The organism is Pseudooceanicola antarcticus (assembly GCF_900215355.1).
GTDB lineage: Bacteria > Pseudomonadota > Alphaproteobacteria > Rhodobacterales > Rhodobacteraceae > Pseudooceanicola > Pseudooceanicola antarcticus.
On sequence record NZ_OBEA01000006.1, the window covers coordinates 277250 to 332283 of the forward strand.

54 protein-coding genes and 1 riboswitch (2 of these 55 running past the window's edge) are annotated in these 55034 nt (G+C 67.8%); of the genes, 29 read left to right on the forward strand and 25 right to left on the reverse strand.

What is annotated here, in order from left to right:
* The 3 genes from acnA to CRO50_RS16040 all read left to right on the forward strand — a co-directional run.
* A protein-coding gene (gene acnA / locus CRO50_RS16030; RefSeq protein WP_097146931.1) for an aconitate hydratase AcnA crosses the window boundary here: on the forward strand, positions 1 to 706 show its 3' portion. Its footprint begins 2039 nt before the window's first position; 706 of the gene's 2745 nt are visible here — the last part of the coding sequence; the start codon falls outside the window, past its left edge; its stop codon occupies positions 704 to 706.
* Positions 707 to 874: 168 nt separating this feature from the next.
* Positions 875 to 1588, forward strand: coding sequence for an SDR family NAD(P)-dependent oxidoreductase (locus CRO50_RS16035; RefSeq protein ID WP_097146932.1), 714 nt, complete (start codon positions 875 to 877; stop codon positions 1586 to 1588).
* 95 nt (positions 1589 to 1683) lie between these two features.
* Complete coding sequence (locus CRO50_RS16040; RefSeq protein WP_143516945.1) at positions 1684 to 2613, forward strand: hypothetical protein; 930 nt, start codon at positions 1684 to 1686, stop codon at positions 2611 to 2613.
* A gap of 104 nt (positions 2614 to 2717) precedes the next feature.
* Here the strand turns inward: CRO50_RS16040 and CRO50_RS16045 are convergent, their stop codons facing one another.
* The 10 genes from CRO50_RS16045 to yajC form a co-directional block, all read right to left on the reverse strand.
* Positions 2718 to 3257 carry a DsbE family thiol:disulfide interchange protein gene (locus CRO50_RS16045; RefSeq protein WP_232617806.1) on the reverse strand — a complete coding sequence of 180 codons (540 nt, stop codon included), beginning with the start codon at positions 3255 to 3257 and terminating at the stop codon, positions 2718 to 2720.
* The gene (gene ccmD / locus CRO50_RS16050) at positions 3254 to 3403 is read right to left on the reverse strand and encodes a heme exporter protein CcmD (protein WP_097146934.1); all 150 of its coding nucleotides are present in this window, start codon (positions 3401 to 3403) and stop codon (positions 3254 to 3256) included. Before ccmD ends, CRO50_RS16045 begins: the two co-directional genes overlap by 4 nt.
* 1 nt (position 3404) lies before the next feature.
* Positions 3405 to 4154 (reverse strand): heme ABC transporter permease, encoded by a 750-nt coding sequence (locus CRO50_RS16055; RefSeq protein WP_097146935.1) that lies wholly within the window; start codon positions 4152 to 4154, stop codon positions 3405 to 3407.
* Between the two features lie 40 nt (positions 4155 to 4194).
* The gene (gene ccmB, locus CRO50_RS16060) at positions 4195 to 4851 is read right to left on the reverse strand and encodes a heme exporter protein CcmB (RefSeq protein ID WP_097146936.1); all 657 of its coding nucleotides are present in this window, start codon (positions 4849 to 4851) and stop codon (positions 4195 to 4197) included.
* On the reverse strand, positions 4848 to 5474 hold the full coding sequence (gene ccmA / locus CRO50_RS16065) for a heme ABC exporter ATP-binding protein CcmA (RefSeq protein ID WP_097146937.1): 627 nt from the start codon (positions 5472 to 5474) through the stop codon (positions 4848 to 4850). Before ccmA ends, ccmB begins: the two co-directional genes overlap by 4 nt.
* A gap of 222 nt (positions 5475 to 5696) precedes the next feature.
* Entirely contained in the window at positions 5697 to 6050 is a 354-nt protein-coding gene (locus CRO50_RS16070; protein WP_097146938.1) for an Mth938-like domain-containing protein, read from the reverse strand.
* A gap of 14 nt (positions 6051 to 6064) precedes the next feature.
* On the reverse strand, positions 6065 to 6832 hold the full coding sequence (locus CRO50_RS16075; protein ID WP_232617807.1) for a TSUP family transporter: 768 nt from the start codon (positions 6830 to 6832) through the stop codon (positions 6065 to 6067).
* A gap of 1 nt (position 6833) precedes the next feature.
* Positions 6834 to 7802, reverse strand: a complete 969-nt coding sequence (secF, locus tag CRO50_RS16080; RefSeq protein ID WP_097146939.1) for a protein translocase subunit SecF — start codon at positions 7800 to 7802, stop codon at positions 6834 to 6836.
* 1 nt (position 7803) lies between these two features.
* Positions 7804 to 9447, reverse strand: a complete 1644-nt coding sequence (secD, locus tag CRO50_RS16085) for a protein translocase subunit SecD (protein ID WP_097146940.1) — start codon at positions 9445 to 9447, stop codon at positions 7804 to 7806.
* 33 nt (positions 9448 to 9480) lie between these two features.
* Complete coding sequence (gene yajC / locus CRO50_RS16090) at positions 9481 to 9771, reverse strand: preprotein translocase subunit YajC (RefSeq protein ID WP_097146941.1); 291 nt, start codon at positions 9769 to 9771, stop codon at positions 9481 to 9483.
* A gap of 373 nt (positions 9772 to 10144) precedes the next feature.
* Here yajC and CRO50_RS16095 point away from each other — a divergent pair, with 373 nt between their 5' ends.
* From CRO50_RS16095 to CRO50_RS16105, 3 genes are all read left to right on the forward strand, one after another.
* On the forward strand, positions 10145 to 11671 hold the full coding sequence (locus CRO50_RS16095) for a pentapeptide repeat-containing protein (protein WP_097146942.1): 1527 nt from the start codon (positions 10145 to 10147) through the stop codon (positions 11669 to 11671).
* A gap of 221 nt (positions 11672 to 11892) precedes the next feature.
* Entirely contained in the window at positions 11893 to 13185 is a 1293-nt protein-coding gene (gene serS, locus CRO50_RS16100; RefSeq protein WP_097146943.1) for a serine--tRNA ligase, read from the forward strand.
* An 88-nt stretch (positions 13186 to 13273) separates the two neighbouring features.
* Entirely contained in the window at positions 13274 to 13996 is a 723-nt protein-coding gene (locus CRO50_RS16105) for a hypothetical protein (RefSeq protein WP_097146944.1), read from the forward strand.
* A gap of 118 nt (positions 13997 to 14114) precedes the next feature.
* Here the strand turns inward: CRO50_RS16105 and der are convergent, their stop codons facing one another.
* From der to CRO50_RS16120, 3 genes are all read right to left on the reverse strand, one after another.
* Positions 14115 to 15656 (reverse strand): ribosome biogenesis GTPase Der, encoded by a 1542-nt coding sequence (gene der, locus CRO50_RS16110; protein WP_097146945.1) that lies wholly within the window; start codon positions 15654 to 15656, stop codon positions 14115 to 14117.
* Positions 15657 to 15983: 327 nt separating this feature from the next.
* On the reverse strand, positions 15984 to 17375 hold the full coding sequence (locus CRO50_RS16115; RefSeq protein ID WP_332835704.1) for an outer membrane protein assembly factor BamB family protein: 1392 nt from the start codon (positions 17373 to 17375) through the stop codon (positions 15984 to 15986).
* Positions 17376 to 17514: 139 nt separating this feature from the next.
* Positions 17515 to 18165, reverse strand: coding sequence for a tetratricopeptide repeat protein (locus CRO50_RS16120; RefSeq protein WP_097146946.1), 651 nt, complete (start codon positions 18163 to 18165; stop codon positions 17515 to 17517).
* A gap of 338 nt (positions 18166 to 18503) precedes the next feature.
* Here CRO50_RS16120 and CRO50_RS16125 point away from each other — a divergent pair, with 338 nt between their 5' ends.
* Both CRO50_RS16125 and CRO50_RS16130 read left to right on the forward strand, forming a co-directional pair.
* Positions 18504 to 19859 carry an efflux RND transporter periplasmic adaptor subunit gene (locus CRO50_RS16125; protein WP_097146998.1) on the forward strand — a complete coding sequence of 452 codons (1356 nt, stop codon included), beginning with the start codon at positions 18504 to 18506 and terminating at the stop codon, positions 19857 to 19859.
* Complete coding sequence (locus CRO50_RS16130; protein WP_097146947.1) at positions 19856 to 23473, forward strand: efflux RND transporter permease subunit; 3618 nt, start codon at positions 19856 to 19858, stop codon at positions 23471 to 23473. Before CRO50_RS16125 ends, CRO50_RS16130 begins: the two co-directional genes overlap by 4 nt.
* Positions 23474 to 23609: 136 nt before the next feature.
* Here the strand turns inward: CRO50_RS16130 and CRO50_RS16135 are convergent, their stop codons facing one another.
* The gene (locus CRO50_RS16135; RefSeq protein ID WP_097146948.1) at positions 23610 to 25445 is read right to left on the reverse strand and encodes an ABCB family ABC transporter ATP-binding protein/permease; all 1836 of its coding nucleotides are present in this window, start codon (positions 25443 to 25445) and stop codon (positions 23610 to 23612) included.
* Positions 25446 to 25544: 99 nt separating this feature from the next.
* Here CRO50_RS16135 and CRO50_RS16140 point away from each other — a divergent pair, with 99 nt between their 5' ends.
* A complete protein-coding gene (locus CRO50_RS16140) occupies positions 25545 to 25922 on the forward strand; it encodes an ArsR/SmtB family transcription factor (protein WP_097146949.1) in 378 nt (125 codons plus the stop codon).
* Between the two features lie 6 nt (positions 25923 to 25928).
* Here the strand turns inward: CRO50_RS16140 and CRO50_RS16145 are convergent, their stop codons facing one another.
* On the reverse strand, positions 25929 to 27380 hold the full coding sequence (locus CRO50_RS16145) for a LysM peptidoglycan-binding domain-containing protein (RefSeq protein WP_143516946.1): 1452 nt from the start codon (positions 27378 to 27380) through the stop codon (positions 25929 to 25931).
* A gap of 111 nt (positions 27381 to 27491) precedes the next feature.
* On the opposite strand from CRO50_RS16145, the gene CRO50_RS16150 reads away from it, so the two are divergent.
* Complete coding sequence (locus tag CRO50_RS16150) at positions 27492 to 28055, forward strand: LOG family protein (protein ID WP_097146951.1); 564 nt, start codon at positions 27492 to 27494, stop codon at positions 28053 to 28055.
* 91 nt (positions 28056 to 28146) lie between these two features.
* Here the strand turns inward: CRO50_RS16150 and CRO50_RS16155 are convergent, their stop codons facing one another.
* The 7 genes from CRO50_RS16155 to CRO50_RS20235 form a co-directional block, all read right to left on the reverse strand.
* On the reverse strand, positions 28147 to 28608 hold the full coding sequence (locus CRO50_RS16155) for a host attachment family protein (RefSeq protein ID WP_097146952.1): 462 nt from the start codon (positions 28606 to 28608) through the stop codon (positions 28147 to 28149).
* Positions 28608 to 28826 (reverse strand): hypothetical protein, encoded by a 219-nt coding sequence (locus CRO50_RS16160; protein ID WP_097146953.1) that lies wholly within the window; start codon positions 28824 to 28826, stop codon positions 28608 to 28610. Before CRO50_RS16160 ends, CRO50_RS16155 begins: the two co-directional genes overlap by 1 nt.
* 153 nt (positions 28827 to 28979) lie before the next feature.
* Complete coding sequence (locus CRO50_RS16165) at positions 28980 to 29579, reverse strand: superoxide dismutase (RefSeq protein WP_097146954.1); 600 nt, start codon at positions 29577 to 29579, stop codon at positions 28980 to 28982.
* A gap of 184 nt (positions 29580 to 29763) precedes the next feature.
* A complete protein-coding gene (locus tag CRO50_RS16170; protein WP_097146955.1) occupies positions 29764 to 30354 on the reverse strand; it encodes a sarcosine oxidase subunit gamma in 591 nt (196 codons plus the stop codon).
* Complete coding sequence (locus CRO50_RS16175) at positions 30347 to 33358, reverse strand: sarcosine oxidase subunit alpha family protein (protein ID WP_097146956.1); 3012 nt, start codon at positions 33356 to 33358, stop codon at positions 30347 to 30349. The genes CRO50_RS16170 and CRO50_RS16175 overlap by 8 nt, the downstream gene beginning before the upstream one ends.
* Positions 33359 to 33395: 37 nt before the next feature.
* The gene (locus CRO50_RS16180) at positions 33396 to 33725 is read right to left on the reverse strand and encodes a sarcosine oxidase subunit delta (protein ID WP_097146999.1); all 330 of its coding nucleotides are present in this window, start codon (positions 33723 to 33725) and stop codon (positions 33396 to 33398) included.
* A 146-nt stretch (positions 33726 to 33871) separates the two neighbouring features.
* Positions 33872 to 34024, reverse strand: coding sequence for a hypothetical protein (locus CRO50_RS20235; protein WP_179747303.1), 153 nt, complete (start codon positions 34022 to 34024; stop codon positions 33872 to 33874).
* A gap of 272 nt (positions 34025 to 34296) precedes the next feature.
* On the opposite strand from CRO50_RS20235, the gene CRO50_RS16185 reads away from it, so the two are divergent.
* Positions 34297 to 34698 (forward strand): hypothetical protein, encoded by a 402-nt coding sequence (locus CRO50_RS16185; RefSeq protein ID WP_097146957.1) that lies wholly within the window; start codon positions 34297 to 34299, stop codon positions 34696 to 34698.
* A 47-nt stretch (positions 34699 to 34745) separates the two neighbouring features.
* Here CRO50_RS16185 and CRO50_RS16190 read toward each other — a convergent pair whose 3' ends face one another.
* A complete protein-coding gene (locus tag CRO50_RS16190) occupies positions 34746 to 35993 on the reverse strand; it encodes a sarcosine oxidase subunit beta family protein (protein ID WP_097146958.1) in 1248 nt (415 codons plus the stop codon).
* A gap of 211 nt (positions 35994 to 36204) precedes the next feature.
* Here CRO50_RS16190 and ccmI point away from each other — a divergent pair, with 211 nt between their 5' ends.
* Genes ccmI through CRO50_RS16205 form a run of 3 tightly spaced genes read left to right on the forward strand, consistent with a single transcriptional unit; the run spans position 36205 to position 38152 of the window.
* Entirely contained in the window at positions 36205 to 37449 is a 1245-nt protein-coding gene (gene ccmI / locus CRO50_RS16195) for a c-type cytochrome biogenesis protein CcmI (protein WP_097146959.1), read from the forward strand.
* Positions 37446 to 37916, forward strand: coding sequence for a Holliday junction resolvase RuvX (gene ruvX, locus CRO50_RS16200; protein ID WP_097146960.1), 471 nt, complete (start codon positions 37446 to 37448; stop codon positions 37914 to 37916). Before ccmI ends, ruvX begins: the two co-directional genes overlap by 4 nt.
* A complete protein-coding gene (locus CRO50_RS16205) occupies positions 37913 to 38152 on the forward strand; it encodes a DUF1289 domain-containing protein (RefSeq protein WP_097146961.1) in 240 nt (79 codons plus the stop codon). The genes ruvX and CRO50_RS16205 overlap by 4 nt, the downstream gene beginning before the upstream one ends.
* 27 nt (positions 38153 to 38179) lie before the next feature.
* Here CRO50_RS16205 and CRO50_RS16210 read toward each other — a convergent pair whose 3' ends face one another.
* Positions 38180 to 38989, reverse strand: coding sequence for a hypothetical protein (locus CRO50_RS16210; protein WP_097146962.1), 810 nt, complete (start codon positions 38987 to 38989; stop codon positions 38180 to 38182).
* A gap of 364 nt (positions 38990 to 39353) precedes the next feature.
* Here CRO50_RS16210 and CRO50_RS16215 point away from each other — a divergent pair, with 364 nt between their 5' ends.
* Positions 39354 to 40154 (forward strand): alpha/beta hydrolase, encoded by an 801-nt coding sequence (locus CRO50_RS16215; RefSeq protein WP_097146963.1) that lies wholly within the window; start codon positions 39354 to 39356, stop codon positions 40152 to 40154.
* Here the strand turns inward: CRO50_RS16215 and dusA are convergent.
* Positions 40151 to 41158, reverse strand: a complete 1008-nt coding sequence (gene dusA, locus CRO50_RS16220; RefSeq protein WP_097146964.1) for a tRNA dihydrouridine(20/20a) synthase DusA — start codon at positions 41156 to 41158, stop codon at positions 40151 to 40153. The genes CRO50_RS16215 and dusA overlap by 4 nt on opposite strands.
* Positions 41159 to 41269: 111 nt before the next feature.
* Between dusA and CRO50_RS16225 the strand changes: the two genes are divergently transcribed.
* The 14 genes from CRO50_RS16225 to CRO50_RS16290 all read left to right on the forward strand — a co-directional run.
* Entirely contained in the window at positions 41270 to 42358 is a 1089-nt protein-coding gene (locus CRO50_RS16225; protein ID WP_097146965.1) for a tyrosine-type recombinase/integrase, read from the forward strand.
* 151 nt (positions 42359 to 42509) lie between these two features.
* A complete protein-coding gene (locus tag CRO50_RS16230; protein WP_232617809.1) occupies positions 42510 to 44033 on the forward strand; it encodes an ABC transporter substrate-binding protein in 1524 nt (507 codons plus the stop codon).
* A 1-nt stretch (position 44034) separates the two neighbouring features.
* Entirely contained in the window at positions 44035 to 44721 is a 687-nt protein-coding gene (locus tag CRO50_RS16235; protein ID WP_232617810.1) for an ATP-binding cassette domain-containing protein, read from the forward strand.
* Entirely contained in the window at positions 44715 to 45446 is a 732-nt protein-coding gene (locus CRO50_RS16240) for an ABC transporter ATP-binding protein (RefSeq protein ID WP_097146967.1), read from the forward strand. Before CRO50_RS16235 ends, CRO50_RS16240 begins: the two co-directional genes overlap by 7 nt.
* The gene (locus CRO50_RS16245) at positions 45443 to 46378 is read left to right on the forward strand and encodes an ABC transporter permease (protein WP_097146968.1); all 936 of its coding nucleotides are present in this window, start codon (positions 45443 to 45445) and stop codon (positions 46376 to 46378) included. Before CRO50_RS16240 ends, CRO50_RS16245 begins: the two co-directional genes overlap by 4 nt.
* Positions 46371 to 47174, forward strand: a complete 804-nt coding sequence (locus CRO50_RS16250; RefSeq protein WP_097146969.1) for an ABC transporter permease — start codon at positions 46371 to 46373, stop codon at positions 47172 to 47174. Before CRO50_RS16245 ends, CRO50_RS16250 begins: the two co-directional genes overlap by 8 nt.
* Positions 47171 to 48073 carry a DMT family transporter gene (locus CRO50_RS16255; protein ID WP_097146970.1) on the forward strand — a complete coding sequence of 301 codons (903 nt, stop codon included), beginning with the start codon at positions 47171 to 47173 and terminating at the stop codon, positions 48071 to 48073. Before CRO50_RS16250 ends, CRO50_RS16255 begins: the two co-directional genes overlap by 4 nt.
* A gap of 123 nt (positions 48074 to 48196) precedes the next feature.
* Positions 48197 to 48410: riboswitch (cobalamin riboswitch) on the forward strand.
* A 104-nt stretch (positions 48411 to 48514) separates the two neighbouring features.
* Complete coding sequence (locus tag CRO50_RS16260; protein ID WP_232617811.1) at positions 48515 to 49342, forward strand: (2Fe-2S) ferredoxin domain-containing protein; 828 nt, start codon at positions 48515 to 48517, stop codon at positions 49340 to 49342.
* Complete coding sequence (locus tag CRO50_RS16265) at positions 49339 to 50877, forward strand: ABC transporter substrate-binding protein (RefSeq protein ID WP_232617812.1); 1539 nt, start codon at positions 49339 to 49341, stop codon at positions 50875 to 50877. The genes CRO50_RS16260 and CRO50_RS16265 overlap by 4 nt, the downstream gene beginning before the upstream one ends.
* 1 nt (position 50878) lies before the next feature.
* A complete protein-coding gene (locus CRO50_RS16270; protein WP_097146972.1) occupies positions 50879 to 51817 on the forward strand; it encodes an ABC transporter permease in 939 nt (312 codons plus the stop codon).
* Positions 51814 to 52713: an ABC transporter permease gene (locus CRO50_RS16275; RefSeq protein ID WP_097146973.1), complete on the forward strand. Its 900-nt coding sequence runs from the start codon at positions 51814 to 51816 to the stop codon at positions 52711 to 52713. The genes CRO50_RS16270 and CRO50_RS16275 overlap by 4 nt, the downstream gene beginning before the upstream one ends.
* The gene (locus CRO50_RS16280; RefSeq protein ID WP_097146974.1) at positions 52710 to 54146 is read left to right on the forward strand and encodes an ABC transporter ATP-binding protein; all 1437 of its coding nucleotides are present in this window, start codon (positions 52710 to 52712) and stop codon (positions 54144 to 54146) included. The genes CRO50_RS16275 and CRO50_RS16280 overlap by 4 nt, the downstream gene beginning before the upstream one ends.
* Positions 54147 to 54225: 79 nt before the next feature.
* Positions 54226 to 54615 carry a hypothetical protein gene (locus CRO50_RS16285; protein WP_143516947.1) on the forward strand — a complete coding sequence of 130 codons (390 nt, stop codon included), beginning with the start codon at positions 54226 to 54228 and terminating at the stop codon, positions 54613 to 54615.
* A gap of 41 nt (positions 54616 to 54656) precedes the next feature.
* The coding region annotated (locus CRO50_RS16290) for a PepSY-associated TM helix domain-containing protein (RefSeq protein ID WP_097146976.1) crosses the window boundary (this coding region is incomplete at its 3' end): on the forward strand, positions 54657 to 55034 show 378 of its 1155 nt. 777 nt of the annotated region lie beyond the right edge of the window.

A 55034-nucleotide genomic window follows, 5' to 3' on the forward strand; every position in this document is an offset into this window, starting at 1 on the left:
GGACATCCAGGGCGCGAAGGTCCTGGCCATCCTCGGTGACATGATCACCACCGACCACATCTCTCCGGCCGGTTCCTTCAAGGACACCACCCCGGCAGGCAAGTACCTGCTGGAGCGCCAGGTTCCGGTGCGCGAGTTCAACTCCTACGGCTCGCGTCGCGGCAACCACGAGGTGATGATGCGCGGCACCTTCGCCAACATCCGCATCAAGAACGAGATGCTGGACGGTGTCGAAGGCGGCTACACCCTGGCGCCCTCGGGCGAGCAGGCTTCGATCTACGATGCCTCCATGGCCTACCAGGAAGCCGGCACGCCGCTGGTGGTCTTCGGTGGCGAACAATACGGCGCGGGTTCCTCCCGTGACTGGGCGGCCAAGGGGACCAACCTGCTGGGCGTCAAGGCCGTGATCGCCGAGAGCTTCGAGCGCATCCACCGCTCGAACCTGGTCGGCATGGGCGTCATTCCCTTCGAGTTCACCGGCGGTGACAGCCGCAAGTCCCTGGGCCTGAAGGGCGACGAGACCGTCGACATCCTGGGCCTCGAGACGGTGACCCCGCTGCAGGAAGTTCCGGCGACCATCACCATGGGCGACGGCTCCAAGAAGGAGATCACCCTGAAGTGCCGGATCGATACCGCGATCGAGAAGGAATACATCGAACACGGCGGCGTGCTGCACTACGTGCTGCGTGACCTCGCCAAGAGCTGATCTTCAGCTTGAGCGATGCAGAAAGGGCGCCCTCGGGCGCCCTTTCCCGTTTGGGGCGCGCGCGCAGGGGGCTCTGCCCCCGTCTCCGTGCCGGAGACTCCCCCGGAGTACTTTCAGCCTGGTGATGCGCGGGTTGCGCTTTCGCCCGGCAGCATGTCTTCTTCCCGGATGACAGACGAAAGACCCACAGCCCTGATCACCGGCGGCGCGCGCGGCATCGGCGCGGCGATTGCCCGCGAGCTGGCCCGCGACCACCGCGTGCTCTTCACCTATCTCGGCGCCGAAGCCGCCGCCCTGGCGCTTGCCGCCGAGCTGCCCGAGGCCCAGGCCCTGCCCTGCGACCTGGCCGAGGCCGGGGCGCCCGAGGCGCTGATGCGGCAGGTGCAGGCGCTGAGCCCGCGCCTTGATCTGCTGGTCAATGCCGCGGGCTCGGTGGAGGAGGAAGATCCGCTGGGTTTCGACATGGCATCGGCCGAGCGGCAGATGCGGATCAATGCCCTGGCCCCCGCCGCCCTGACCGCCGCGGCGGGCCGGTTCATGCCAAGGGGCGGCTCGGTGATCAACATCACCTCGGTCAATGCCACCTTCCCGCCCACGGGCGCGCTGACCTATGGCGCCTCGAAGGCGGCGCTCGAGAATTATACCCGCGGCTATGCCAAGGTGCTGGGGCCGCAGGGCATCCGGGTCAATGCCATCGCCCCCGGCGCGGTCGAGCGTGACCACGCCCCGCGCCCGCCCGAGCTGATCGCGCTCTTCGAGGCCGACGCCGCCCTGGGCAGCCTGGCCACGCCCGAGGACATCGCCCTGGCCGTGCGTTTCCTGGCCGAGGCCAAGGGCGTCACCGGGGTCATCCTGCCGGTCTCGCGCGGCTTCCGCCTGTAGCGCCAGGCACAACCTTGAGCAGATTAGCGCTCTGTCCGGGCGCGCCTTCGTGATATCCTCGGCCTTATTTCAAAGAGCATTTGAAGGAGGAGATCATGCCCGCGACATTGCCGCGCAAGGTGCAGGAGGTCACCGACGAGGTCGACCGTATCAAGGAAAAGATCAGGAAAATCGAAGAGCTGGGAGGCGATCCTGAACCGCTGAAGGACTACCTGGGCGAATACCTGCCCGGCGTGATCAAGGAGCTGGACGCCGAGGCCCGGACAGAGATTCGCCAGCTGCTGGACGCGGCGGTGGCGCTCAACCATGGCATTCGCGGAGACAATCCCGCCAATGCCCGCGACCCCAAGATCGAGGCCAACGAGGATATCAGGCGCATCGACGAGGCCGAGGCCGAACGCAAGCGCATCCGCGAGAAGCTGAAGATCGCCCGTCAGCACATTCCCCCAGGCGACGCGGGCGAGGCCGAGCAACGGCTTGCAGACAAGCTGGAGGGGCTCGACAAGCAGATCCGCAAGGCCGCGCAGCAGGCCGCCGAACGCGAGATCGAAGAGCTGGAGGACGAACTGGAGGCCATCGCCAGGGGCAGGCCCCGCAAGGGCGCAGGGGTGGGCCCCGGCGCCAGGCCAAAGGCCAAGCCCGCCGATCCGCCAGACAAGGCCAAGGACGACAAGGACAACCGCTCGGGCGGCGGCGGCGGTAGCGGCGCGCCGCAGGATATCGAGGCCGGGGACACCGGCGTCCGGCTGACACCGGGGCAGAAGAGCGATATCAACGTCACCCTCTCGACCATCTATGTCGCCTCCGAGACCGATGTCTGGGTCTGGGACCCGCGCTCTTCCTCCTGGGAGGGCATGGGCTTTGGCGGCGAGCTGGTGAAGGTCGAGATCATCGACGGCGGGCTGCTGGCCTTCTCGGCCGGCAGGGCCGCGCTCTGGGACAGCTACCGTGGCGAGTGGCTTCCGGTACTGGAGGCTTCGGGGCTGGAGGAAGGCGAGGCGAAGGTCTTCGAGGCCAAGGCCTAGGTCCCGCCTGCCCTGCCATGAGGCCAAACGACAGGTGGATGGGGCCTCCCTGCCCCGTCCCGTCCTGTCTCAGGATTGACTGGCGGCCCGTATCATTGCCCGTGTCATTGCCCCGCGGCGCGGGCCAGGGCCGGGCGGATGGTGCTTTCCAGCACGCGTTCGGTGATCGGCCCGGCGAAACGGGTGACGACACGGCCCTCGCCGTCGATGACGAAAGTCTCGGGCACGCCATAGAGCCCCCAGTTGAGCCCCATGCGGCCGCTCTCGTCGGCGCCGATGGCGCGGTAGGGATCGCCCAGCTCGGCCAGGAAGCCAAGCGCCGCGTCGGGCTTGTCCTTGTAGTTGACGCCGTAGATCGACAGGCCCTCGGCCTCGGCCAGCTGCATCAGGTTCGGGTGCTCGATGCGGCAGGGCGCGCACCAGGAGGCCCAAAAATTCACCAGCTTGACCTCGCCATCGGACAGGGTCTCGTCCGAGAAGGCCGGCAGATCGCCGAGCGGGGTCACCACCACGGCGGGCGCGGGCTTGCCCGCAAGCGCGGTCGGCAGCTGGTCGGGGTCCTCGCGCTGCATGCCGAGGAAGAACATCAGCGCCAGCCCGGCAAAGGCCACGGGCGGCAGCAGCATCAGCGGTTTGATCTTCATTTCTTCGTCCTTGCCTCGACCTCGGCCAGCTCTGCCCTGACGCGCCGCGCCCGCCAGAGGCTGACACCCGTCAGCGCCAGCAGCAGCAGGAGCGACACCCCGTAGGCCGACAGCACCGTGGCCGCGTATTTTCCAAGTTCAGGCATCTCAGCCCCTCCTTTCGCGCGCCACCAGGGCCCGCATCCGCCGGGCGCGGATCTCGGTCTGGGTGCGCAGCAGCACAAGCGCCACGAAGAGCAGCACAAAGCCCGCAATGCAGACGAAGAGCGGCAGGGCGAAGACATTGCTCACCCGCTCTTCGGTATCGCCCGCCAGCGCGCCCGCGCGCATCACCGAGGCGCCCTGGTGCAGCCCCTGGTTCCAGAAGTTCACCGCGTAGCGCGACAGAACGGCAAAGACCGATCCGACGATACAGAGGATCGAGGTCAGGTCGGCGGCGGTGTCGTCATCCTCGACCGCGGCCCAGAGGGCGATGTAGCCGAGGTAGAACAGGAAGAGGATCAGGAAGGAGGTCAGCCGAGGGTCCCAGACCCACCAGGTGCCCCACATCGGCTGGCCCCAGATGGCGCCCGTGGCGAGGGCGATCATGGTCATCACGGCGCCGATCGGGGCCGCGGCGCGGGCCGCCAGGGCGCTGACGTGGTGGCGCCGGATCAGCCAGATCAGCGAGGCCAGCAGCATCATGAACCAGGCATTGATCGCCATCAGCGCCGAGGGCACATGCAGGTAGATGATCTTCACGGTCGAGCCCTGGCGGTAGTCCTCGGGGGTAAAGAAGAACCCCCAGATCAGCCCGACGACGAGGCAGGCCACCGAGGCCCAGGTCACGGCAGGCAGGACCCGCTGCGAGGTCTCGATGAATTTCTTCGGATTGGCATATTCCCAGAGAGAGCGCATAGCTTCCCATATCCTCCTGGCGTCCCGAGGGACATTCACATCATCGCAAGTTCACGCGCAAGACCGCGGCGCTGGCAAAGGGCAGCAGCGCCAGAGTGCCGCAGGTGATCCCCGCCAGCAGCAGCAGGGGCGTCTGAACCGCAAGCCCCTCGGCGCCGCGCCTTGCCACCTCGGCGCCGAATATCAGGGTCGGCACGTAGAGCGGCAGGACGATCAGGCTCAGCAGCAAGCCGCCGCGCTTCAGCCCCACGGTCAGCGCCGCGCCGAAGGTGCCCAGCACGGACAGCGCCGGGGTGCCGATCAGCAGCGAGACGAAGAGCCAGGCAAAGCCCGGTCCCGGCAGGTTCAGCATCAGCCCCAGCAGGGGGGCGGCCACCACCAGCGGCAGCCCCGTGGTGATCCAATGGGCCAGAGCCTTCATGGTGACGATGCCTTCCAGTGGCAGCGGCGCGGTGGCCAGCAGCTCCAGCGAGCCGTCCTCGCGGTCCAGCGCGAAGATCCGGTCGAGCGACAACAGGCAGGCCAGCAGCGCGCCGACCCAGAGGATGCCCGGCGCGATGCGCGCCAGCAGCGCCCCTTCGGGTCCGACGCCGAAGGCCACCAGCGCCACGAGGATCAGGTAGAAGGCCAGGCCCAGGCCGAAGCCTCCGCCCGCCCGCAGGGCCAGGGTCAGGTCCCGTCTCAGCAGCGCGATCACAGGAAGGCCCCGCCGAATGCATCGTCGAAATCGTCCATCTCGGCTCTGGCCTTCAGCGGGCCCAGGTCCAGCACCGCCGCCTCGGGCAGGCCAAGGTCGATATGGGTGGCGATCACCGCCATGCCGCCGCCCGCCAGATGCGCCCGCACGGCCTCGGCGAAGAGCGCGACCGAGGCCGCGTCGAGCGAGACCGTCGGCTCATCCAGCAGCCAGAGCGCCCGGCCCGTCACCATCATCCGCGCCAGCCCCAGCCGGCGCTTCTGCCCGGCCGAGAGCATCCCCGCCTGGCGGTCGCGCAGCGCTTCCAGGTCGAAGGCCGCCAGCGCCGGGGCGATATCGGACAGCCCGTGTACCGCGGCCCAGAACGTCAGGTTCTCGGTCACGCTCATCTGCGCCTTCAGGCCATCCGCATGGGCCCCATAGGCAGCGAGCTCGCGGTCGAAGCCGATCTCTCCGCCGCGCGGGTCCTGCAGCCCGGCAAGGCAGCGCAGCAGCGTCGTCTTGCCCGAGCCATTGGGCCCGCGCAGGATCAGCGCCTGCCCCGGCGCCAGCGTGAAGCTGACGCCCTCCAGCAGGGCCACGCCGCCACGGGCGACGCAGAGATCTTTGACGCGCATATCCATGTGAAACCCTTAACCCGTTCCGCTGCCGCGCAAAAGACGCCACGAGGGCACCCCCTGTCCTTGATCTGGCGCAGATGGCACGGGGGGATCGCCTCCGGCGGGAGTATTTTCAGCCTGGTGATGACATGGGGCGCCGTGCCCTTGCATCACCGGGCCGGACATACGCCCGCCTGAGGCAGGTCCGGGCCGCCCGAGGCCCGCGGCCGGTGGTTGGTCAGAAGGTCAGACAGGCAGCAGCGCGGCGGCGATGCGGCGGCCTTCGGAAAGCAGCACGTTGAAGCTGCGGCAGGCCGTGGGGGTGGCCATGGGCTCGATCCCGATACCGGCCTCCTCGAGCGCTTCGCGCAGGGCCGTGGGAACCGGGCGCATCTCGGCGCCGGTGCCCAGCAGGATCACATCGACATCCCCCGCCAGCGTTAGCAGCGGGTCGGTGTCGGTCTCGCCGCCCCAGGGGCGGGTGGAATTGGCCAGCACGAGGACCGGCGCGGGCACGGCCTCGGCGCCGATGCGGATGAAGCCCGGTCCGTAGCCGTCGATGGGGCGCGCGTGGTCATAGGAGATTTCGACGAGTTCCATGGAGGTCTCCGACGTCAGGATTGAAAGAGCGGCAGGCCCGAGAGGATCGCCAGGGCGATCACCCCGTAGGCCACCCGCCGATAGGCGGTTTCGCGGTCCGGGGCGAAGGCGCGCTGGCCAGCCAGCGTGCCCGCAGCATAGGGCAGAGCCAGCACCAGCGCCAGCCAGAGGGCATCGGCGCTGACCCGTCCCTGCCAGAACATGCCGGCGATCAGGCCCAGGTCGAGCAGGGCGAGAAAGACGATGGTATTGGCCCGCACCACCGCGGCACCTGCGGCGCCGGCCAGGTAGAAGAGGATCACCGGCGGTCCGGTCAGCCCGGTGGTGCCGCCCAGCACGCCCGCGACCGCGCCAACCGCCAGCAGGCCCGGCCAGTTGACCCGGCCCTCGTAGCGCCAGCCCGTGGCAAGTGCCAGCAGGGTCAGCCCCGCCACCCCGGTCACGCACCAGCGCAGCACCTCCTGCTCGAGCCAGCCCAGAAGCCAGAGCCCGAGCGGCGCCGCGGCCACCGCCGCCAGGGCCAGCGTGCCCACCTCGCGCAGGTCGGCCTGGCGCAGGGCACGCGGCACGATGACGGGCCAGGACAGCACGCCCATGCCCATCATGGCCACGATTGCATAGGGAAGAGGCAGGAAGATGCCGGCGACCGGCATGATGATCAGCGCCGAGCCGAAGCCCGCGAAGCCCCGGACGCCACCGGCCACCAGGCAGGTCAGCAGAAGCCATGGCAGTCCGGGTGTGGCGAGGGCCTGGATGAGGCCCTCGCCGATCATGTCGGCCATCTCAGGCGTCGATATTGGCGAATTGCGTACCGGCACCGCCCGAGGGCTTGGACCAGTCGCGTTTCACGCCCAGCCAGAGCACCACGTTCTTGGCCACGTAGACCGAGGAATAGGTGCCGACCACGACGCCCCAGGTGATGGCGAAGACGAAGCTGCGGATCACGTCGCCGCCCAGCACCAGCAGCGCGATCAGGGCGATCAGCGTGGTGCCCGAGGTCATGATGGTCCGGCTCAGGGTCTCGTTGACCGAGAGGTTCATCACGTCGATCAGCGCCTTCTGCTTGTACTTCCTCAGGTTCTCTCGCAGGCGGTCGAAGATCACCACGGTATCGTTGATCGAATAGCCGATGATGGTCAGCAGCGCCGCGATGGTCGCCAGATCGAAGCGGATCTGCAGCGCCGAGAAGATGCCGATGGTCAGGATCACGTCGTGGAACAGCGCGAAGACCGCCCCCAGCGAGAACTGCCATTCGAAGCGCAGCCAGATGTAGAAGAGGATCGCCGCCAGCGCCGCGCCGACCGCCAGAACGGCCGTGCGGATCAGTTCGCCCGAGACCTTGGGCCCGACGCTTTCCACGCTGGTGAAACGGATCGAGGGGTCGACCTCCTGCAGCGCCGCCTCGACGGTGGCGATGGTGTCGGAGGCCACGGCCTGCTGGTCGTCCTGGGACTGGATGCGGATCATCGCCACGTGTTCATTGGCGGCGAAGGAGGGGTCGAAGACCTCGGAGATCACCACGTCGCCCAGGCCAAGCGGGTCGATGGCGGCGCGGTAGTCGGCCACTTCGACGGAGCTTTCGGACTGGGTGCGGATGGTGGTGCCGCCACGGAAGTCGATGCCGAAGTTCAGACCCACCACCAGCCAGAGCACCAGCGAGACGGCCATGAGCACGCCCGAGATGCCGAAGGTGACAAAGCGGTACTTGAAGAAGTCGTAGTTGGTGTCCTGGGGAACCAGTCTCAGCCTCATGTCAGACCTCCAGAGTCTTGGGCCGCGCCCGTTCGAACCACATCACCACCAGCAGGCGGGTGATGTAGATGGCCGTGAAGACCGATGTGATGATGCCAAGGCCCAGGGTCACCGCGAAGCCGCGCACCGGACCGGAGCCCAGCACAAAGAGGATCACCGCCACGATGAAGGTGGTGATATTGGCGTCGATGATGGCGGAAAGCGCCCGGTCATAGCCCAGCTCGATGGCGCGGGCCGGCCCCTTGGCGGTCTTCAGTTCCTCGCGGATGCGCTCGAAGACCAGCACGTTGGCGTCCACCGCCATGCCGATGGTCAGCACGATGCCCGCGATACCCGGCAGGGTCAGCGTGGCGCCGATGAGGCTGAGCAGGCCGAAGATCAGGCCCACGTTGAGGATCAGCGCGATATTGGCGAAGAGACCGAATAGGCCGTAGCTGGCCCCCATGAAGACCAGCACCGCGATACCGGCGACGATACAGGCGATCTTGCCGGCCTGGATGCTGTCAGCGCCCAGTTCCGGCCCGATGGTCCGCTCTTCCAGGAAGTCCAGACCGGCGGGCAGCGCGCCCGCGCGCAGCAGCACGGCCAGGTTGGTGCTTTCCTCGACGGTGAAATTGCCGGTGATGATGCCCGACCCGCCCGAGATATGGGCCTGGATGACCGGGGCGGAGATCACCTCGTTATCGAGCACGATGGCGAAGGGGTTTCCGATGTTCTGGGCGGTGTAATCGCCGAACTTGCGCGCGCCCGAGGGGTTGAAGCGGAAAGAGACCGCCGCATTGCCGTTCTGGTCGAAGGAGGGCTGCGCATCGACCAGCTCCTCGCCCGAGACCACGGCGGCCTGTTCCAGCACGTAGTAGAGACCCTCCTGGTCGGCGGAGGGCAGAACCTCCTGCCCGGCAGGGACACGGCTGTCGGGGTCCGAGGTCGAGGTGACCACCGGCTGGAAGTTGAGCTGTGCGGTGGTGCCGATGATCGCCTTCAGCTCATCCGCGCTGCCGATGCCGGGCACCTGGATCAGGATGCGGTCGGCACCCTGGCGCTGGATGGTGGGCTCTCGCGTGCCGACCTCGTCGATACGGCGGCGGATGATCTCGAGCGACTGGCGCACGGTGCGGTCGTCGGTGGCGACGCGCTCGGCCTCGGAGAGCTGAACGGTCAGCAGATCGCCCTCGCCGCTGACCACGATGTCGCTTGCGCCGGCGCCGGTGAGCGAGGTGACCGGACGCGCCAGCCCCCGCACCAGCTTGACCGCGCGGTCAAGGCCGGCAGGATCGCCGATACGCACCGCGAGGGTGCCGTCGTCAGAGGGTTGCAGGCGGATCGTGCCGACCTCGCCCCGGTGGTCGCGCAGCAGGTTGCGGACCTCGGGCCAGAGCCCTTCCATCCGCGTCTGGTAGACCTCTTCGACCTTCACCTCGGCGAGCAGATGCGCACCGCCGCGCAGGTCGAGGCCCAGGTTCACCAGGCCGGAGGGCAGGAAGCCAGGCCATCCCTCGACGCCCGTGCTGTCGCCCGCCTGGGCCGCGACCTTGTCGTTATAGGCTTCCACGCGTCCGTAGAAGCCGTTCGGAAGGGCCAAGAGCAGACCGAGGGCGACAAGCCCCCAGATCAGGACCCGTTTCCACGTCTCGATTTGCAGCATCTTGGCCCCTTCCTCGGGTTAGCCTTCGGGGCCTTACTTCGCCTCGGCGGGTTCGGTCTTGGAGACGACCTGCGCCAGGGTGGAGCGGATGACACGGACCTTCACGCCCTCGGCGATCTCGACCTCGATCTCGCCGTCTTCCTTGACCTTGGACACCTTGCCGATGATCCCGCCCTGGGTGATCACCTGGTCGCCGCGACGCACGCCTTCGACCATGGCCTTGTGTTCCTTCATCTTCTTCTGCTGCGGCCGGATGAGCAGGAAGTACATGATCGCAAAGATCAGGATCAGCGGCAGGAATTGCGCCATCGCGTTGGTTTCCATGAAGGGTCCTCTTTCATCTGTCTGCGGGGAACCCCGCTGAATTTTGCCGGAACCTATGTGTGGCCGGGGGGGATTGCAAGGAGGGATGCTCGCTGCCGCAGGGCCGCTTGCCCCCGCCGCCACCCCGCCAGGTCGCCCGCGCGACGGCCCCGAAGCCCGCAGGTCAGGCAAAGGTGGGTTCGCACCCACCCTACGGCCCGCGACAAGCCTGCCCCGGCCAAAGCCTGTTCCGCGCAGCACTGGCGTGGCGGCGGCATTGTGGCCTCCCTGCCCGTCCGGCCCGCCTTGCATCCGGCGCGGGTGCAAGGTTGTTGCGCCGATCCCCCTGTCGCGCCTAGCCTTTTGCCATGAAGATGACACCCCGCCCCGCCCGATGAGCCGCAAGGCCCGGCCCCAGACCCGCAGCGACCGGCCCGAGGCCCGGCTGGCCCGCCGTCGCGCCAGGGGCCCTGCCCCCATGCGCACCCCCTCGGTGATCCAGCGGATCGACACCCTGGTGCGCAAGGGCACCTCGGCTTTCTTCCTGCTGCTGACCTTCCTCGCCTTCGCGGTGATCACCCTGGCCACGGTCTCGGATGCGGATTTCTTCCTGCCCTCGCGCCAGACCACCCTGCCGATCCTCGATGCCGAGATCCCCACGGTCTATCTCTTCTACGTCGCCCCGCCGCTGATCCTGGCGCTCTACGGCAACCTGCACCTGCAGCTGATGAAGCTCTGGGACACGCTGGGAGAGGCCCTGACCGATCTTGACGCCGCCACCCTGTCGCGGGCGGCCCATCCCTGGCTGGTGGTCGACATGGCCTTTGCCTATGGCCATGGCACGCGCCGCGCCGGCACGCCGCTTGACCGGCTCGTGGGGGTGGTCTCGGGGCTGGTGATCTTCGCCGCGACGCCGCTGACGCTGCTGCTCTTCTGGACCCGCTCCATGCCGCGCCACGATCCGCTGCTGACCCTGGGCGTGATCGGCAGTTGCCTCTGGATCAGCCTGGTGATCAGCGCGCTGAGCCTGGTCTACCTGCGCCATCACATCCGCCAGGGCGCCCGCGCCGGGGAAGAGCCCAGCCCCAGCCCCGGACTGCGCGCCGCGTCGGTGGTCCTGGCCCTGGGCATCGCGCTCTTTTCCTGGACCTCCACCGGAGATGGTCTGATCGACAGCGCGGTCGAGATCCAGACCGGCCTGATGGAGAGCCTGGGCGATCACCCCGAGGACGCGCTGGAGGACTTCCGCCCCGCCTGGGCCGATGCGCTGGCCGCCAGCCCGCTGAACCGGCGTCCCTTCACCCTGGCGCGCGCCGACCTGGCCGGGGTCATCTTCACGCCGAAGCCCGAGGGCTGGCTGCTCTGGGACGACGCCCTGCGCGCCGACTGGCCCGGCTGGTGTGACAGCCACGGGGTGCCGGGCCCGGTCTGCGCTCAGATCGACCCCGACCCCTGGTCCGGCCCCATCGAGCCCCCCGCCGCTCTCGGCATCGACCTGATCACCCCCTGGTGCGAGACCGGCGCGGGTCATGACGCGGGCGGAGACTTCCCCCGCTGCGCCGCTTACCTCGGCCAGCTCCGCCGCAGTTACGAGGCAGAGTGGTTTCACCGACGGATGTACCGCATCGCGGCCCTGGGCGCGCCGGATCTCTCGGGCGCCGACCTCAGGAACGCCGATCTGAGCGGTGCCCAGATGCAGGGGGTGCGGCTCGTGGGGGCAGAGTTGCAGGGGGCGGAGCTCTCTTCGGCGCTGCTGCAGGGGGCAGACCTTCGCCAGGCGGAACTGCAGGGGGTGCGGCTGCGCGCCACCGAGCTCGCCGGGGCTGATCTGAGAGGCGCGGAACTGCGCGGCGCCACTCTGTCCGGCGCGCATCTGACCCGCGCTCTGACCGGAGGCCCCGAGGCCGGCCAGGAGCCTTAGGGCGGGGGCCACCCGCCCTCTTCCGCCGGCCGGCCACCGCGACATCCAGCTGCACGCTTGCTACCTACAGGAGGCTGCCGAAGGTGGGTTTACCCCCACCCTGCGCCCTTTCCCTAGCGCCCGCCTGCCACAGCCGCCCTTTGCCCGTCACTCCCCTGTACCCTTTCGCAATCTTTTGCGGCATAAGGCCCGCACGACTCAGACCCAAAGGAGTGCAAGACATGCATGACATCCGCACCATCCGCGACAATCCGGCCGGTTTCGACGCCGCCCTGTCCCGCCGTGGCGTGGAGGGTCTCTCGTCTTCCCTGCTGGCGCTGGACGAAGAGCGCCGCGCCAAGATCCAGGCCGCCGAGACCGCCCAGGCCGAGCAGAACGCCGCCTCGAAGCAGGTCGGCGCCGCCAAGGCAAAGGGCGACGAGGCCGAGTTCGAGCGCCTGCGCGCGCTGGTGGCCGAGAAGAAGCAGGCGGTTGCCGCCATGCAGACCGAGGCCAAGGAGCTGGACGCGAAGCTTACGGAGATGCTCATGGGCATCCCGAACCTGCCGGCCGAGGACACGCCCGATGGCGCCGACGAGGACGAGAACGTCGAGATGAAACGCTGGGGCTCGGTCCCGGAGTTCGCCTTCACCCCGAAGGAGCACTACGAGCTCGCCGGTGTGCAGGACGGCATGGACTTCGAGACCGCGGCCAAGCTGTCCGGCTCGCGCTTCGTGGTGCTCTCGGGCGCCGTGGCGCGGATTCACCGGGCGCTGGCGCAGTTCATGGTCAACACCCATGTCGACGAGAACGGGCTGACCGAGACCTGGATCCCGGTCCTCGTCCGCGAAGAAATGATGCGCGGCACCGGCCAACTGCCGAAGTTCGGCGAGGACAGCTACCAGACCACCAATGGCTGGTGGCTGGTGCCGACCGCAGAGGTGCCGCTGACCAACATCGTCAATGACGTGGTGATCGAGGAAAGCTATCTGCCCCGCCGCTACGTGGCCCACACCCAGTGCTTCCGCTCCGAGGCGGGCTCGGCCGGCCGCGACACCGCCGGCATGCTGCGCCAGCACCAGTTCGAGAAGGTCGAGATGGTCTCGATCACCCATCCTGATCACTCCCGCGCCGAGCTCGACCGCATGACGGCCTGCGCCGAGGGCATCCTCGAGAAGCTGGGCCTGGCCTATCGCACCATGGCGCTCTGCACCGGCGACATCGGTTTCGGCGCCCGGCGCACCCACGACATCGAGGTCTGGCTGCCTGGTCAGAACACCTACCGCGAGATCTCCTCGGTCTCGGTCTGCGGCGACTTCCAGGCGCGGCGGATGAACGCTCGCTTCAAGCCCGCCGAGGGTGGCAAGCCGCAGTTCGTCCATACGCTGAACGGCTCGGGCCTGGCGGTCGGGCGCTGCCTGATCGCCGTGCTGGAGAACGGCCAGCAGGAAGACGGCTCTGTCCGCCTGCCCGAGGTTCTGGCCCCCTACCTCGGCGGCAAGCTGACGCTGACCACCGAGGGCACCCTGGCCTAAGGCGTTGCGTCATTTCGGAAAATATGAGGGCCCCGGTGAACCACACCGGGGCCTTTTGCGTATGTCCCATGACACCTAGGAGGTTTCCATGCGTATTCTGCTGCCCCTGCTGATCCTGCTCGCGACCCTTGCCTTTGCCCTCTCGCCGGTGCTCTCGACCGGGTTCTCGGGTTTCACCGCGGACCAGTTCCCGGTGCCGCAGCCGGATCCGCCGATCCAGCCCATGGGGCTGACCTTCGCGGTGATCTGGACGGTGATCTACGGCTGGCTGATCGTGATGTCGGGCTTCGGGCTGCTGCGCCGGGCCGATGCGCCGGACTGGGCACCGCACCGGCCCTGGCTGCTGGCCTCGCTGGTGATCGGCGCGGCCTGGATTCCAGTGGCCAATGTCTCGCCCATCTGGGCGCTGGTCCTGATCTGGGCCATGCTGGCCACCACCCTGCGCGCGCTCTGGCTGGTGCCGGGCCGTGACCGCTTCTGGCTCCAGGGGCCGGTCGGGCTCTACGCAGGCTGGCTGACCGCTGCTGCGCCGGTCGGCACGGCGGTCGTGGCCACGGGCTATGGCGCCACGCCGGAGCTCTGGGTCCATGCCGCCTTCCTGCTGCTGGCGAGCTGGATCGCCTATGCTGTGGCCCGTTTCTCCAGCCAGCCGCGCCCCTTCTACCTGGTCGCGGTGCTCTGGGCCGTTCTGGGGATCATCATCGACAATGTCGCGGTCGGGCGCTGGCTCTTTGCCGGGCTCGCAGGCGCGGTGCTGCTGGTGCTGCTGCCGGTCTTCGCGCGCCACGTCCGGGATTTCATGCGCCGCTAGCCAGAGGGGGGCCCCGCTCTTCCCCCGGTGCAATGCCCCTGCGGCCGACCAGAGCCGCAGGGTGGAGGCGCTCCATTCCCTGCCGGACAGAAAAAGGGCGCCCGAAGGCGCCCCCTGATCACTTCACCGGCTTCCGCCCCAGGGGCTTGCCGCCCGAAGGACGGCTGCTGCGCTTGGGCTTCTCGTCGGCGCGGCCCTTGCCCAGGTGCTTGCGCAGCCGCGAGGGCGTGGACTTGGTCTTGTTCTGATAGGGGTTCTTGTCCCCCTGCCCGCGCATGGTCAGGCGGATCGGCGTGCCCGGCATGTCGAAGCTGGTGCGCAGCCCGTTGACCAGGTAGCGCGAGTAGCTGTCGGGCAGCTTGTCGGGATGCGAGCACATGACCACGAAACCCGGCGGGCGGGTCTTGGCCTGGGTGATGTAGCGCAGGCGGATGCGGCGGCCGCCGGGTGCGGGCGGCGGGTGCTGCTCCAGCATGCCGGAGAGCCAGCGGTTCAGCTGGCCGGTCGAGACCCGGCGGTTCCACACCGCATGGGCCTTCAGGATCGCTTCGCGCAGCCGCTCGAGCCCACGACCGGTCTTGGCGGAGACGGTGATCAGCGGCGCGCCGCGCAGCTGCGGCAACAGGCGCTCGAAGCTCTCCTTCAGCGCCTTCAGCTTGTCCTGCTTCTCGTCCTCGATGTCCCACTTGTTGACGGCGACCACCACGGCACGGCCCTCGCGCTCGGCCAGGTCGGCGATGCGCAGGTCCTGCTGTTCAAAGGGGATCGCGGCGTCGAGCAGGACCACCACGACCTCGGCGAACTTCACCGCGCGCAGGCCATCGGCGACCGAGAGCTTCTCGACCTTGTCCTGCACTTTGGCCTTCTTGCGCATGCCGGCGGTATCGAAGATCCGCGTCGGCGTCCCTTCCCAGTCGATCCGCAGCGAGATCGAATCCCGCGTGATCCCCGCCTCGGGCCCGGTCAGCAGCCGGTCCTCACCGAGGATCTTGTTGATCAGCGTGGATTTGCCCGCGTTCGGGCGGCCGACAACGGCGATTTGCAGCGGACGCTCCTCGGAGGGCACCCAGGCGGCTTCGGCCTCGGCTTCGCCGCCGTCTTCCTCGGGCAGCGAGACATCCATCACCGGGGCGGCGGCCTCGGCACGGGCGGTGCGGTCGGCGAAGGCCTCGGAGAGCGGCAGCAGGGCGCCAAAGAGATCGGCCATGCCCTCGCCGTGCTCGGCAGAGATGCGCAGCGGCTCGCCCAGGCCCAGGTTCCAGGCCTCGATGACACCGGCATCGGCGGCGCGGCCCTCGCCCTTGTTGGCCGCCAGGATCACGTGATCGGCCTTCTTGCGCAGGATCTCGGCAAAGACTTCGTCGGTGGGGGTCACCCCGGTGCGGGCGTCGATCATGAAGAGGCAGATGTCGGCCATCTCGACCGCGCGCTCGGTCAGGCGGCGCATGCGGCCCTCGAGGCTGTCGTCGGTGGCCTCTTCGAGACCGGCGGTGTCGATCACCGTGAAGTCGAGATCGCCCAGCCGGGCGGCCCCTTCGCGCAGATCGCGCGTGACGCCGGGCTGGTCATCCACCAGGGCAAGCTTCTTGCCCACCAGGCGGTTGAACAGGGTCGACTTGCCGACATTGGGACGGCCAACGATGGCCAGGGTGAAGGACATGACGTGCCTCTGGGGTTGCGAAAGCGCCGCATAACGCAGAACGGCGCCGGTGGCAAAGGATAATCACCTGCGGGGTGTGGCGCCAGCACGGGGCCCCCTCGGGACGTCGCGTCCGTGACAGGCAGGGAGGGGGCTCTGCCCCCCGCCGCGATGCGGCTCCCCCCGGAGGTATTTTCAGCCTGGTGATGACAGGGGGCCAGTGAGACAGGCGCACCTTCAGCCCCTTTTCGGGCCGGACACGCTCCCTGAGACAAAAGGAGGCCGCCCCATCGGGCAGCCCCCTGCATCATCACCAGGCTGGAAATACTCCCGCCGGAGGCGTCGACCTCAGCGGTAAGCCAGCAGCTGGCCCTTCTTGTTGAGCACGTAGAGTACGCCCCCTGCGACCACCGGGGCGGAGGCCGCGCCCGCGGGCAGCTCGGCGCTATGGGTCAGGGCACCCGAGACCGGGTCGAAGAAGCGCAGCAGCCCGTCGGAGGAGGCCACCACCAGGCGGCCACCGGCCAGCACCGGGCCGTAGTGCGCGTAGACGGCCTCTTGCTTGCGGGGCTTCGACTTCTGGAAGTACGGCAGATCGACACCCCAGATCCGCGCGCCGGTATCGGCGTCGAGGCGGACCAGCTGGTTGCGGTCGGTGACGATGAAGGCCGAGCCGCCAGCCACCCAGGCCGGGCCCATCGGGCCTTCGTCGGCGGTCCAGAGGCGTTCGCCGGTCGACAGCGCCAGGGCCACCATGCGGCCGGACTGGTTGCCGGTGTAGACGCGGTTGCCCACGACCACCGGATCGCCGGTGATGTCGTTCACATTGGCGCGGGCAAAGCCCTGGCGGCGTCCCGTGACAAGGGTCGACCAGACGCCCATGCCGCCCTGGCGGAAGGCGGCCTGGACCTCTCCGGAGCCGAAGCCGAAGAGCGCATATTGATCGGTCAGCGCCGGGCTCGGGGCTCCGGCGAAATTGTTCACGTCGGGGGTCGCCGACAGCTGCCAGCGGACACGGCCGGTCTCGGCATCCAGCGCCCAGGCCTGGGCCTCGCCCGCGGTGACATAGACCAGGCCCGCGTAGATGGTCGGCGCGCCGGTGGCCGGGGCCAGCAGCTTCTGCTGCCAGAGCTCGGCGCCGGTCTCGGCGTCCAGCGCGGTCAGCTCGCCAAAGCCGGTGGTGACGAAGACGCGCCCCGCCCCATAGGCGATACCACCGCCCGAGGCCTCGCCCTCGCGGTCCTGCGCCGGCACCAAGTTGGCCTGCCAGAGCGTCGCGCCGGAGGCTGCGGTGGCGGTTACATGGCCGGTGGCGTCTACGGTGAAGATACGGCCCTCGGCGACCACGGGGTCGGAGGTGATGCGCACCTTGCGACCATCGCCCTGGCCGATATCGGCCTGCCAGAGAAGCTGCGGCGCGGCGCCCAGTGCCGGATGTGCCGTGCGGGTCGAGGGCGTGCCCGATCCCTGGGTCCAGGCAGCATTGCTGCTTTGGGCGGGCAGCGCGATCGGCAGCGCCTGGTTCACCGGAACCTGGGGGATATCGCCCGGCACCTGCTCGGAGAAGACCGAGCGCAGGTCCTCGCGTTCGCCTACCAGTTGCACTTCGCGCTCGGCGCAGCCAGCCAGCATCAGCCCGGCCGCGAGGCCGAGCGGCGCCAGGCGCCAGACGGTTGTCCGCTGCCCGAGCGTGCCCGAGGGGTCTGCGTTGATCCTGAGAGAGCTGCCCCGCTTCGTCATGCCGCGCTTCACCTTCCGCCTGTCCCGACCCGGAGGGCTTTGCCCCCCTGTCTTGCCTTGCCGTATCTTTCCTTGCCGGGACAGGGGTTTGCCCTCCCCCGGATCGTTCAGTCTGTCGCGGCCGCGCGGGCCTGCAGGGTCACGCGCCGGAGCCCGGCTCGCCACCCAGGGCCACAATCAACTGACTTGCCCGCTGACGCAAGCCCTGCGTCACCTCGGCATCGTCGAGGATGGATTGCAGCACCGTGATGGCCTGATCCGTCTCGCCCTCTTCGACATGGGTCAGCGCGATCTGCTCTTCCGCCAGCAGCCGCAGCGGGTTGCCCGGTGCGGCCAGCGCACGGAAGCCCTCGCGCCGCTCGGCGGCAGAGGTCTCGGTGGTTTCGAGGATCAGCTTCTTGAAGGTGGCGATATCGCCGTAGATGCCTTCCAGCTGCAGCCCGTCAAGCGCCGCAGCCGCACGGGCCGGATCTTCGGCGCCGGCAGCGGCTTCCGAGGACGCCAGGAAAGAAGCCAGGGCTTGCTGGCCCGGCGTTTCGGCCTCGACCGCCTCGAGCGCCGCGATGCGGTCTTCGGATTCAGGCTGGTCCAGGGCGTCGAGAATCGCGTCGCCGAAGGCTTCGGCGCTGGCGCGCTCGCTGGACTTCTTCCATTCGTTCCAGGCTGCACCGCCGACAATGGCCAGCACCACCACCACGGCAATCCAGCCATAGCGGCGCAACATGCCATAAAAACGGTCGCGGCGGACCTCGTCGTTGACCTCGTCGATGAAACTGTCGGTGTCGCTCACATCTGCCCCCTTCGGCCTTTGGCCCCTCTTACCCCGTCGCCCCCGGCCTGCCAAGGGCAGCAATTTCCCCGACCCGGCAGGGCATTGCCTGTCGTGCAGGTCGAAAGACTCAATTCCCGTGATGCGGGAAACTCCAGGCGCGAATTGCCGCGAAAAGGAGTTGTTAATATCAATTAAATTGCCCACCAAGTTTCGCTGCAAATGCAAAAGTTGTTGCACTGCAGCAAGACTGGCAGCAATCTTTCAGCATAATTTGTGTCAAGGCGCCCTGGGGGCTTGCATCCGTAGCGGCGGAGCATAACTCCATTCCCAATTCAACGGAACCAATGGTGGGGACCATGCGTTTAATTCCTTTTGTCTCGGCATTGCTCGTCATTGGCCTTCTGTATCTTGTGCTGCTGCAGCGGCCCGCGCTGATCACCTTCGCCGAAGGAGAGGGCTTCGAGCAGGCCCTGGCCGTGGCCCGCGACGAGGCCGAGCCCTCTGACGCGGTGAAGGCACGGCTGGGCGACGAGGAAAGCGTAGCCGAGACCGCAGACGAGGCTGCCCCCGAGACCGACGCCGAAAGCGGCGAAGCAATGTCCGCCGACGCGGCCGAGACCGACAGTCGCGCCGTGCGTGTCGTCGCCCTGCATTCCGAGGCGCGCACCGTGGACACGGCGGTACAGCTGCGTGGCCAGACCGAGGCCGCGCGCCGCGTGACGCTGCTTTCCGAGACGACCTCGACCGTGGTCTCAGCGCCCCTGCCCCGTGGCACGCTGATCGAAGCCGGTCAGCTGCTCTGCGAGCTGGATCCGGGCACCCGCATGACCTCGGTTCTGGAAGCCGAGGCCCGCCTGGCAGAGGCCAAGGCCTCGCGTCCCACCGCCGCGGCCTCCCTGGCCGAGGCCGAGGCGCGGCTGGAAGAGGCGCAGATCAACCTGACCGCCGCCGAGAAGCTTTCGGAAGGGGGCTATGCCTCGACCACCACCTTGGCCTCGCGCCGGGCCGGTGTGCGCGCCGCCGAGGCCGCCGTGGCGGGGGCCGAGGCCGGCCTGACCTCGACCGAGGCCGCGATCCAATCCGCCGAGGCCGGCATCGCCGCCGCCGAGAAGGAAATCGAACGGCTGCAGATCCACGCCCCCTTCTCGGGCATTCTCGAGGATGACACCGCCGAGCTGGGCTCCCTGCTGACCGTCGGCGGCACCTGCGCCACGGTGATCGCCCTCGATCCCATCCGCCTGACCGGCTACCTGCCCGAAACCGAGGTCGAGCGCGTCAAGCCGGGGGCCCGTGCCGGCGCCCGCCTGGCCGCCGCCGGCACCGAGGTCGCGGGCGAGGTCAGCTTCCTGTCGCGCTCTGCCGATCCGACCACGCGCACCTTCAAGGTCGAGATCTCGGTGCCGAACCCCGAGCTGAAGATCCGCGAGGGCCAGACCGTGTCCATCGCCATCGAGGCCGAGGGGGTCGAGGCGCATTTCCTGCCGCAATCGGCGCTGACCCTGAATGACGAGGGCGTCCTGGGCGTGCGCGTCGTCGACGAGGACAAGCTGGCACAATTCGCCCCGGTCGAGGTGCTGCGCGACGAGGTGAAGGGCATCTGGGTCACCGGCCTGCCCGCGACCGCCGACGTGATCATCATCGGCCAGGACTACGTGGTCGAGGGCGTCGCCGTTGAGCCCTCCTTCGAGAACCCGCTGGAGGCCACGCAATGACCGGCGTCATCGACTGGGCCGCCTCGCGCGCCCGCATGATCCTGGCCTTCATCGCCCTCTCGCTGCTGGCGGGGGGCTATACCTACGTGTCGCTGCCGAAAGAGGGCGAGCCGGATATCGAGATCCCGGCGCTTTTCGTCTCGGTCCCCTTCCAGGGCATCTCTGCCGAGGATTCCGAAACGCTCCTGGTGAAGCCCATGGAGGCCGAGCTGCAGGATCTCGACGGGCTGGAGAAAATGTCCGCCACCGCCGCCGAGGGCTATGCGGGCGTGGCGCTGGAATTCGAATTCGGCTGGGATAAGACCAAGACCATGGCCGATGTCCGCGACGCCATGGGGCGGGCGGAATCGAAATTTCCCGAGGGCGCCGACAGCTACTCGGTCAACGAGATCAATTTCTCGGAATTCCCGATCATCATCGTCAACCTCACCGGCGAGGTGCCCGAGCGCACCATGACCCGCGTGGCCGAGGATCTGCAGGAGCAGGTCGAGGGCATCGACGCGGTGCTGGAGGCCGGTATCGCCGGCAAGCGCGACGAGATGGTCGAGGTGCTGATCGACCCGCTGAGGCTGGAAAGCTACAACGTCACCGCCGATGAGCTGATCTCGGTCGTGCAGAGCAACAACCAGCTGATCGCGGCGGGCGAGATCGAGGGCGAATCCGGCACTTTCGCGGTGAAGATCCCCGGCTCCTTCGACGATGTGCGCGACATCTACGAGCTGCCGGTCAAGTTGAACGGCGACCGGGTGGTGACCCTGGGCGAGCTGGCGACGATCCGGATGACCTTCGAGGACCGCACTGGCACCGCCCGTTTCAACGGCGAGACCACGGTGGCGCTGCAGGTGGTCAAGCGCAAGGGCTACAACCTGATCGACACCGCCGCCGAGGTGAAGACCGTGGTCGAGCGGGCCTCGCAAGGCTGGCCCGACGAGCTGCGCGCGGCGGTGCACGTGGGCACCTCCAACGACCAGAGCCGGGTTGTCGGCTCGATGGTGCAGCAGCTTGAGGGCTCGGTACTGACGGCCATCGCGCTGGTGATGATCGTGGTGCTGGCGGCCCTCGGGCCGCGCCCGGCGATCCTGGTGGGCTTCGCCATCCCGACCTCCTTCCTGCTGTGTTTCGTCCTGCTGGGGCTGATGGATATCACCATCTCGAACATCGTCATGTTCGGCCTGATCCTGGCCGTCGGCATGCTGGTCGACGGGGCGATCGTGGTGGTGGAATACGCCGACAAGCGGATTTCCGAGGGCGTCGGCCCGATGAGCGCCTATGTCGAGGCCGCCAAGCGCATGTTCTGGCCGGTGGTCAGCTCGACCGCGACGACGCTCTGCGCCTTCCTGCCGATGCTCTTCTGGCCCGGTGTGCCGGGGCAGTTCATGGGCATGCTGCCGGTGACGCTGATCTTCGTGCTGGCCGCCTCGCTGGTGGTGGCGCTGATCTACCTGCCCGTCATGGGCGGGGTGATCGGGCGCATCAGCCGCGTCTTCGCCCGTGGCTCTGACCTGCTGCGCGCCCGCCTGCCCTGGGTGGCCCGCGCCGCCCTGGTGCCGGTGGTACTGGCGGGGATGTATTTCGGCGCGATGATGACCATCAATCCCGATTACTTCGCCAAGTCGCCGCTGGAGGGCCCCGTGGCCGCCCTGCCCGGCATCCTGCTCTTCCTGCTGTCGAGCTTCGCTGCCTCGGTGGTGATCGGCGCGGCCAAGGTCTCTTTCCGCCGCAAGCAGGTGCGGGCGGGCCACCGCCGCACGATCTTCGGACGTTTCATCTGGCTGCTGGTCGCCAATCCGCTGATGCCGCTGGTGACCATCGCCGCGGTGCTGGCCTTCGTCGTCTCGGTCTTCACCTACTTCGGTGCCAACAACAAGGGCGTCGAGTTCTTCACCGAGAGCGAGCCCGAACAGGCCATCGTCTACGTCCGCGCCCGCGGCAACCTTTCGCTGACCCAGAAGGATGCGCTGGTGCGCGAGGTCGAGGACGTCGTGCTGGAGCATCCCGGCGTGATGAACGCCTTCGCCTTCGCCGGGGATGGCGGCCTGTCCACCAACACCGGCGGTGCCGAGCCGCCGCTGGACACCATCGGCCAGATCCAGCTGGAAATCGTGCCCTGGGAAGACCGCCGCGACCAGCCTGAACTGGATGGTGACATCGTCATCGCCGAGCTGACCGAGGCCACCAGCCGCATCCCCGGCATCAAGATCGAGATCCTCTCGGCCAACATGGGCCCGGCCTCGGCCAAGCCCGTGCACCTGCGCCTCAAGGGCGACAACTGGGAAGAGCTGAAGGCCGCCACCCAGCTGGTGCGCGAGCAGTTCGACGCGACCCCTGGCCTGACCCTGGTCGAAGACACCCTGCCCCTGCCCGGCATCGACTGGCAGATCGACGTAGATGTCGAGAAGGCCGGCCGCTACGGCGCCAACGTGGCCACCGTGGGTGCCATGGTGCAGTTGATCACCCAGGGCCTGCAGCTCGACACCATGCCGGTCGAAACCTCTGACGAAGAGATCCCGATCCGCGTCCGCCTGCCGGAAGAGGACCGGGTGCTTTCGACCCTGGACACGCTGAAGGTACGCACGGCCCAGGGCCTGGTGCCGCTGTCGAACTTCATCACCCGCAGCCCGGTCGAGAAGCTGGCCCAGATCAAGCGGGTCGAGCAGAAGCGCTACTTCGACGTCAAGGCCGGGGTCGCCACCGGGCTGATGGCCGAGGTCACCGACCCGAGCAGCGGCGAGACCACAAAGGTCCCGATGACCCCGGCAGAGCGGATCGCCCATCTCACCGAATGGCTGGACACCGCCCCCCTGCCCGCCTCCGTCAGCTTTGAATGGACCGGCGACCAGGAAGACCAGGACGAAAGCGCCACCTTCCTGATGTCGGCCTTCTCGGCGGCGCTGGCGCTGATGTTCATCATCCTGCTGGCGCAGTTCAACAGCTTCTACAACTCGGTGCTGGTGCTGCTGGCGGTGGTGCTCTCCACGGCGGGCGTGCTGATCGGCATGCTGGTCATGGACCAGGCCTTCTCGATCATCATGACCGGCACCGGCATCGTGGCGCTGGCGGGCATCGTGGTGAACAACAACATCGTGCTGATCGACACCTACCAGGAATACTCGGGCTACATGCCCCGGATCGAGGCGATCATCCGCACCGCCGAGGATCGTATCCGTCCGGTCTTCCTGACCACCATCACCACCATGGCGGGCCTCGCGCCGATGATGTTCGGCCTCAGCCTGGACTTCTGGGGCGGCGGCTATTCCATCGACAGCCCGACCGCGCTCTGGTGGAAGCAGCTGGCCACGGCGGTGGTCTTCGGCCTGGGCATCGCCACCATGCTGACCCTGGTCTTCACGCCGACGATGCTGGCGCTTCGGGTCTGGCTGGGCACCTATGCGCTGTGGATCTCGCGGCTGCTGGCCAAGCTCTCGCTCGGCAGCTCCTCCACCGCGGCCCGCGACTGGTCGCTGCGCCGCGCCGCGCGCCGGGTCAAAACCTCCGAGATCCTCTGGCCGCTGGAAGATGAGACCGCCGCCGGGAAAAAGCCCGAGGCAGAGGACGAGGATGGCAAGAAGCGCTACCCCGATCCCTTCGCCAAGCCGCTGAACGCGGCGGAGTGATCCTCCCGCTCCGCCCGCCCCATGCCACGCGGCAGGGGCCAGGCGACACGGGCAAGAGCCAAAAGCAAAGGGCCGGCGCATGCGCCGGCCCTTTCTCGTTCTCGCGGTTCCGCTCCGCTGCGAGCGAGCAGCGGCCTCAGGCGGCGGCCTCGGCCTCTGCCGATTGCAGCGTCCAGAGCGCCGCATAGCGCCCGTTGCGCGCCAGCAGGGCCTCGTGGGTGCCCGTTTCGACCACTTCGCCCTTCTCCAGCACCACGATGCGATCGGCATCGGCGATGGTGGAGAGGCGATGCGCGATGGTCAGCACGGTGCGCCCCTCGCCGGCGCGGTTCAGCGCCGCCTGGATCTCGCGCTCGGTATCGGTGTCCAGGGCGCTGGTGGCCTCGTCCAGCAGCAGCACCGGCGGGTTCTTCAACAGGGTACGGGCGATGCCCACGCGCTGCTTCTCGCCGCCCGACAGCTTCAGACCACGTTCGCCCACGCGGGTCTCGTAGCCTTCGGGCAGGGACGAGATGAAATCATGGATCTGCGCCGCGCGTGCGGCGGCCTCGATCTCGGCCTGCGAGGCGTTCTCGCGGCCATAGGCAATGTTGTAACCCACGGTATCGTTGAAGAGCACGGTGTCCTGGGGCACGACACCGATGTTCTCGTGCAGGCTGTCCTGGGTGACGGAGCGCAGGTCCTGGCCGTCGATGCGCACCGCGCCGCCGGTCACGTCGTAGAAGCGGAAGAGCAGACGCCCAATGGTCGACTTGCCCGAGCCCGAAGAGCCCACGAGCGCCACCTTCTGCCCCGGCTCCACCCTGATCGTCACGCCCTTGAGGATCTCGCGGTCGGGATCATAGCCGAAGCGCACGTCGTCGAAGACAACCTCGCCGCCGCGCACCTCCAGCTGGCGGGCGTCAGGGGCGTCCTGCACCTCTGCGGGCTGGTCCAGCAGGTGGAACATCTCTCCCATGTCGACCAGTGCCTGGCGGATCTCTCGGTAGACGGTGCCCAGCATGTTGAGCGGGATCGAGATCTGCACCAGGTAGCTGTTCACCAGGACGAAATCACCCACGGTCAGGCGGCCCTGTTCGACCCCGATGGCCGCCATCACCATGACGCCCACCAGGCCCAGGGTGATCAGCAGCGACTGGCCGAAGTTCAGGAAGGCCAGCGAGTACTGGGTCTTCACCGCCGCCACTTCGTAGCGCGCCATGGCGCTGTCGTAGCGGCGTGCCTCGCGGGCCTCGGCACCGAAATACTTGACCGTCTCGAAGTTCAGCAGGCTGTCGATGGCCTTCTGGTTGGCATCGGTGTCCTGGTTGTTCATCTCGCGGCGCAGCTTCACGCGCCATTCGGTCACCGCGAAGGTGAAGATCGTGTAGAGACCGATCACTGCCAGCACGACAGCCACGTAGGACAGGTCGAAGACCACCGCCAGCACGATCGAGACCATCACCAGCTCGATGATCAGCGGCCCGATCGAGAAGATCAGGAAACGCAGCAGGAATTCGACGCCCTTGACGCCACGCTCGACGATACGGCTGAGACCGCCGGTCTTGCGCGTCAGGTGATAGCGCATCGAGAGGCGGTGGATATGGGTGAAGGTCTCGAGCGCCAGCTGGCGCAGGGCGCGCTGGCCGACGCGGGCGAAGATCACGTCGCGCAGCTGCTGGAAGCCCACGGACATGGCCCGCGCCATGCCATAGGCCAGGGTCAGCCCGACCGCGCCATAGGCCAGCAACCAGCCGACGCCATCCCCCTCGTCCGCCAGCGCATCCACCGCGGCCTTGTAGAGGAAGGGCGTGCCCACGGTCACCGCCTTGGCCAGCACCAGCACGAAGAGCGCCGCGACCACCCGGCGCTTCACCCAGCCCTGCCCCTCGGGCCAGAGATAGGGGGCGACCCGCATCAGGATGCGGCCGGAGTTCTCGGGAATTTTGGTGGGGCTGTCGCCCGGCGGCGGCGCGGATCTGGTCGAACGCATGAGGATCTTTCTGGCGATGGCTGGCACGGGCACACTTGCCCGAAGCGGAGATATAGACTATCCAGCAAATAGTTCAACACTTCATGAGTAATTGAAACGATGGACCAGCCACAAGCCCTCGACGCGCTCGCAGCGCTCGCCAATGAGACAAGGTTGCAGATCGTGCGCCTGCTGGTCGGGCGGGGCCACGACGGCGGCTGCCTGCGCCATTCAGAGGCGGAAGACGCGGGCCTTGCCGCCGGCGCCATCGCGCAGGAGGTCTCGATCTCGGCCTCGCGGCTGTCTTTCCACCTGAACGCTCTCGAACAGGCCGGGCTGGTCGCGGCAGAGCGGCGCGGACGGCAGGTCTTCTACCGGCTCGAGCATCGCGCCATGGGCGGTCTGATCCACTACTTGCTGAACGATTGCTGTCAGGGCAATGCAGAGGTCAGCGCCTGCTGCCAGCAGGGCGGCGCCCCCCAGATGCGGCGCGCCTGAGCGGGGCTACTCGGCCTCGGGTCCTGCGTCGGGCACCGTGAAGACCTGGCCCGGATAGATCAGGTCGGGATCGCGGATCAGCGCCTTGTTGGCCTCGAAGACCCGTACGTAAAGCACCCCGTCCCCGTAATTCTCCCGCGCGATGGCCCAGAGCGTATTGCCCGGCTGCACGGTGACCTGGGTCACCGGCTTCTCGGCCAGCACCTCGGCCACCTTGGCGCTGTCCTCGCGCTTGAACGGCGTCTCGACGCGCGACAGCACGGCGCCACCCTCGTCGACCTGGTCGACACGCAGGCGGTAGATGCCGGTATCGACATTGGGCAGCGCGGAGCGCCAGCTGCCATCCTCGGAGATCCGCGAAGTGGTGATGGGGGTATCGTCGAGATAGACGCGCACGAAGGTGCCGGGGCGGCCCCGGCCCGTCAGCACCACGTCTCCGGCCTCGTCATAAGAGATCGCATCCAGCACCACGTCATCCGAGACCTCGGGCGCGCCGGATTTCTGCAGCACGCGGACGCCCTGTGCATCCGACAGCAGCACCGTGGGCGCAGCGGCGGGCGCTTCGGAGGCAGGTGCGGTGGCGGCGGCGCTTTCAACCGCCGCCTCGGGGGCGGCATCCGCCATGGTGTCGGGCGCTTCGGGGGCAGCGGCCCCGGCCCCGGCCTCAAGCTGGCCCTCGGCGGCAGGAGCCGCGGCCAGGGTCTGGGCCTCGGGCATCACCGGATCGGCATCAGTACCCGGCGCGGCCTCGCCCACGGGGGCTTCGGACGCGGGGGCTTCGGGAGCGGTCGGGATCGGCTCTGCCTGGGGCTCGGCACCCGCCTCAGGGGCAAGCGCGGCAAGCTGTTCGGCCTCGGGCGCGGGCCCAGGAGCAGGCGCGGTCTCGGGCGCCGCCGGGGCTGCGGCGACCTGCGGGCTGGGGGCCAGGATCACCTGCTCGTCCGAGACGATCTCGGCTCCGCCTTCAGGATCGGTCATCACCAGGCTCAGCACCCGCGGCTCGGTCGAGGCGCCAAGGTCGAGGAAGGTCACGAAGCGGCCATCGCCGCCCACCGTAACGGCCTCGAGCCGGGTGCCGTCGATCAGCACCACCAAGCTCCAGGCCGGGGCGGCCTGTCCGGCCACCAAGGTAGAGCCATCCGGCTCGACACGGACCACGTCGAAGCTGGGCGGCGCGGGCATCGGCGCCTCTTCGGCGGCCTCGGCCGGGGTCTCTTGCGTGGTTTCGGGGGTGGCCCCGGCCTGGGTCCCGGATGGGGCTTCCGGCTGAGTTTCGGTTTGGGCTTCCGGCTGGGTCTCGGCCTGGGGGGCCGCGGCGGCCTGCTGCACCTCGGCGGTCTCTTCCGAGACCCCCTGCGGGCCGATCCAGCCCTGCCAGAAGGCAAGCGCGCCCAGTGCAACGATCGCGACGCCCGCGGCACCGATGCCTGCCGGGCCGCCGATTTTCCCCATTTTCACGTCAAATCCCCCAGATTTCGACTGATAATTGACCCTTTGGAAGCGGTTGAGACCGTATATCAATAGGCATCAGACCGGTCAAAACTACAAACCCATACGGAGGTCCCCGGAATGTCGAAAGCATCCATATGTGTCTATTGTGGCTCACGTCCGGGGCTTGAGCCCGCGTATCTGCATCATGCAGGGCAATTTGGACGGCTGCTGGCCGAAAACGACTGGCAGCTGGTCTACGGCGCGGGCGACGTGGGTCTGATGGGGGAAGTGGCGCGCACCGCGCGCGAGGCGGGTGCCGATCTCTTCGGGGTGATCCCGCAGCACCTGCTGGGGGTCGAACGCGGCCGCAGCGACCTCTCGCGGCTGGTGGTCACCCAGACCATGCACGAACGCAAGAAGGTCATGTTCATGAACTGCGACGCGGCGGTGGTCCTGCCCGGCGGCGCGGGGACGCTGGATGAATTCTTCGAGGTGCTGACCTGGCGCCAGCTTGGCCTGCACCAGAAGCCCATCGTGCTGATGAATGTCGCCGGCTACTGGGACCCGCTGCTGCAGATGCTTGAGAAGATGGCCACCCAGGGCTTTGCCGAGACCTCGATGCTGCACACCATCCGCGTCGTCGAAAGCGCCGAGAGCGCGGTAGAGAGCCTGGCCCGGCACTTCGAGCAGACGAGCAAATAGCCCCGGCAAGCTGTCCTGCCGGGGCCATGCTGATGTCTTCGCCCGCAGGCCCGCACAGGAGCCTTCCGGGGGAGTGTCACGCGCGGGTCGCTCAGCCGGCCAGGTCGGCCTTCACCTGGGCTTCGATCTCGTCCAGCGGGTGGTTGGTCAGGGTCTTCGGGACCTCCCCGATGACCCGGTTCGTCACCTCCTGGTGCAACTGCTTGCGCAGCTCGCCCAGCACCTTGGGCGGGGCCACCAGGACGATGTGCTCGAAGGCGCCACGATGGGCGCGGGCATAGAGCATTTCGGCCAATTCATCGGCGAAACGCTCTTTCGCCAGCTCGTGCCAGTCGGTGTCATCCATGGCCGAGCGCTGCCCCACCCCGGTGTCCTGCATCCGGCCGGGCCGGTTGGCGGATTGGTCGATATCCTTGGGGTTGTCCTGCTCTTCCTTGCGGATCACCTGCAGGTAGGGATCTTCACCATCGGTGACATTGCGCAGGAAAAGCGCCTTCTCACCGTCGGCGACCAGCACCCAGGCCTTGTGGGGAAGATGGCTCTTCTCGGTCATCACACGTTCTCCTTGTCGCCGCTGCCGTCCTGATCCTGCGCCTTGGGGGTGGTGACGCCGCCGTCGAGCTTCTGCTCGTCGCGGGTGCCGACCTTGCGCTGGATCTCGCCGCCCTTGCGGCCGCCATGGCTGGGAGTGTCTTCCATCTCTTCGGGGCTTTCGCCCAGAACCGCCTCGGTCTCGCGGCTCAGATCCTTCGATCGTGCGCGCTCTGCCATCGGGTCTCTCCTTCTTCTGTGCAGGCCCCCTCGGGGGCCGTCATGAAGAAAACGCCTCGTAGCGCTGGCAGTTCCGCAAAGAAAAACCCCCGCGCGGAGAACCGCACGGGGGCCTGATGCATGCAGGCGCTTGCTTGCCCGCAGGTCCGGGACTTACAGGCGCGAGGCCACGTTTTCCCAATTCACCAGCTTGTCGAGGAAGTTCGACAGGTAGGCGGGACGCTTGTTGCGGAAGTCGATGTAGTAGGAGTGCTCCCACACGTCGCAGCCCAGCAGGGCGGTCTGGCCGAAGCACAGCGGGTTGACGCCGTTCTCGGTCTTGGTGACCTTCAGCGAGCCGTCGGTGTCCTTGACCAGCCAGGCCCAGCCCGAGCCGAACTGGCCGGCGCCGGCAGCAGAGAACTGCGACTTGAACTCATCGACCGAGCCGAAGGCTTCGACCAGGGCTTTTTCCAGCTCGCCGGGCATGCCGGTCTGCTCGGGGCCCATCATTTCCCAGAACTGGTTGTGGTTCCAGAACTGCGAAGCGTTGTTGAAGATACCGTTCTGAGCGACAGCAGAGGCATCGTAGGTGCCCTTGATGATCTCTTCGACGGACTTGCCTTCCCACTCGGTGCCGGCAATGGCCTTGTTGCCGTTGTCGACATAGGCCTTGTGGTGAATGTCGTGGTGGAATTCCAGCGTTTCCTTCGACATGCCGAAAGCTTCGAGCGCGTCGTGGGCGTAGGGAAGATCGGGAAGTTCAAAAGCCATGGGAGGGCCCCCTTTTCCTGGATTTGGATTATCGTGTCTGCGCTTAGATGGTAGACCTAGGGGTGGAAGGTCAAGGGATTATCCCCGTGCAAGTCTGCACAGCCGGATGTTTCACAAATTGGGAGCCAAAAAACGGAAGGGCCGGCGGGAATGCGCCGGCCCCTGTAAAAGCGGCTTCTGCGGCTCAGGCGTAAAGCCCGACCTCGCTGCCCGGACGGGCCGCATCGCTGAGCAGGCGGAAGGCGTAATCGGCCACCGAGCGGAAGCAGATCACCTCGATCCGGCCCGGCGCGGGGCACCAGAAGGCGGCGGCCACCTGGTTCATCCGGCTGCGGCGGAAGCTGCCCTGCGGGAAGGCGGCGGGCGAGAAATCCACCGGCGCCAGCTTGGCCGCGACCTCGCGCACCGCGCCATCGGGGCCCGACAGCGAGAAATGCGCCCGCGCCTGACTGACATCGCCCCAGTTGAGCATCGGATCGCCCAGCGTGGCGTCCAGCTGCGCACAGGCCTTGTCGTGCTCTGCCCAGGGCAGCGTCAGCAGCAGCTCGTCCGGCGACATCCAGGCCACCATGCGCTCGGCATTGAGCGCCGCCTGCCCCTGCCCCGGCATGTCGACGCCCGCCAGCCCGGTGGCGGCGTTCTTCATCGCCGTGGCAGAGAGATCGCCACGCAGGGTGAACATCGCCCGCTGGGGCTCTTCCGCGACGCGGACGTAGCCCTCGAAGGCCGCCCCGCCGAGCGCCGTCACCGGCGCGGGTCCCGTCAGATCAGACATCCTGCTTTTCTCCGTCCTTGTCGTAGAAGACCGGGTCGACGACCTTCGCCGCGACCGGCTCTGCGCCCAGTTTCGTCACCTGCACCGTCTCGCCCATGCGATCCGGCCCATGTTTCAGCAGCGCCATGGCGATGCCCCGGCCCAGGGTCGGCGAGTAGTAGCTGGAGGTGATCCGGCCCTGCATGTTGCGCTGGCCACGATCGTTCTGGCCCGCGTCGAGGATATAGGCGCCGTCCTCCAGCACCATGCCATCCAGGGTCTCCAGCCCGACCAGCTTCCAGCGGTCGGGGCTGGACAGGTGGCTGCGCAGCTGGCCGCGCTTGCCCAGGAAGTCCTCTTTCTTCTTCGACACCGCCCAATGCAGATTCAGGTCCTGCGGGGTGACGGTGCCGTCGGTCTCGTCCCCGATCATGATGAAGCCCTTCTCGGCGCGCAGCACGTGCAGCGCCTCGGTGCCGTAGGGGGCCACGCCCAGGGCCTTGCCGGCCTCCATCAGCGCTTCCCACAGGGCCAGGGTCTGACCGGCGGGCACGCGCAGCTCGTAGCTGAGCTCGCCCGAGAACGAGATCCGGTAGAGGCGACAGGGTATGCCACCGACCAGGCGGTCGGCCCAGCCGAGGAAGGGCAGCTCGTCCTTGCTGATCTCGGCCGTGCCCAGGAGCTCCAGCAGCTGGCGGGCCAGCGGACCCACGACGCCGATCTGGCCGTACTGCTCGGTCACGTTGAAGACATGCACCTGCATGTCCCACCATTCGGTCTGCAGCCATTCCTCCATATGGGCATGGATCGTGTCCGCGCCGCCGGTGGTGGTGTGGCAGAGGAAGGTGTTCTCGTCGATCCGGGCGACCACGCCGTCGTCGATCAGGAACCCGTTCTCGTTGCACATCAGGCCGTAGCGGCAGCGCCCCGGCTTCAGAGTGGACATCATGTTCGTGTAGAGCATGTCGAGGAACCTGCCCGCGTCCGGCCCCTTCACCACGATCTTGCCAAGGGTCGAGGCATCCAGCAGGCCGACCTTCTCGCGCACCGTGGTGATCTCGCGGTTGACCGCCTCATGGGTGCTCTCGCCCGCCTGCGGGAAGGCATAGGGGCGGCGCCAGTGGCCGACCGGCTCCCACTGCACGCCATGGGCTTCGTGCCAGGCATGAAGGGGCGTGCGGCGCAGCGGCTGGAAGGTCTCTCCCCGGCCCTGGCCCGCGATGGCGCCCATCGAAATGGGCGTGTAGGGCGGGCGGAAGGTAGTGGTGCCGACCTGGGGGATCGCCTCGTTCAGGCTGTCCGACAGGATCGCCAGACCGTTGATATTGGACAGTTTCCCCTGGTCCGTCGCCATGCCGAGCGTGGTGTAGCGCTTGGCGTGTTCGACCGACTCGTAGCCCTCTTGCGCAGCCAGCTGGATGTCGCTGACCTTGACGTCGTTCTGGAAGTCCAGCCAGGCCTTGGAGCGCTTGTCGTAGCTCGCGCCCGCCGGCATGATCCAGACCGGCGCCAGGGGGATCTCGGCGACCTCGCTCACCTCGGGCAGCCCCGAGGGCGTGCCCTCGAAGCCCGCGGCCAGCGCGGCCGCATGGCCCTGGGCGGCGGCGTCCTTCAGCACCTGCGACAACAGCATCTCGCCATTGGCGGTGCCGGCGCAGCGCACGAAGGCGCGGCCGTCATGGCTGGTCGGGGCCTTCTCGGGGTCGGGACGGAACATGGCGTGTTCGGTGTCCCAGTAAAGCTTGCCGCCGCAATGGGACCAAAGGTGGACCACCGGGGACCAGCCGCCCGACATCGCCACCACGTCGCAGGGGATCGTCTCGATGGTCGAGCCGCTGCCCGCCTGGGCGCAGATCTCGACGCCGGTGACGCGCTTGCCGCCCAGCACCTTGGCCACGGCGCGGCCCGGCTCGACCCGGATACCCGCCTCGCGCGCGGCAATGGCCAGCGCACCGCCGCCCGCTTCGCGGGCGTCGAGGATCACGGCCACGTCGAGACCGGCTTCCTTCATGGCGAAGGCGGTGCGATAGGCGTCGTCGTTGTTGGTCACCACGGCGACCCGGTCCCCCGGTGCCACGCCGAAGTTCACCACGTAGTCGCGCACCGCAGAGGCCAGCATGACCCCCGGCAGGTCGTTGCCCGCAAAGGACAGCGGCCGCTCGATGGCGCCGGTGGCGGTGATCACCTGGGCGGCACGGATGCGCCACAGGCGATGACGCGGGCCGGACTTGTCGGCGATGTGGTCGGTCAGGCGCTCGTAGCCCAGGATATAGCCGTGGTCATAGACCCCCGCCCCCATGCAGCGCAGGCGCAGGGTGACATTGGGCAGGCCCTCGAGCTCGGTGACCAGCGCCGCGATATGCTCTTCGGCGCTGACGCCGCCGATCTCGCCGCCGTCGACCGGGGCGCGGCCGCCCCAATGGGCGGTCTGCTCAAGCACCAGCACCTTCGCGCCGGCGCGACCGGCTTCCAGCGCGGCGGTCAGACCCGCCACGCCGCCGCCGATGACCAGCACGTCGGCGAAGGTGTAGAGGTGTTCATAGGTATCCGCATCGCGGTCCTTCGGCGCGCGGCCCAGGCCTGCGGCCTGGCGCACGATGGGCTCGTAGACCTTTTCCCAGAAGCTGCGCGGCCAGAGGAAGGTCTTGTAGTAGAAGCCCGCGGGGAAGAAACGCGACAGCTTGGCGTTCACCGCGCCCACGTCGAATTCAAGGCTGGGCCAGTGGTTCTGGCTTTCAGCAGTCAGCCCCTCGAAGAGCTCCTGCGTCGTGGCGCGCTGGTTCGGCTCGAAATGGCCGTCGGTGCCGATGCCCATCAGGGCATTGGGCTCTTCCGCGCCCGAGGCCACGACGCCGCGCGGCCGGTGATACTTGAAACTGCGCCCCATCATCACCTGGTCATTGGCCAGCAGGGCAGAGGCGAGCGTATCGCCCTCCATGCCCTTCATACGCTTGCCGTTGAAGGTGAAATCGCGCATCGCGCCGCGGTCGATCAGACGTCCGCCTTTCGCAAGCCTGCTGCTCATTGCGCCCCTGCTCCTTTCGTCATCATGCCCAAGCGGCTCACGCGATATCGCGCCATTTGAATCCCGGACGCGCGGCCCGGATCTTTTCCAGAAGCTCTTCCGGCGGACGCGAGGTCTGCGCCGGATAGGTGCCCCAGACTTCCAGCGTCACCGTGTCCCGCGCTGCATGGAACCACTTGCCGCAGCCCGCCACATGGCGCCAGCGCTCGAAGTGGACACCGCGCGGGTTGACCCGTTCAAACATGTAGTGCTCGAAGGCGGCATCGTCCGAGGACGGCCCCTCGCGGGTGATATGGGCCTCGCCCCCGCAGTGGAACTCGGTCTCTTCGCCCCGCTGGCCACAGCACGGACAATCAAGCAGCAGCATCGCGCCCTCCAAAAGTCTGATCCGGGGAGGAGGCCCCGGCGGTCACGCATGAAAAGAGGCCGCGCGGCGGATGCCGACGGCCTTTCGGGAAGGCCGCACCGAGCGCACGCGGCGCTCGGGCGGAAAACTGGGGTGCGGCGGAGGTGTCAGCCGCCGTCGGGAAGATCGACCTGGATTTCGGGCTCATCGGCACCGGGGATCTCACCGCCGCTCGAGACGTACCAGATGACACCGGCGAGCACGACGACGACGGCGCCAAGGATGAAGGCCAGACCATTGTTTCCGGATTTCTCAGCCATTTCGTTTCCTTTCCAATTCCTGCGATTGGAAGGGAAACGCGGTTGACCGCCGATGGGTTCCGCACCGGGCGGCAGGCAGCCGACACGCCGGATGACCCAGCGTAAGCCCTTAGGGAACCAGACGAATGCACGGCGCGTTCTGCTTGAGAATTGAGCGATTGCGCCACTACACCCCATGCGGAGTGGGGTAGCGTTAACCAAACCACAACATTTTGTGTTACGTATTCAACATGCCCCTGCAGGCATGTCTCAAGCGAGAGAGAGAGCCCCCCATGACGGACATGATCGACTTCCCGCTCGACACGAAGGCCGATGGCACCCTGGCCCATGCCGGGACGAGCCTGCGGTTCACCCTGCTCGACAGCCTCGACCAGCTGCCGGATCACGGCGGGCTCTACGTCCTGCTGGGCAGCGATCCCGAGGGCCTGAAGCCGCTGGCCTTCGGCGCCACACACAGCCTGTCGCGGCTGACCCGTGGCAGCGACTTCGCCGCCGCCCTGCGCGAAGGCTTCTATGCCGTGGGCATCGCCCCTGCCCCGCATGGCGCGGGTGCCCAAGAGATCGTCCGCGCCCTTGGCCGCCGCCACCGCGCGCCCATCAACACCCGACAGGAGGCCCTGCGCGCCATCGAGGCCGCGCAGCTGCCCGCCGAGGTGCCGCTGGCTGCGGAGTGATCCGCGCCGGGACGTGAGAGAGATCGGGCCAAGCGCCATTCCGGGCCTCAATGCGCCACGCCTGCGGCGACGCTCTCGTCGATGAAACGGCCCTCGCGGAAACGCTCCAGCCCGAAACCGCGGGCCAGCGGCCCCGGCGTGCCCTTGGCCATCATGTCGGCCATGGCCCAGCCAGAGCCGGGAATGGCCTTGAAGCCACCGGTGCCCCAGCCACAGTTGATGTAGGTATTGCCCAGCGGCGTGGGCGAGATGATCGGAGAACGGTCCCCGGTCATGTCAACGATGCCGCCCCACTGGCGCAGCATCTTCAGGCGCGAGATCATCGGGAAGGTCTCGACCAGGGCGCGCACGGTTTCCTCGACATGATGGAAAGAGCCGCGCTGCGTGTAGTTGTTGAACCCGTCGGTCCCGCCGCCGATCACCATCTCGCCCTTGTCGGACTGGCTGAGGTAGCCATGCACCGTGTTGGCCATGACGACGACGTCCATGCAGGGCTTGATCGGCTCGGACACGAGGGCCTGCAGGGCGATCGACTCGACCGGCAGACGGAAGCCCGCCATCTCGGCCAGCACACCGGAATGGCCCGCCACGACGATGCCCAGCTTGTCACAGCCGATGCGGCCCTTGGTGGTCTCCACCCCGGTGACCTTGCCGCCCTCGGACATGACGCCGGTGACTTCGCATTTCTGGATGATGTCCATGCCCATGGCCGAACAGGCCCGCGCATAGCCCCAGGCCACGGCGTCATGGCGCGCCGTGCCGCCACGCGCCTGCCAGAGCGCGCCCAGCACCGGGTAGCGCGGCCCGTCGATGTTGATGATCGGGCAAAGCTCCTTGACCCGCTCGGGGCCGATGAACTCGGTGGTGACGTTCTGGTGGGCGTTGGCATGGGCGGTGCGCATCCAGCCGCGCACCTCGTGCTCGGTCTGCGCCAGCATCATGACGCCACGGGGGCTGAACATGATGTTGTAGTTCAGGTCCTGCGACAGGGTCTCGTAGAGCGAACGCGACTTCTCGAAGATCGCCGCCGAGTCGTCTTCCAGGTAGTTGGAACGGATGATGGTGGTGTTGCGGCCGGTGTTGCCGCCGCCCAGCCAGCCCTTCTCGATCACCGCGACATTGGTGATGCCGAAGTTCTTGCCAAGGTAATAGGCCGTGGCCAGCCCGTGGCCGCCGGCGCCGACAATGACCACGTCGTAGTGGCTCTTCGGCTGGGGCGACTTCCAGGCGCGCTCCCATCCGGTGTGGTAGCGGGCGGCTTCGCGGGCAATGGCAAAGGCGGAGTATCTTTTCATCGGCCTCTCGCAGATCTCGAGATGAGGGATTCGGGAACACCCGGCGGGCGTCCCTGGCGGTGACCCTAGTCTGTCACGCAGGATAGCCGCGCCTCAATCCGTCGTAATATGCCGTACTTGCGACATGGGCGCTCAGGGGGCCGGAATGCCCCTTTTGCCGCTGGCGCGGGCAGGTTAGACCAAGTGCAATGATACAAGACAGGTCCCGCCGATGTTCTTCTGGGTGATCTCCGCCATTCTATCGCTCGTCGTGGCCGCCCTGCTGGGTCGCAGCCTGCTGTCGCGCGACCGGACCGAGCCCCCGGCCGAGGCGCTGGACGTGGCCCTCTACCGCGATCAGCTGGCCGAGATCGACCGCGACGTCGCGCGCGGCACCCTGCCGGAAGACGAAGCCGCCCGCACCCGCACCGAGGTCTCGCGCCGCCTGCTCGCCGCCGATGCCGCCACGCGGGCCGCAGGCGCCAGGGGCACGGCAAAGGGTCCGGGCCGCATCGCGGCCGGGCTGGTGACGCTTCTGGTCATCGGCGGTGCCTTCGCGCTCTACCTGAGGATCGGCCAGCCGGGCTACCCCGACCTGCCCCGCTCCGAGCGGATCTCTCATGCCCAGGATCTGCTGCAGGGTCTGCCGACCCAGGCCGAGGCCGAAGCGAACCCCGGAGAGATGATCTTCTCCCCGCCCGAGGCCTCGGCCGAATTCGCCGAGCTGATGCAGAAGCTGCGCAGCGCCGTCGAAGAGCGCCCCGAGGATATCCGGGGCCTGCGCCTGCTGGCCCGCAACGAGGCCGCCCTTGGCAATTTCACCGAGGCCGCCCGCGCCCAGGCCCGCGTGCTTGAGCTGGCAGGTGGCGCCGCCTCGGGGCAGGACCACGCCGATTACGCCGACATGCTGATCCTCGCCGCCGGAGGCCGGATCTCAGCCGAGGCGGCCCAGACGCTGCAGGTGGCCCTGCACAAGGACCCGCGCAACGGCATTGCCACCTATTACTCGGGCCTGCTGATGGCGCGCACCGGGCGGCCCGACATCGCCTTCCGGCTCTGGGACGGGCTTCTGCGGTCCTCGCCCGAGGACGCGCCCTGGACCCCGCTCATCCGCGCCCAGATCGACCAGGTGGCCGATCTCGCCGGCGAAACCTCCTACAGCCAGCCCCCCGTTGCCACGCCCCCTGCCGCAACGGCACCCGGCCCCTCTGCCGAGGATATCGAGGCCGCAGGCGCGCTCTCGGACGAGGACCGCCAGCAGATGATCCGGGGCATGGTCGACGGGCTGGCCGACCGGCTGGCCCGCGAAGGCGGCACGGCCGAGGAATGGGCCCGGCTGATCGCCGCGCTCGGCGTGCTGGGCGAGAGCGACCGCGCCGGCGCCATCTACGTTGAATCGCAACAGGTCTTCGCCGGAGATGCCGCAGCGCTTGGCCTTCTGGCCTCGGCGGCCGAACAGGCAGGAGTGTCGCAATGATCTACGAAGAGATCGAGGAATTCGCCGCCGCCCTGCCCCCCATGCGGGCGCTGGCCGGGCTCGACTTCGGCGAAAAGACCATCGGGGTTGCCGTCTCAGACGGTCTGCTGTCGGTCGCCACGCCGCTGGAGACCATCCGGCGCAAGAAATTCACCCTGGATGCCGAGGCCCTCATGGCGATCATCGCCAAGCGGGATCTCTGCGGCATCGTGCTGGGGCTGCCGCGCAACATGGATGGCTCCGAGGGGCCGCGCTGCCAGAAGACCCGCGCCTTCGCCCGCAACCTCGCCCGGCTCACCGAGCTGCCGATCAGCTACTGGGACGAGCGCCTGTCCACCGTCGCCGCCGAACGCGCCCTGCTCGAGGCCGATACCTCGCGCCGGCGCCGGGCCGAGGTGATCGACCACGTGGCGGCATCCTACATCCTTCAGGGAGCGTTGGATCGCCTGCGCCATCTGCGCGGATGAGCGGCGAGGATTTTCCGCGCCGCAATGGCATCAGCTCGCCCTGCGTGGATATCTGCGTCATCCACCCCGAGGCGCGGCTCTGCACCGGCTGCCTGCGTTCGATCGACGAGATCGCCGGCTGGGGTCGCATGAGCGAGGAAGAGCGTCAGGCCATCATGGCCGATCTGCCTGCGCGTGGGCCGCTGAAAGCGTCGCGCAAGGGCGGACGGCGCGGCCGCATGGCGCGCGGTCAGTAGTCCTTCGCCTTCGATGTCCTGAAAGGGTCAGGCGGCGGCAGTCTTGCCGCGTGGCGCTTCCTGCACCAGTTCCACGTGCTTGGCCGAGACCTTGCCCGCGCCCCCATCGACCACCGCGACGACACGCCCGCCGAGGGTGATCAGCGCCGCGCCGGGGCGGCTGTCGTCGGTGACAATCCCCACCCGGCCGGAGCCCGCGTCCTCGGGGCGATATTCCAGCACGATCTGGTCGCGCGCAGGATCGAAATCAGAGATCACCGGCGCCGTCTCGATCCCGGCCACCGCAGGGCGCGCGGCGAACTCGGGCGCGGCAGCCTCGGCGGCAGCGGGCTGAGGGGCATCCAGGCTGGAGGCCCAGGCCTCTTCCAGCGGCGCCTCGAACCCATCCTCGCCCAGAGCCGGAGCCTCGGCAGAGAGCAGCTCGGGGTCGATGGCCTCGTCGTCCTGCATTGCCTCGGCGATCAGCGCTTCGGTGCGTTCGGGGCTGAGGGAGAATTCCCTGTCGGCCACCCGGTCCTCGGCCAGCCTGTCGCGGTCGCCACTGCGATCCCCGTTTCGATCCAGTGTCGCCGAGAGCCGGGCCGCCAGCCCGTCTGCCTCGTCCGCAGCCTCTGCGGAGGCTGTCCCGGAGGTCTCCTCCTGCCCGCCGATCTGGCGGATACGGTCGCGCAAGCGGCGCCCCACATCATGTCCGAAGATGCCCACTGACTGGATCTGCTCATCAGCATCCTCGAGCGCGGAGCCGCGCGCCACGGCAGAGCTGTCACGCTCGCCCTGGTAGGATGTGAAGGCCACGCCGATCGCTGCCAGCGCGACAACTGAGATGAGCTCCAACATGCGGGATGATCCTCTTGCCGTGCGGATAATCTGGCAGCCGAATATGGCTGCCCTATGGCCATTTCCGGGGGGAATGCGGCACGGAAACGATCCCGCCGAATGGCAGAAATTGTTGCCAAAATCTTGCCGAGCTCCGGAATTTCTCAAGATTTTCTGTGGCCGCAGGCAGGGTAAGAAGACCTCCTTCTGGGAGTGGTGGAGGGCGCCGTCCCCATATCTGGTAGAAAATGGCAAAAATGCGTCCTGTCACGGCATGGGCCTGCCCCTCTGCGGGAACTGATTTGCGCTTTCCCGTGTCCGGCCGGCTGCCTAGTTTGGCCCGAGCCCCCACCCCCTGCTGTGCCGTGTCGCCACCGGAGATTCGATGGACCAGACCTTGACCCTGCCCTCTCCACGCCAGCCCATGGCCGCCACGCTGAACCGCTCGGGCCCGCCCGGCCCCGTGGTTCTGCTGCTGCATGGGTTCACTGGCAGCCGCGACGAAATGCAGATCCCGTCCACCGGAGAAGGTGTCTTCGCCCGCACCGCACGGCAGCTGGCAGGGGCCGGATACTCCAGCCTGCGCATCGACTTTCGCGGCTCGGGCGAAAGCCAGGGCCAGATGAGCTTTGCCGAGAGCGATTTTGAAACGCAGGTGGCGGATGTGCTGTCCGCGCTCGACTGGCTGCGGGCGCAGGGCTACGGCCCGGTCCACCTGCTGGGCTGGAGCCAGGGCGGCATGATCGCCTCTCTTGCCGCCGGACGCGGGGCCGAGGTGGGCTCTGTCATCCTGTGGAACGCCGTGGCCGAGCCACAAGAGAGCTTTGGCCGCATCCTTGGCCCGAAGATGCTGGCGCGCGGCATGGCTGCGGATGATCAAGAGACCCCGGTGGGGATCACCCTGCCCTGGGGGGACCGCGTTAAGCTCGGACGGCAGTTCTTCCGGCAGCTCGCCAGCCTCGATCCGGTGCAGGAGATCGCCCGCTACCGCGGCCCGCTGATGGTCGCCTGGGGTTCCGCCGATCCGCTGGTGCCCGAGAGCTCTGCCAGGGCACTTCTTGCCGCCCATGACGGGCCGCAGGCTGCCTATGCCGGCCCCTTCGATCATGCCTTCGACATCCACCACGGCACGCGGGCGCTCGATGCGCTGATCGCGCGCAGCATCGCGTTCCTGGACGGTCTCTAGGCGGCTTCGGGCGCCACCAGCGCCAGGGCGTCGCGCACCACGTCTGGTCCGGCGCCCGCGCGATGCGCGTGCTCGGACAGGTGCCGCCGCCAGGCCCGCGCGCCGGGGCGACCGGCGAAGAGGCCCAGCATGTGCCGGGTCACCTGGCCCAGCTTGCCGCCCCCGCTGACGTGACGCTCGATATAGGGCAGCATCGAGAGCACGGCCTCTTCCGGCCCCATGCCGCCATCCTGGCCGTAGATCCGCGCATCCGCCCCGCAGAGCACATTGGCGGGCTCATGGTAGGCGGCGCGGCCGATCATGACCCCGTCCAGCCCCTGCGCCAGCAGCGCCTCGGCCTGGTCGAGCGTGGTGATGCCGCCGTTGATCGACAGGTGCAGATCCGGGAAGGCCGCGCGCATCTTCAGCACCAGCGGGTAGTCGAGCGGCGGGATATCGCGGTTCTCCTTCGGGCTCAGCCCCTGCAGCCAGGCCTTGCGCGCATGCACCGTCACCCGTCGGCACCCCGCCGCAGAGACCTTCTCTAGGAAGTCCGGCAGCACCTCTTCGGGGTCCTGCTCGTCGACGCCGATGCGGCATTTCACCGTGACCTCGACATCCACCGCCTCGCGCATGGCGCTGACGCAATCCGCGACCAGCTCGGGGTGCTTCATCAGCACCGCACCGAATGTGCCCGATTGCACCCGATCCGAGGGGCAGCCGCAGTTGAGATTGATCTCGTCATAGCCCGCTTCCGCCCCGAGCCTGGCGGCCTGGGCCAGCTCTTCGGGCTCGGAGCCGCCGAGCTGCAGGGCCACGGGGTGTTCCTCGGGGTTGAAGTCCAGCAAGTGCATCGCCCCACCCCGGACCAGCGCCGGAGAGGTGACCATTTCGGTATAGAGGAGCGTCTGCCGGCTGAGCAGCCGATGCAGGTAGCGGCAATGGCGGTCCGTCCAGTCCATCATGGGTGCAACGGACAGGCGCGAAGCCACTAAAAGATCTACATTATTTTCTTTTTCAGCCACTTAAGAGACCTTCACCAATGCACGATTGAGCACCATTATTCCCTATTGCGCCCCATTTTTCGCGTGGTGTACACCAAATGGTGTACAGGTCTAGCTCATGGTGTACACCACATGGGAAGTATCACCGAAAGGCGCCGGGGAAACGGCTCGATAGCATATCGCGCAGCTGTCGTCATCCGTCGAGATGGCAAGCGCCACACCTTCACTCAGACATTTGATCGCGAGCAAGCGGCGAAGCGGTGGATATCAAAGAAGGAAAGAGAGCTTGCCGCCCCCGGCGGCCTCGAACGCGCGACCACGCCTGCAGAAACTCTTGGCAATGCGATTGACCGATACCTCAGCGAAAGCCGAACTGCGGTCGGCAAGACCAAGGCACAGGTTCTGGAGACTATAAAAGGTTGCGATCTTGCTTCCCTACCTTGTGCCGAGATCACAAGCGACACCCTCGTTCAGTTCGCACATGAGATCTCGGAGGGTCGCAAGCCTCAAACGGTTGGGAACTATCTCTCCCACCTGTCAGCAATCTTCGCGATTGCTCGGCCGGCATGGGGCTTGCCGCTCGATCGCCAAGCCATGCAGGACGCGATGATCGTTGCACGACGCATGGGTTTGATCTCCAAATCAGCGAAACGGGAGCGTCGCCCGAGCGTCGAAGAGATGGACAAGCTGATGAGCCATTTCGCCGATAGGCATCTTCGAGGCCGAAGCCTTCCGATGCACCATGTCTGCGCCTTCGCTCTCTTCTCGACCCGTCGCCAAGAGGAGATACTACGGATCAGTTGGGATGACCTCGAAGCGGACCACTCACGTGTTCTCGTACGGGATATGAAGCATCCGGGCGAAAAGATCGGAAACGACATCTGGTGCGAATTGACGCCAGAAGCTCTTTCAATCGCCCTGGCGCAGGCAAGGGTAACCGGCGAAAGGCGAATCTTCCCCTTCTCGACCGATGCGGTCTCGGCAAGCTTCACCAGGGCCTGCAAGCTGCTCGGCATCGAAGACTTGCACTTCCACGATTTGCGTCACGAGGGGGTATCGCGACTATTCGAGATGGGCCGAACTATTCCACAAGCCGCAAGCGTATCAGGCCACCGCAGCTGGCAAAGCCTGCAGCGATACAGTCACCTGCGCACGACCGGAGACAAATGGCTGGACTGGGCTTGGCTACCTCGCATTACGGCGGCGTCACACACCATGTGACGCCAGCTACTCTCAAACACCTTCGGATTCGCTAACTGATACTACACGCCCGTTTCCCCTAGCGAAGGGCACTCCCGTCTCCCCAACTCGATTGACAGTCATACGCCGCGCCCATAAACGTTATGTTATATTGTAACTCATGAGGCGCACTGTGATCAGATCGACTGCCCTTTCCATCCTTGCGGCGCTCATGCTGCCTGTCGCAAGCCCATCCATCGCGCAGGACGACAGCCTGACCATCGCGTATCTCAGCGGACCGACCGGCGAAGCGCCGGACCCGCGAATCCGCTACAATGGCTGGCTGTCCAACCAGACCGGCGTGACCGAAACCCTGATGGGGCTGACCCCCGAGATGGAGCTTTATCCCCGCCTTGCCGAAAGCCTGGAGCTGGTCGATCCCACCACTTGGCGGATGACCCTGCGCGAGGGTCTGGCCTTCCACGACGGCAGCCCGGTCACCTCTCAGTCGGTGATCGACAGCATTGCCCCGATCCTCGACGCCGGGTCCGAGCTGCACAACCCCCGAAACGCGGGCCTGCTGAAGATCGCCGGAATGGAGGCCGAGGGCGACCGCGTGGTGGTCTTCACCACGGCCGAGCCCAATGCGGCCTTCCCCTGGATCCTCACCGAACCCGGCGTCGTCGTGCTGGGCGAGCCCTCGGAGGCCTATCCGATCAACGCCACCGGGCCCTATATCTTCCGCGAGGCCATCGCTGATCAGCTCTACCGGGTCGAGGCCAATCCCGCCTACCGCGACGGTGCGCCGGGCATTTCCGAGGTGCGCGCCCTGACGGTCACCGATCCCGCCGCCGCGGCCCTGGCTTTCGAGGCGGGCGACGTGGACCTGGTGATCAACTACCCAGAAACCGACTTCGAGCGGATAACTGCGACAGGCGCCCAGGGCTTCTCGGCGCCGACGGTGCAGCTCTACTGGCTGGACATCGACGCCACCCATGGGCCGCTTAAGGACGCCCGCATCCGTCGTGCCGTGTCGTTGGCCATCGACCGGCAGGGCATCGTGGATGCGGCGCTCTCCGGCATCGGCGGCGAGCCTGCGGGCACGCTTTACCCGGCCCTGATGCCCTGGGCGGCGGATATCGCCCCGACCTACGATCCCGCCGCAGCCGAAGCGCTGCTGGCCGAGGCCGGCGCCGTCAAGCAGGGTGGTCGCTGGATGCTGGACGGGGAACCGCTGCGCATCGACCTGGTGACCTATGCCTCGCGCGCCGCGCTGCCGCCGACCGCCGAGCTGATCCAGGCCTATCTGATGGCCATCGGCATCGACGCCGGGGTTTCCATCGGGGAATGGGGCGCCAACAATGACGCCATCGCCTCGGGCAGCGCCGACATGCACCTGCAGGCCTGGGGCGTCGCCCCCTCGGGCGATCCGGCCTATTTCCCCGGCGCGGTCCTCCACAGCGAAGCTGGCAGCAATATCGGTGGCTATGCCAACCCGGCGCTTGATGCGCTTCTGGCCGAGGGGCGCCAGACCTTCGACCCCGAGTCCCGCAAGGCGATCTATGACCAGGTACAGGCCATCATCGCCAATGACGCGCCGATGATCCCGGTGTTTCATGCCGCGCAGGTCAGCGTCGCCAAGCCCGGCCTGAAGGGCTTCGCCGTGCACCCGGCGATGACCTACTGGCTGAGCCCGGACATCCGCTGGGCCGACTGACGTGAAAAGCATCGAAGCAAAGGGCCTGTCCGCGATGCGGGCAGGCCGCACCATCCTGCACCCGACCGATCTGTCCTTCGCCCCCGGCGACCGCATTGGGCTGGTCGGTCCAAGCGGCTCGGGCAAGTCCACCCTCTGCCATGCGCTGGTCGACCAGTTGCAGGCGCGCGGCGTGGCCGTGGCCCATGTGCCGCAAAGTCCGGACGAGGCGCTGGACCCGTTGCGCCGTCTGGATTTCCACTGGAGCCAAGCCGAGCGGGCGCTTGGTCTGGCGCCCGACGCGGCCCGCCGCGCGCAGCTGCTGCGCGCACTGGACCTTGAGGGCCGCCCCCTGAACGTCCGGCCCTGGGGCTGGAGCCGGGGCATGCAACAGCGCTTTGTCATAGCCCTGGCCCTGCTGGCCAGTCCCGCGCTGCTGGTGCTGGACGAGCCGACCTCGGCGCTGGATCCCATCGTCGCGGCGACCACCCTGGAACTGGTCGAGGCCCAGGCCGCGCGCACCGGCACCACGCTGCTGATCGTCACCCACGATCTCGGCCTGGCTGCCGCCCGCGCCCGCCGCCTGCTGGTGCTGCACGAGGGCAAGCTGGTCGAGGATAGCGACACGGGAACCCTGCTGACCAAGCCGCAAAGCACGGCGGCGCAGGCCCTTGTCGCACACAGGAACTGGGCGGATCTGCCATGCTGACAGTCGAGACCCTGACCGTGACCCGCGGAGGCCGCACAGTGCTGCGCGACGTGAACCTGACCCTTGCGCCGGGCCGTACCCTTGCCGTGCTCGGCCAAAGCGGCGCCGGAAAATCGACCCTCGTCGCATCCGTTCTGGGCCTGCTTCGCCCCGACCACGGCCAGGTGCGCTGGAACGGCGCTCCCCTGCCCCGCGGCGCCGCGGCGCTGGTAATGCAAGAGCCCCGCGCCGCCTTCAATCCGCGTCTGACCCTGCGCCGTTCCGTCCAGGAACCGCTAAGGGCGCGCAGGCTACCCGACGATCCCGTGCGCCTTGCCCGGCTCTGTCGCGGGCTGGAACTACCGCCCGAGAGCCTGGACCGGCTGCCCGGGCAGGTCTCCATCGGACAGGCGCAGCGCGCCGGGGTGCTGCGCGCCCTGATCGCCGCGCCGCCACTGATCCTGTTTGACGAACCGCTCTCGGCCCTGGACGCGATGACCCAGAAACATACTGCCCGGATGATTTCGGAGCTGCAGCGCGAAGAAGGGTTCGCGGCGCTGGTCGTGACCCATGACCTTGGATACGCCGCCGCCCATGCCGATGCCATCGCGGTGCTGCGTGCCGGCCAGATCGAAGAGACCGCCGAGACTGCCACCTTCTTCGCCGCGCCGCAAAGCGCCTATGGCCGCAGCCTGGTCGAGGCGGCGGTCTCGCTCGGGGCGCTCGGGAGGCAGACGGCTGCATGAGACAGATCCTGGACCTGCTGCTGCGGGCATTGCTGGTGCTTGCCGGCGCCGCGCTGCTGACCTTCACCCTGCTCTGGCATGCGCCGGGCGATCCGGCGACCACAATCGCCGTGGCCCGATACGACAGCGTGGTCTCACAGGAGATCATCGCCCAGATCCGCGCCGAGGCGGGCCTGGATGCTGGCTACTGGACCGCCTTTCGGCACTGGGTCACGCCGCTTCTGGCGGGTGATCTGGGAAACTCCGCGGTCTCGGGACGGCCGATCTGGCCCGAGATGCGCACGGCCATGGCGCTGACCGCGCCACTTGCGCTCTCGGGGCTGTTGATTGGTCTGGGGCTGTCGATCCCGCTGGCGATGCTGGCAGTGCGCCATCCCGGTGGCTGGGTGGATCGTGGCGCCGTGGCCGTGGCCTCGCTGGGGGCCGCCATGCCGGCCTACTGGTTGGCGCTGCTGCTGATCCTGCTCTTCGCGGTCAAGCTGCTGTGGCTGCCCGCCATGGGCACCGGCAGCGCCCGACACCTCATCCTGCCCGCCCTAACGCTGGGACTGGGCACTGCCGCCGCGCTGACCCGCATCTTGCGCTCGGCCCTGCTGGAGGCGCGTGGCGCGCCCTTCCTGCCGGCCCTCGCCCGGCGCGGTGTCCAGCGGCGTGAACGCGCCCTTAGCCACATTGCCCCCCATGCCGCCATCCCAGTTCTGACCGTCGCCGGGCTGGAGCTGGCCTTCCTGCTGGAAGGCACGGTCATGGTCGAGGTGATCTTCGCCCGCCCCGGCCTGGGAGGCTTCCTGATCCATGCCATCCAGGCGAGGGATTTCCCCAAGGTGCAGGCCGTGGTGCTGCTGATCGCGCTGGTCTTCGTCGTGGTCAATCTGCTGACAGATCTGCTCTACCAACTGGTCGACCCCAGAATAGGAGAGAGCGATGCGTGAGCTGCGTCCCGTCCTGATCGTCGCCGGGCTGCTGGCGGCTCTGGCCCTGTTCGGCCCGGCGCTGGCGCCCAATGCGCCGAACGCCATCGACATTCCCAACAGGCTGGCCGCACCCGGTGGCCAGTATCCCCTGGGCACCGACGCCATGGGCCGCTGCATCCTGTCTCGCCTGCTGCACGGGGCCAGCTGGTCGCTGGGACTGGCCTTCTTGGTCTCTACCATCGGGTTGGTCACCGGCACCCTGATCGGGCTGTCCGCGGCCATGGGCGGGCGACGCATCGACTGGGTCGTGATGCGGGTGACCGACATCTTCCTGGCCTTCCCCGACTTGGTCGCGGCGGTGGTGATCGCTGGCGTGCTTGGTGCCGGCACCGGCAGCCTGATCTTCGCCCTCAGCGCGACTGGCTGGATGCGCTACGCCCGTGTCACCCGGGGCATCGGCCTTGGCCTTGCCAAACGGGGGCATGTCGTGCAGGCGCGGCTTGCCGGGCTCTCTCCCGCCGCGATCGCGCGCTGGCATTACCTGCCCGCGCTGGCGCCCTCGCTGACCGTAGTCTGGACCGGCATGCTGGCCCGCGCCATCCTCGGGATCTCGGCGCTCGGGTTCCTTGGCTTCGGCGTGCAGCCCCCGACCCCCGAATGGGGCACCATGCTGCTGGACGCCCGCGTCCACATGCGCTCGACCCCCTTGCAGATGATCTGGCCCGGCGGAGCCGTTGTCCTTTGCGTCCTGGCCATCAACCTTACCGGCGACATCCTGCGGGATGCGCTGACCGAAAGAACGGAACCCGCATGACCCCGGCCGAACTCCCCGTCGAGAACCCCACGCGTGGCATACTGCTGCGGCTGCTCTCGGGACTGCTGTTTGCCGGGATGGTTGTCATGGTGAAGGCCCTGAGCGAAGACATCCCCCTGGGCGAAATCGTCTTCTTCCGCTCGGCCTTCGCCCTGATCCCGCTGGTGATTTTCCTACGCCTGCGTGGAGAGTTTCCGGCGGGCCTGCGCAGCAAGCTTCCCTGGGGCCATGTCCTGCGCTCAGGCTTCGGCGCGGCGGCGATGTTCACCTCCTTCGCCTCGATCGCGCGGCTGCCGGTCGCCGAGGCCACGCTGATCGGCTACCTCTCTCCGGTGCTGACCGCCATCGCAGGGGTTGTCCTGCTGGGCGAGAGAGCGACCCCCTACCGCGTGGGCGGGATTGCCCTGGGCCTGGCCGGTGTTGCCGTTCTCGTCGGGCCGGAACTGGGCGCAGGCCCGATGGACCGGGTCCGCCTGGCCGGGCTCGCCCTGGGTGTCGCCACGGCGGTGCTGACCTCGCTGGCGCTGGCAATGACTCGCAGCTTGGCGCGCAGCGGAGAAAGCCCCGGCGCAATCGCGTTTTACTTCGCTCTGACCTCGGCGCTGGCCGGGCTTCTGACCCTCAGCAGCGGCTGGATCATGCCCTCGTCCGAGACGCTGATCTTACTGGTCCTTGCCGGGTTGATGGGGGGCTTCGCCCATATCGCCATGACACTGGCCTTCCGCTACGCCGAGGCCTCGCGGCTGGCGCCATTTGAATACGTGTCACTGGTCTGGGCCGTGCTGGCCGACCTGCTGATCTTCGGCCTGCCCGTTGGCCCGGTCTTCTTCCTGGCCCTGCCCCTACTGCTTGGCGGCGCTGCCCTTGCGGCGCTGGAGCGCGGACGACGGCAACCATGACCTGTCCCGCTGCATCTGGCGCGCGGTGCGCATCCTACCGACAGGAAAGCCGCAACTTCTCGCCCGGTGGACCCTGTCGCTACGGCCCCGCCACCAAGCGCCTTGACCGTGAGGGATAGCGATGCTCTATGTCCCCCCGATGGCTCCCGACGGCCTAAAGGTCGCCGGGATTAAAAGGGAATGCGGTGCGGTGCCCCTCAGGCACCAATTCCGCGACTGCCCCCGCAACTGTAGGCGGCGAGCGACCCCGAAACGAACCACTGGACCGACGGTCCGGGAAGGTTCGGGGAAGCTGAGACCCGCGAGTCAGGAGACCTGCCGTCATGATTTTCACTCAACCCGGGCGGGGTGCCCCGGCAGGAGACCCGACCATGCCCAGACGGCCCAAGCCGCAAGACAGTTCCGGTATTCTGCCCGCCCCGCATCTGCGCGGAGGGCGCTATGACGGATATCGAACAACTCGACGAACGGGCGCCTAGCGGCGATCAGGCAGGCACGTCAGCAGAACACCCCCCGGTCGAAAGCCGGGCGCGGCAAGTGCTGTTCGCCTGTTCGGTGCCCAATCTCAGCACCGGAGCCCTGCGGCGCCTTCAGTCCATCTGCGCTGGCGCCACCACGCTTATACATCGGCTGATCCGCCTTGAAGAAGCCGGGCCCGGCCTGCTGGCGGCGCTGGACGAGATGCGCGAGGACGGCGCACAGGACATCCGTGTACAGCCGATCGGCCTGCCTTTCAGCGAGAGCCTGCAAAGCTGGTTGCCCGGGGTCCTGGCCCATTGGCAGGGCGAGCCCAGCAACAGCGAGATCCAGCTGAGCCTCGGGCCAGAACCGGCGCGCGCCGAGGCGGCTTCGGCCATCATGCTTGCGCAGGCGCTTGAGATGAAGCCCCGCCCGCTGGAGGGCGTCCGCCCGGCGCTCGGCAAGCCCGGCTGGCAGGATCCGCCGGATTTTGACTTTCACCTGCTGGTCTGCACCGGGCCGCGCTGCCACATGCGCGATGCGGCCAGCCTGACCCATGTGCTGAAGGCCGAATGCGCCGAGGCCGGCATATCGAAGCGCTGCCTGACCACCTCGACCGGCTGCATCTTCCCCTGCAATCGTGGCCCCGTGGTCGCGGTCTACCCGCAAGGCCACTGGTTCCACATCCCCGATCGCGCCGCCGCCCGACGCCTCGTCCGCGAGGTGCTCTGCGAGGGCGGCACCCTGCCCGAGTTCCATTTCCATACCGCGCGGCAGGCCCGCATTTCCAACGAAGGAGACCTCTCTTGACCCTTTCCCGCATTGCCGTACTGGCCGCGCTTGGCCTGACGCTGGCGCAGCCCGCCACCGCACAGGAGGCGGATCAGCCGATCCGCGTCATCACCTCGTTCCAGATCGACTCGATGGACCCCGAGACGGATGGCTTCTGGTTCCAGGAATTCGGCGTCGCCGAGCTGCTGATGGAGTTCCAGCCCGATGGCACCGTGGCCCCATGGCTGGCCGAAAGCCTGACCCAGGTCGATGACCTGACCTGGGTGATCGCCCTGAACGAGGGCGTGACCTTCCAGAACGGCCGGGCGCTGGATGCCGAGGCGGTGAAGGAGCTGATGGACTTCCGCCTTGCCAACAAGGCCTCGGTGCAGGGGATCGTGCCTGCTGGCACCACCTTCGAGGTCACCGGCCCGCTGGAGATCACCATCCACACCCCCGCACCGCTGCCCGAGATGCCCAACGTTCTGGCGCATGAACCCTATTTCCTGATCTATGATCTGCAGGCCGTCGAAGCAGCCGCGGGCGACTGGGAGTCGCTCGAGACGGCGGGGATCTACACCGGCCCCTACCAGGTCGAAGACCTGACGGATGCGGCCCTGATCGCCTCACGCTATGACGACTACTGGCGCGGCGAACCCGCTATGCCGGGCGTCACGGTCAGCTTCGTGACCGATATCAACGCCCGCGTGCTGGCCGTGCAGAACGGCGAGGGCGATATCGCGCTTTACCCGCAGGTCTCGGCCAAGCCGGTCTATGACGCCACGCCCAATGTGAACCTTGCCCTCGGCCCGGTCTCAACGGGCGGCTATGCGGCCTACATGAACACCGAAGCAGGCGCGCTGACCGATGTCGCACTACGCCGGGCGGTGATGAAGTCGCTGAACTACGCCGAGATCGCCGAAACGGTCTTCCGGGGCGCCACGGCGGAAGCCAAGGGGCTTTACACGCCCACCCTGCCCTGGGCCGTGGACAACTATGAATACGACCCCGAAGAGGCTGCCGCCCTGCTGGAGGAGGCCGGCTGGCTGCTGGACGGCAACCAGCGCGTAAAAGACGGCACACCGCTTGAGTTGCGTATCCTGATCTACCCCCAGCAACCCGACCTGGCACCCATGTCCAATGCCATGCAGGCCTACCTGCGCAAGCTGGGCATCGGCTCCGAAATCGTTTCGGTCGACAGCGTCAGCGAGGCCATCACATCGGGCAGCGTCGAGTGGGATATCGCGCTCATGGGCAATGGCTCGGCCACGGTTGGCGCGGTGCAGGGCTTCCTGACCCGCTACATGGTCACCGGCGCGGACCGCAACTACGCCGGTTATTCCAACGCCCGCATGGATGAGCTGATCACCACGCTGACCACCGAAAGCGGCACCGAGGCGCGCAACGCGATCCTGGCCGAGATCCAGCAGATCCTGGTCGAGGATGACCCCTACGTCTTCAACGTCACCATGCTGCGCGAGCGGGCCCTGGTGTCGGACGCATGGCGCAGCTACCAGCCCGGCGTCGCCTGGCGCCACGTCGGCTGGCAGACCGCGCCGGACGCGTTGCAGTAAGATGATCCGGGTCGCCCTCCGCCGCTTCGCCCAGGCCCTGCTGACAGCCCTTGCGGCCAGCCTGCTGGTCTGGGCCATGCTACCGCTTGCGCCGGGCGACCCGGCCTATCGCATCCTCTATTCCCAGACCCAGAAAGAGCCCCTGCCCGCCGAGATCGAGGCCCTGCGGCACGAGATGGGTCTGGATAAGCCGCTGCCGCTGCAATACGCGCAGTGGCTTGGCAAGGTCGCCCGGGGCGACCTCGCGCGCTCCTGGCGCACGGGGCAGCCGGTGGCCGAAGAGATCTCGCGCCGCCTGCCCGCCACACTGACGCTGGTCGGGCTGGCACTGGTGGTCTCGGTCGCGGTGGCGCTGCTGCTGGCGTTGATCTCGGCTGCGTTCCGCGACCGATGGCCGGACCGGGTGATCCGGGTCTACACCCAGATCGGCGCGGCGCTGCCCACCTTCCTCTTCGGCCTGCTGGCACTGCAGTACATCGTGGTCGGCGCCGGGGTCGGCAAAGTGCTTTCGGGCGGCGCCCTGCAGATGGCGATCCTGCCCGCGCTGATCATCGGCATCGACCGGGCGGCGGGCTGGACCCAGCTGCTGCGCGCCTCGCTGATCGAGGCCCAGGAGGCGGGCTTTGCCCAGGTCGCCCGGGCCCGGGGCGCCCGTCCGCGCCGCATCCTTCTGATCCATGCCCTGCCCAATGCCGCCCTGCCCTTCCTGACCGCCATCGGCGTCTCTGTCGGCGCGCTGCTCGGCGGCTCTCCGATCATCGAAGAGCTGTTCACCTGGCCGGGCCTCGGCAGCTATACCGTCGCGGCTCTCAGTGCCCGCGACTTCCCCGTCATCCAGGCCTTCGTGCTGATCTCGGCCCTGCTCTACGTCGCCGCAAGCCTGCTGATCGACCTGGCCGCCATCGCCCTCGACCCGCGCCTGAGAGAGGCCCACCCATGACCCGCAGCTGGCCCAACCTTTCGCCTGCCCGCGCCGTCGCGCCCGACGCCCTGCCCGGCGCCCCGGACCGGCGCCTGCTGAAACGGCTGTGGCGGCACCGCAGCGGGCGGCGCGGATTGATCCTGGGGGCTATGCTGCTGGCGCTGACCCTGCTGGGCATGGTCTGGACACCTTATGAGCCCGACTGGCCCGACTACACCGTCGCTCTGCAAGGCCCCAGCCTGGCACATCCCTTCGGCACCGACGACACCGGGCGGGACCTGCTGTCGCGTGTCATGGACGGGGCGCATCGCTCGCTTGGCGCAGCGCTGGCGGTGCTGGGCGGTGTCTTCAGTATCGGGCTGGTCTATGGCTGCATCTCGGGCCTGGCGCGCGGGCTCACCGACACGGTGATGATGCGCCTGGCCGACGTGATGATGAGCCTGCCGGGCCTCGTGCTGGCCTTCGCCGTCATAGGCGTCTTGGGCCCCGGCTTCGTCAACCTGCTGATCGCGCTGATTGTCGCCGACTGGGCCTGGTATGCCCGGCTGGCGCGCGCCATGGCGCTTGGCGCCCGCGACCGCCCCGAGGTGATCGCCGCCCGCATGGCAGGCGTCCCACGCTGGCGCATCCTGTCGGGCCATATCCTGCCCGGCATCGCGCTGCATCTGGGTGTCGTCGCCTCGCTGGCGCTTGGCGGCATGATCGGCGCGATTTCGGGCCTGTCGTTCCTCGGCCTCGGGGTGCAGCCGCCGCATGCGGAATGGGGGGCCATGCTCTCCACGCAACGGCTTTACTTCGCCATCGCGCCCTGGCTGCTCTGGGCGCCGGCGCTGATGATCTTCCTGTCGGTGCTGGCCTCGAACCTGATCAGCAACGCGCTGCGCGACATCCTTGCCGTGGAGGGCCGCCGATGAGCCCGGTTCTGGACTGCCGCAACCTGTCTGTCAGCTACGGCCCCACCCCCGTGGTCCACGGCCTGTCCTTCACCATCGCGCCGGGGCAATGCCTGGCCCTGGTCGGCTCCTCGGGCTCGGGCAAGACCAGCGTCGCCCGAGCGATCCTGGGCATGCAGGGACCAACTGCCCGTATCGGCGGGCAGATCCTGGTCGAGGGCCGCGACATGTCCCGCGCCACCGAGCGTGACTGGCGCGCGCTGCGAGGCCTGCGCATCGGCTACGTCGCGCAGGACCCCTTTGCAGCCTGCGACCCCCTGCGCAGCGTCGGGCATCACCTGTCAGAGGCCTGGCGCGCCCGGGGCCTCAGCCCCGACCCGGCCGAGATCTCCCGCAGGCTGACCGCCATCGGCATCGAGGACGCCCCGCGCATCGCCCTGCGCGCGCCCCATTGCTGGAGCGGAGGCATGTTGCAACGCGCCTCCATCGCCGCCGCATCGGCCCATGCGCCGCCGCTGATCATCGCCGACGAGCCCAGCTCGGCGCTGGATGCGGACCGGGCCGATGGCATCCTGACGGCCTTGCGCGCCTCGGGCGCGGCGATCCTGCTGATCAGCCACGACCTGGCGCTGGTCCAGCGCCAGGCCGACCGCATCGTGATCCTCGACCAGGGGCACTGCGTCGAAAGCCTGGACACCAGGGAGCTGGGCGGGCAAGCGCATCATCCCGTCACCCAGGCCCTGCTTGCCGCATCGCAAAGCCTGCCCGAGGGCACCCCGACGCCCCGCCATGCAGAGCCCCGCCATGCAGAGCCGCTGATCCGGGTTCAGGACATTGCCCGGCGGTTTCACGGCGACGGGCCCGAGGTGGGACAGGTCTCGTTCAGCGTCATCCCCAGTCAGACGACCGGGATCAGCGGCCCCTCCGGGTCGGGCAAGTCCACCGTGCTGAAGATGCTGGCAGGGCTAGAACGCCCGGATCGCGGCCTGATCGAACGCGCGCCCTCCCTGGCACGGCCGGGCGCCATCATGCCGATCTTCCAGAACCCTGCCGCCAGCCTCGATGCGCTCTGGCCCGTCTGGCGCTCGGTCGCGGAACCGGCGCAGGCGCAGCACCGGATGAACCGGAACCAGCAGAAGGACCTCGCGGCAGAGCTGCTGGCCCGCGTCGGCCTTGCCGCCATAGACCCCGAGGCCCGCCCGTCCGAACTCTCGCTCGGTCAGTGCCAGCGCGTCGCCATCGCCCGCGCCATCGCCGCGCGTCCGGCAGTGCTGATTGCGGATGAACCGACCAGCGCGCTGGACACCCTGTCACGCGCCCGGATCGGCGACCTGCTGGCCGGGCTCGTGGCCGAGGGAATGGCTTTGGTGGTGGCCAGCCACGACCCCTGGCTGCATGCTCGACTGAACGCCCGGCGGGTCGAGGTTGCTCGTGCCGCAGAATGCACCGCCTGAACGCGCGGCAATAGGTACCAGCGAGCCGGGCGCGAATGACCGTTGCGGGCCGGATCGACAGCCATTAGCGCTAGGGTCCATGAGACGATCCGCAGGACAGTGGGGGGCAATCACGATCTGGGTGCTTTGCGCGCCCTTCTTCCTGTTGTCCTTCGTCTCGGGCGGTGTGATGCCGGTCAAGACCACCGAGGGTATCCGGCTGGTGATCTGTACCGGCGACGAGATCCGCGAAGTGCTGGTCGATCCTCAAACCGGTCAGCCGCTTGAGGATCAGGACAGCCCGGCCGACGCTGCCGGCAAGTGCAGCTGGTCCTTCGCCCACATGGCGGCCAACCTCGCCCCCGACCTGCGCCTGCCACGCCCCGAAGCGCGTGCCCTGCCCCTCTCTCCGGCTGTCACCCCCGTCATCCTGATCGCAGCCCGCGCCACGGGCCTGCCCCCCGCAACCGGTCCTCCGGCACGGATCTGAGCCTTCCCTTCACGAATACTCAGATCCCTTGCGAGGACATCATGACTGACGCTACCCACGGAGCCGCGGCTCCGGCGGCCGCAACGGCTGCGAACAAGTACCAATTCATCGCCTGGCGCTGGCACTTCTATGCCGGTCTCTACGTCATTCCCTTCCTGATCATGTTGGCCGCCACCGGCCTGATCATGCTGTGGATTTCCTGGGGCGCCGGGATCGGCGCCGAACGGCTGGCGGTCACGCCAGGCAATGACACTCTTCCCGCAAGCACCCTGCGGCAGGCCGCCGAGAACGCCCTGCCCGGCGGCACCGCCACGCTCTACCAGGAGCCTCTGGCGGCGGACCGAGCGGCGGTTTTCGCCGTGGATCACGCGGACGGGCGCACCGGCATCGCGGTCGATCCCTACACGGGCGAGGTCCTG

What these genes read in the sequence shown, in the direction of transcription:
- CRO50_RS16035 (WP_097146932.1), top strand. Translation starts at nt 875, where the DNA reads ATGACAGACGAAAGACCCACAGCCCTGATCACCGGCGGCGCGCGCGGC.
- CRO50_RS16040 (WP_143516945.1), top strand. Translation starts at nt 1,684, where the DNA reads ATGCCCGCGACATTGCCGCGCAAGGTGCAGGAGGTCACCGACGAGGTC.
- CRO50_RS16045 (WP_232617806.1), bottom strand. Translation starts at nt 3,257, where the DNA reads ATGAAGATCAAACCGCTGATGCTGCTGCCGCCCGTGGCCTTTGCCGGG.
- ccmD (WP_097146934.1), bottom strand. Translation starts at nt 3,403, where the DNA reads ATGCCTGAACTTGGAAAATACGCGGCCACGGTGCTGTCGGCCTACGGG.
- CRO50_RS16055 (WP_097146935.1), bottom strand. Translation starts at nt 4,154, where the DNA reads ATGCGCTCTCTCTGGGAATATGCCAATCCGAAGAAATTCATCGAGACC.
- ccmA (WP_097146937.1), bottom strand. Translation starts at nt 5,474, where the DNA reads ATGGATATGCGCGTCAAAGATCTCTGCGTCGCCCGTGGCGGCGTGGCC.
- CRO50_RS16070 (WP_097146938.1), bottom strand. Translation starts at nt 6,050, where the DNA reads ATGGAACTCGTCGAAATCTCCTATGACCACGCGCGCCCCATCGACGGC.
- CRO50_RS16075 (WP_232617807.1), bottom strand. Translation starts at nt 6,832, where the DNA reads ATGGCCGACATGATCGGCGAGGGCCTCATCCAGGCCCTCGCCACACCC.
- secF (WP_097146939.1), bottom strand. Translation starts at nt 7,802, where the DNA reads ATGAGGCTGAGACTGGTTCCCCAGGACACCAACTACGACTTCTTCAAG.
- secD (WP_097146940.1), bottom strand. Translation starts at nt 9,447, where the DNA reads ATGCTGCAAATCGAGACGTGGAAACGGGTCCTGATCTGGGGGCTTGTC.
- yajC (WP_097146941.1), bottom strand. Translation starts at nt 9,771, where the DNA reads ATGGAAACCAACGCGATGGCGCAATTCCTGCCGCTGATCCTGATCTTT.
- CRO50_RS16095 (WP_097146942.1), top strand. Translation starts at nt 10,145, where the DNA reads ATGAGCCGCAAGGCCCGGCCCCAGACCCGCAGCGACCGGCCCGAGGCC.
- serS (WP_097146943.1), top strand. Translation starts at nt 11,893, where the DNA reads ATGCATGACATCCGCACCATCCGCGACAATCCGGCCGGTTTCGACGCC.
- CRO50_RS16105 (WP_097146944.1), top strand. Translation starts at nt 13,274, where the DNA reads ATGCGTATTCTGCTGCCCCTGCTGATCCTGCTCGCGACCCTTGCCTTT.
- der (WP_097146945.1), bottom strand. Translation starts at nt 15,656, where the DNA reads ATGTCCTTCACCCTGGCCATCGTTGGCCGTCCCAATGTCGGCAAGTCG.
- CRO50_RS16115 (WP_332835704.1), bottom strand. Translation starts at nt 17,375, where the DNA reads ATGACGAAGCGGGGCAGCTCTCTCAGGATCAACGCAGACCCCTCGGGC.
- CRO50_RS16125 (WP_097146998.1), top strand. Translation starts at nt 18,504, where the DNA reads ATGCGTTTAATTCCTTTTGTCTCGGCATTGCTCGTCATTGGCCTTCTG.
- CRO50_RS16130 (WP_097146947.1), top strand. Translation starts at nt 19,856, where the DNA reads ATGACCGGCGTCATCGACTGGGCCGCCTCGCGCGCCCGCATGATCCTG.
- CRO50_RS16135 (WP_097146948.1), bottom strand. Translation starts at nt 25,445, where the DNA reads ATGCGTTCGACCAGATCCGCGCCGCCGCCGGGCGACAGCCCCACCAAA.
- CRO50_RS16140 (WP_097146949.1), top strand. Translation starts at nt 25,545, where the DNA reads ATGGACCAGCCACAAGCCCTCGACGCGCTCGCAGCGCTCGCCAATGAG.
- CRO50_RS16150 (WP_097146951.1), top strand. Translation starts at nt 27,492, where the DNA reads ATGTCGAAAGCATCCATATGTGTCTATTGTGGCTCACGTCCGGGGCTT.
- CRO50_RS16155 (WP_097146952.1), bottom strand. Translation starts at nt 28,608, where the DNA reads ATGACCGAGAAGAGCCATCTTCCCCACAAGGCCTGGGTGCTGGTCGCC.
- CRO50_RS16160 (WP_097146953.1), bottom strand. Translation starts at nt 28,826, where the DNA reads ATGGCAGAGCGCGCACGATCGAAGGATCTGAGCCGCGAGACCGAGGCG.
- CRO50_RS16165 (WP_097146954.1), bottom strand. Translation starts at nt 29,579, where the DNA reads ATGGCTTTTGAACTTCCCGATCTTCCCTACGCCCACGACGCGCTCGAA.
- CRO50_RS16170 (WP_097146955.1), bottom strand. Translation starts at nt 30,354, where the DNA reads ATGTCTGATCTGACGGGACCCGCGCCGGTGACGGCGCTCGGCGGGGCG.
- CRO50_RS16175 (WP_097146956.1), bottom strand. Translation starts at nt 33,358, where the DNA reads ATGAGCAGCAGGCTTGCGAAAGGCGGACGTCTGATCGACCGCGGCGCG.
- CRO50_RS16180 (WP_097146999.1), bottom strand. Translation starts at nt 33,725, where the DNA reads ATGCTGCTGCTTGATTGTCCGTGCTGTGGCCAGCGGGGCGAAGAGACC.
- CRO50_RS20235 (WP_179747303.1), bottom strand. Translation starts at nt 34,024, where the DNA reads ATGGCTGAGAAATCCGGAAACAATGGTCTGGCCTTCATCCTTGGCGCC.
- CRO50_RS16185 (WP_097146957.1), top strand. Translation starts at nt 34,297, where the DNA reads ATGACGGACATGATCGACTTCCCGCTCGACACGAAGGCCGATGGCACC.
- CRO50_RS16190 (WP_097146958.1), bottom strand. Translation starts at nt 35,993, where the DNA reads ATGAAAAGATACTCCGCCTTTGCCATTGCCCGCGAAGCCGCCCGCTAC.
- ccmI (WP_097146959.1), top strand. Translation starts at nt 36,205, where the DNA reads ATGTTCTTCTGGGTGATCTCCGCCATTCTATCGCTCGTCGTGGCCGCC.
- ruvX (WP_097146960.1), top strand. Translation starts at nt 37,446, where the DNA reads ATGATCTACGAAGAGATCGAGGAATTCGCCGCCGCCCTGCCCCCCATG.
- CRO50_RS16205 (WP_097146961.1), top strand. Translation starts at nt 37,913, where the DNA reads ATGAGCGGCGAGGATTTTCCGCGCCGCAATGGCATCAGCTCGCCCTGC.
- CRO50_RS16210 (WP_097146962.1), bottom strand. Translation starts at nt 38,989, where the DNA reads ATGTTGGAGCTCATCTCAGTTGTCGCGCTGGCAGCGATCGGCGTGGCC.
- CRO50_RS16215 (WP_097146963.1), top strand. Translation starts at nt 39,354, where the DNA reads ATGGACCAGACCTTGACCCTGCCCTCTCCACGCCAGCCCATGGCCGCC.
- CRO50_RS16225 (WP_097146965.1), top strand. Translation starts at nt 41,270, where the DNA reads ATGGGAAGTATCACCGAAAGGCGCCGGGGAAACGGCTCGATAGCATAT.
- CRO50_RS16240 (WP_097146967.1), top strand. Translation starts at nt 44,715, where the DNA reads ATGCTGACAGTCGAGACCCTGACCGTGACCCGCGGAGGCCGCACAGTG.
- CRO50_RS16245 (WP_097146968.1), top strand. Translation starts at nt 45,443, where the DNA reads ATGAGACAGATCCTGGACCTGCTGCTGCGGGCATTGCTGGTGCTTGCC.
- CRO50_RS16250 (WP_097146969.1), top strand. Translation starts at nt 46,371, where the DNA reads ATGCGTGAGCTGCGTCCCGTCCTGATCGTCGCCGGGCTGCTGGCGGCT.
- CRO50_RS16255 (WP_097146970.1), top strand. Translation starts at nt 47,171, where the DNA reads ATGACCCCGGCCGAACTCCCCGTCGAGAACCCCACGCGTGGCATACTG.
- CRO50_RS16260 (WP_232617811.1), top strand. Translation starts at nt 48,515, where the DNA reads ATGACGGATATCGAACAACTCGACGAACGGGCGCCTAGCGGCGATCAG.
- CRO50_RS16270 (WP_097146972.1), top strand. Translation starts at nt 50,879, where the DNA reads ATGATCCGGGTCGCCCTCCGCCGCTTCGCCCAGGCCCTGCTGACAGCC.
- CRO50_RS16275 (WP_097146973.1), top strand. Translation starts at nt 51,814, where the DNA reads ATGACCCGCAGCTGGCCCAACCTTTCGCCTGCCCGCGCCGTCGCGCCC.
- CRO50_RS16280 (WP_097146974.1), top strand. Translation starts at nt 52,710, where the DNA reads ATGAGCCCGGTTCTGGACTGCCGCAACCTGTCTGTCAGCTACGGCCCC.
- CRO50_RS16285 (WP_143516947.1), top strand. Translation starts at nt 54,226, where the DNA reads ATGAGACGATCCGCAGGACAGTGGGGGGCAATCACGATCTGGGTGCTT.